The 55,738-nt window shown below is 72.0% G+C and carries 55 protein-coding genes (1 of these 55 cut by a window edge); 34 read left to right on the top strand and 21 right to left on the bottom strand.

What is annotated here, in order from left to right; all coding sequences use genetic code 11:
• The 6 genes from ACGFNN_RS28770 to ACGFNN_RS28745 all read right to left on the bottom strand — a co-directional run.
• Window positions 1-2,007 carry the 5' portion of an FdhF/YdeP family oxidoreductase gene (locus tag ACGFNN_RS28770; RefSeq protein ID WP_393560229.1) on the bottom strand. It extends 300 nt beyond the left edge of the window, so the window shows 2,007 of its 2,307 coding nt (coding positions 1-2,007); it begins with the start codon at window positions 2,005-2,007; the stop codon falls past the left edge of the window.
• A 48-nt stretch (window positions 2,008-2,055) separates the two neighbouring features.
• Window positions 2,056-2,574, bottom strand: a complete 519-nt coding sequence (locus ACGFNN_RS28765) for an SRPBCC family protein (protein WP_393560227.1) — start codon at window positions 2,572-2,574, stop codon at window positions 2,056-2,058.
• Window positions 2,575-2,779: 205 nt separating this feature from the next.
• Entirely contained in the window at window positions 2,780-3,538 is a 759-nt protein-coding gene (locus tag ACGFNN_RS28760; RefSeq protein ID WP_393560225.1) for an anti-sigma factor domain-containing protein, read from the bottom strand.
• The gene (locus ACGFNN_RS28755) at window positions 3,535-4,119 is read right to left on the bottom strand and encodes a sigma-70 family RNA polymerase sigma factor (RefSeq protein WP_362552050.1); all 585 of its coding nucleotides are present in this window, start codon (window positions 4,117-4,119) and stop codon (window positions 3,535-3,537) included. The genes ACGFNN_RS28760 and ACGFNN_RS28755 overlap by 4 nt, the downstream gene beginning before the upstream one ends.
• Window positions 4,120-4,243: 124 nt before the next feature.
• Window positions 4,244-4,711 (bottom strand): ABA4-like family protein, encoded by a 468-nt coding sequence (locus tag ACGFNN_RS28750; RefSeq protein ID WP_393560223.1) that lies wholly within the window; start codon window positions 4,709-4,711, stop codon window positions 4,244-4,246.
• Window positions 4,708-5,670 (bottom strand): hypothetical protein, encoded by a 963-nt coding sequence (locus ACGFNN_RS28745; RefSeq protein WP_393560222.1) that lies wholly within the window; start codon window positions 5,668-5,670, stop codon window positions 4,708-4,710. The genes ACGFNN_RS28750 and ACGFNN_RS28745 overlap by 4 nt, the downstream gene beginning before the upstream one ends.
• A gap of 104 nt (window positions 5,671-5,774) precedes the next feature.
• Between ACGFNN_RS28745 and ACGFNN_RS28740 the strand changes: the two genes are divergently transcribed.
• On the top strand, window positions 5,775-6,425 hold the full coding sequence (locus ACGFNN_RS28740) for a MerR family transcriptional regulator (RefSeq protein ID WP_393560220.1): 651 nt from the start codon (window positions 5,775-5,777) through the stop codon (window positions 6,423-6,425).
• Window positions 6,426-6,542: 117 nt separating this feature from the next.
• On the opposite strand, the gene ACGFNN_RS28735 is transcribed toward ACGFNN_RS28740, so the two are convergent.
• Together ACGFNN_RS28735 and ACGFNN_RS28730 are read right to left on the bottom strand one after the other, a co-directional pair.
• Complete coding sequence (locus ACGFNN_RS28735; RefSeq protein ID WP_393560218.1) at window positions 6,543-7,385, bottom strand: siderophore-interacting protein; 843 nt, start codon at window positions 7,383-7,385, stop codon at window positions 6,543-6,545.
• A 57-nt stretch (window positions 7,386-7,442) separates the two neighbouring features.
• The gene (locus ACGFNN_RS28730) at window positions 7,443-8,351 is read right to left on the bottom strand and encodes a 5'-3' exonuclease H3TH domain-containing protein (protein ID WP_393560502.1); all 909 of its coding nucleotides are present in this window, start codon (window positions 8,349-8,351) and stop codon (window positions 7,443-7,445) included.
• Window positions 8,352-8,613: 262 nt separating this feature from the next.
• Between ACGFNN_RS28730 and ACGFNN_RS28725 the strand changes: the two genes are divergently transcribed.
• The 4 genes from ACGFNN_RS28725 to ACGFNN_RS28710 all read left to right on the top strand — a co-directional run bounded on the left by ACGFNN_RS28725 (window position 8,614) and on the right by ACGFNN_RS28710 (window position 13,838).
• On the top strand, window positions 8,614-9,711 hold the full coding sequence (locus ACGFNN_RS28725; protein ID WP_393560216.1) for a glycine betaine/L-proline ABC transporter ATP-binding protein: 1,098 nt from the start codon (window positions 8,614-8,616) through the stop codon (window positions 9,709-9,711).
• Window positions 9,704-12,328: an ABC transporter permease/substrate binding protein gene (locus tag ACGFNN_RS28720; RefSeq protein WP_393560214.1), complete on the top strand. Its 2,625-nt coding sequence runs from the start codon at window positions 9,704-9,706 to the stop codon at window positions 12,326-12,328. The genes ACGFNN_RS28725 and ACGFNN_RS28720 overlap by 8 nt, the downstream gene beginning before the upstream one ends.
• A gap of 241 nt (window positions 12,329-12,569) precedes the next feature.
• Window positions 12,570-13,115, top strand: coding sequence for a helix-turn-helix domain-containing protein (locus ACGFNN_RS28715; protein ID WP_393560212.1), 546 nt, complete (start codon window positions 12,570-12,572; stop codon window positions 13,113-13,115).
• A 12-nt stretch (window positions 13,116-13,127) separates the two neighbouring features.
• Window positions 13,128-13,838, top strand: coding sequence for a helical backbone metal receptor (locus tag ACGFNN_RS28710; RefSeq protein ID WP_393560210.1), 711 nt, complete (start codon window positions 13,128-13,130; stop codon window positions 13,836-13,838).
• Here the strand turns inward: ACGFNN_RS28710 and ACGFNN_RS28705 are convergent.
• Window positions 13,777-14,931 (bottom strand): TDT family transporter, encoded by a 1,155-nt coding sequence (locus tag ACGFNN_RS28705; RefSeq protein ID WP_393560208.1) that lies wholly within the window; start codon window positions 14,929-14,931, stop codon window positions 13,777-13,779. The two genes, ACGFNN_RS28710 and ACGFNN_RS28705, sit on opposite strands and share 62 nt — an antisense overlap.
• Window positions 14,932-15,001: 70 nt before the next feature.
• Here ACGFNN_RS28705 and ACGFNN_RS28700 point away from each other — a divergent pair, with 70 nt between their 5' ends.
• Window positions 15,002-15,946, top strand: a complete 945-nt coding sequence (locus tag ACGFNN_RS28700) for a LysR family transcriptional regulator (RefSeq protein WP_393560206.1) — start codon at window positions 15,002-15,004, stop codon at window positions 15,944-15,946.
• A 38-nt stretch (window positions 15,947-15,984) separates the two neighbouring features.
• Here the strand turns inward: ACGFNN_RS28700 and ACGFNN_RS28695 are convergent, their stop codons facing one another.
• Together ACGFNN_RS28695 and ACGFNN_RS28690 are read right to left on the bottom strand one after the other, a co-directional pair.
• The gene (locus ACGFNN_RS28695) at window positions 15,985-16,707 is read right to left on the bottom strand and encodes a gamma-glutamyl-gamma-aminobutyrate hydrolase family protein (RefSeq protein ID WP_393560205.1); all 723 of its coding nucleotides are present in this window, start codon (window positions 16,705-16,707) and stop codon (window positions 15,985-15,987) included.
• Between the two features lie 111 nt (window positions 16,708-16,818).
• The gene (locus tag ACGFNN_RS28690) at window positions 16,819-17,547 is read right to left on the bottom strand and encodes a FadR/GntR family transcriptional regulator (protein WP_393560203.1); all 729 of its coding nucleotides are present in this window, start codon (window positions 17,545-17,547) and stop codon (window positions 16,819-16,821) included.
• 74 nt (window positions 17,548-17,621) lie between these two features.
• On the opposite strand from ACGFNN_RS28690, the gene ACGFNN_RS28685 reads away from it, so the two are divergent.
• The 4 genes from ACGFNN_RS28685 to ACGFNN_RS28670 are packed head-to-tail and all read left to right on the top strand — an operon-like array spanning window position 17,622 to window position 22,102.
• On the top strand, window positions 17,622-18,983 hold the full coding sequence (locus tag ACGFNN_RS28685) for a glutamine synthetase family protein (protein WP_393560201.1): 1,362 nt from the start codon (window positions 17,622-17,624) through the stop codon (window positions 18,981-18,983).
• A gap of 8 nt (window positions 18,984-18,991) precedes the next feature.
• A complete protein-coding gene (locus tag ACGFNN_RS28680; RefSeq protein WP_393560199.1) occupies window positions 18,992-20,356 on the top strand; it encodes an aldehyde dehydrogenase family protein in 1,365 nt (454 codons plus the stop codon).
• A gap of 6 nt (window positions 20,357-20,362) precedes the next feature.
• Window positions 20,363-21,154 (top strand): 3-oxoacyl-ACP reductase, encoded by a 792-nt coding sequence (locus ACGFNN_RS28675; RefSeq protein ID WP_393560197.1) that lies wholly within the window; start codon window positions 20,363-20,365, stop codon window positions 21,152-21,154.
• 33 nt (window positions 21,155-21,187) lie between these two features.
• The gene (locus tag ACGFNN_RS28670; protein WP_393560195.1) at window positions 21,188-22,102 is read left to right on the top strand and encodes a DUF2510 domain-containing protein; all 915 of its coding nucleotides are present in this window, start codon (window positions 21,188-21,190) and stop codon (window positions 22,100-22,102) included.
• A gap of 21 nt (window positions 22,103-22,123) precedes the next feature.
• Here ACGFNN_RS28670 and ACGFNN_RS28665 read toward each other — a convergent pair whose 3' ends face one another.
• Window positions 22,124-23,326: an amino acid deaminase/aldolase gene (locus tag ACGFNN_RS28665; RefSeq protein ID WP_393560193.1), complete on the bottom strand. Its 1,203-nt coding sequence runs from the start codon at window positions 23,324-23,326 to the stop codon at window positions 22,124-22,126.
• A 532-nt stretch (window positions 23,327-23,858) separates the two neighbouring features.
• Between ACGFNN_RS28665 and ACGFNN_RS28660 the strand changes: the two genes are divergently transcribed.
• Window positions 23,859-24,725, top strand: coding sequence for a hypothetical protein (locus ACGFNN_RS28660; protein WP_393560501.1), 867 nt, complete (start codon window positions 23,859-23,861; stop codon window positions 24,723-24,725).
• The gene (gene mycP / locus ACGFNN_RS28655) at window positions 24,722-25,957 is read left to right on the top strand and encodes a type VII secretion-associated serine protease mycosin (RefSeq protein ID WP_393560191.1); all 1,236 of its coding nucleotides are present in this window, start codon (window positions 24,722-24,724) and stop codon (window positions 25,955-25,957) included. The genes ACGFNN_RS28660 and mycP overlap by 4 nt, the downstream gene beginning before the upstream one ends.
• Before the next feature lie 64 nt (window positions 25,958-26,021).
• Here the strand turns inward: mycP and ACGFNN_RS28650 are convergent, their stop codons facing one another.
• A complete protein-coding gene (locus ACGFNN_RS28650; RefSeq protein WP_393560189.1) occupies window positions 26,022-26,921 on the bottom strand; it encodes a serine hydrolase in 900 nt (299 codons plus the stop codon).
• An 86-nt stretch (window positions 26,922-27,007) separates the two neighbouring features.
• Here ACGFNN_RS28650 and ACGFNN_RS28645 point away from each other — a divergent pair, with 86 nt between their 5' ends.
• Entirely contained in the window at window positions 27,008-27,736 is a 729-nt protein-coding gene (locus tag ACGFNN_RS28645) for an SseB family protein (RefSeq protein WP_393560188.1), read from the top strand.
• Window positions 27,737-27,799: 63 nt separating this feature from the next.
• Here ACGFNN_RS28645 and ACGFNN_RS28640 read toward each other — a convergent pair whose 3' ends face one another.
• The gene (locus tag ACGFNN_RS28640) at window positions 27,800-28,165 is read right to left on the bottom strand and encodes a DUF1844 domain-containing protein (RefSeq protein WP_362551990.1); all 366 of its coding nucleotides are present in this window, start codon (window positions 28,163-28,165) and stop codon (window positions 27,800-27,802) included.
• Window positions 28,166-28,492: 327 nt separating this feature from the next.
• Here ACGFNN_RS28640 and infC point away from each other — a divergent pair, with 327 nt between their 5' ends.
• From infC to ACGFNN_RS28595, 9 genes are all read left to right on the top strand, one after another.
• Window positions 28,493-29,215 (top strand): translation initiation factor IF-3, encoded by a 723-nt coding sequence (gene infC / locus ACGFNN_RS28635; protein ID WP_393560186.1) that lies wholly within the window; start codon window positions 28,493-28,495, stop codon window positions 29,213-29,215.
• 117 nt (window positions 29,216-29,332) lie between these two features.
• Window positions 29,333-29,527 (top strand): 50S ribosomal protein L35, encoded by a 195-nt coding sequence (gene rpmI, locus ACGFNN_RS28630; RefSeq protein WP_030191890.1) that lies wholly within the window; start codon window positions 29,333-29,335, stop codon window positions 29,525-29,527.
• A gap of 115 nt (window positions 29,528-29,642) precedes the next feature.
• On the top strand, window positions 29,643-30,026 hold the full coding sequence (gene rplT / locus ACGFNN_RS28625) for a 50S ribosomal protein L20 (protein ID WP_003970214.1): 384 nt from the start codon (window positions 29,643-29,645) through the stop codon (window positions 30,024-30,026).
• 154 nt (window positions 30,027-30,180) lie between these two features.
• Complete coding sequence (locus ACGFNN_RS28620) at window positions 30,181-31,023, top strand: RNA methyltransferase (RefSeq protein ID WP_362551984.1); 843 nt, start codon at window positions 30,181-30,183, stop codon at window positions 31,021-31,023.
• A 139-nt stretch (window positions 31,024-31,162) separates the two neighbouring features.
• The gene (locus tag ACGFNN_RS28615; RefSeq protein WP_393560183.1) at window positions 31,163-32,317 is read left to right on the top strand and encodes an ATP-binding protein; all 1,155 of its coding nucleotides are present in this window, start codon (window positions 31,163-31,165) and stop codon (window positions 32,315-32,317) included.
• Window positions 32,318-32,485: 168 nt separating this feature from the next.
• Entirely contained in the window at window positions 32,486-33,613 is a 1,128-nt protein-coding gene (gene pheS, locus ACGFNN_RS28610; RefSeq protein ID WP_393560181.1) for a phenylalanine--tRNA ligase subunit alpha, read from the top strand.
• Entirely contained in the window at window positions 33,613-36,123 is a 2,511-nt protein-coding gene (gene pheT / locus ACGFNN_RS28605) for a phenylalanine--tRNA ligase subunit beta (RefSeq protein ID WP_393560177.1), read from the top strand. Before pheS ends, pheT begins: the two co-directional genes overlap by 1 nt.
• Before the next feature lie 358 nt (window positions 36,124-36,481).
• Window positions 36,482-37,825: a transcriptional regulator gene (locus tag ACGFNN_RS28600; protein WP_393560176.1), complete on the top strand. Its 1,344-nt coding sequence runs from the start codon at window positions 36,482-36,484 to the stop codon at window positions 37,823-37,825.
• A gap of 88 nt (window positions 37,826-37,913) precedes the next feature.
• Window positions 37,914-38,444 (top strand): NUDIX domain-containing protein, encoded by a 531-nt coding sequence (locus tag ACGFNN_RS28595; RefSeq protein ID WP_393560174.1) that lies wholly within the window; start codon window positions 37,914-37,916, stop codon window positions 38,442-38,444.
• Between the two features lie 57 nt (window positions 38,445-38,501).
• Here the strand turns inward: ACGFNN_RS28595 and ACGFNN_RS28590 are convergent, their stop codons facing one another.
• Window positions 38,502-39,362 (bottom strand): 3-hydroxybutyryl-CoA dehydrogenase, encoded by an 861-nt coding sequence (locus tag ACGFNN_RS28590; protein ID WP_362554364.1) that lies wholly within the window; start codon window positions 39,360-39,362, stop codon window positions 38,502-38,504.
• 198 nt (window positions 39,363-39,560) lie between these two features.
• Between ACGFNN_RS28590 and ACGFNN_RS28585 the strand changes: the two genes are divergently transcribed.
• Window positions 39,561-40,817, top strand: a complete 1,257-nt coding sequence (locus ACGFNN_RS28585) for a glycoside hydrolase family 10 protein (protein WP_393560499.1) — start codon at window positions 39,561-39,563, stop codon at window positions 40,815-40,817.
• A gap of 89 nt (window positions 40,818-40,906) precedes the next feature.
• On the opposite strand, the gene ACGFNN_RS28580 is transcribed toward ACGFNN_RS28585, so the two are convergent.
• Window positions 40,907-41,110: a DUF1918 domain-containing protein gene (locus ACGFNN_RS28580; protein WP_393560172.1), complete on the bottom strand. Its 204-nt coding sequence runs from the start codon at window positions 41,108-41,110 to the stop codon at window positions 40,907-40,909.
• A gap of 42 nt (window positions 41,111-41,152) precedes the next feature.
• Complete coding sequence (locus tag ACGFNN_RS28575; protein WP_393560170.1) at window positions 41,153-42,124, bottom strand: DMT family transporter; 972 nt, start codon at window positions 42,122-42,124, stop codon at window positions 41,153-41,155.
• Here ACGFNN_RS28575 and ACGFNN_RS28570 point away from each other — a divergent pair.
• The 4 genes from ACGFNN_RS28570 (at window position 42,123) to ACGFNN_RS28555 (ending at window position 45,920) form a co-directional block, all read left to right on the top strand.
• Entirely contained in the window at window positions 42,123-43,583 is a 1,461-nt protein-coding gene (locus ACGFNN_RS28570) for a PLP-dependent aminotransferase family protein (protein ID WP_393560168.1), read from the top strand. The two genes, ACGFNN_RS28575 and ACGFNN_RS28570, sit on opposite strands and share 2 nt — an antisense overlap.
• Window positions 43,580-44,014 (top strand): GNAT family N-acetyltransferase, encoded by a 435-nt coding sequence (locus ACGFNN_RS28565; protein WP_393560166.1) that lies wholly within the window; start codon window positions 43,580-43,582, stop codon window positions 44,012-44,014. Before ACGFNN_RS28570 ends, ACGFNN_RS28565 begins: the two co-directional genes overlap by 4 nt.
• A 71-nt stretch (window positions 44,015-44,085) precedes the next feature.
• Window positions 44,086-44,670, top strand: a complete 585-nt coding sequence (locus tag ACGFNN_RS28560; protein WP_393560164.1) for a histidine phosphatase family protein — start codon at window positions 44,086-44,088, stop codon at window positions 44,668-44,670.
• Between the two features lie 86 nt (window positions 44,671-44,756).
• Entirely contained in the window at window positions 44,757-45,920 is a 1,164-nt protein-coding gene (locus ACGFNN_RS28555) for a serine hydrolase domain-containing protein (protein WP_393560162.1), read from the top strand.
• Here ACGFNN_RS28555 and ACGFNN_RS28550 read toward each other — a convergent pair.
• The 3 genes from ACGFNN_RS28550 to ACGFNN_RS28540 form a co-directional block, all read right to left on the bottom strand.
• Complete coding sequence (locus tag ACGFNN_RS28550; RefSeq protein ID WP_393560160.1) at window positions 45,914-46,582, bottom strand: response regulator; 669 nt, start codon at window positions 46,580-46,582, stop codon at window positions 45,914-45,916. The genes ACGFNN_RS28555 and ACGFNN_RS28550 overlap by 7 nt on opposite strands.
• Window positions 46,579-47,859 (bottom strand): sensor histidine kinase, encoded by a 1,281-nt coding sequence (locus ACGFNN_RS28545; protein WP_393560158.1) that lies wholly within the window; start codon window positions 47,857-47,859, stop codon window positions 46,579-46,581. The genes ACGFNN_RS28550 and ACGFNN_RS28545 overlap by 4 nt, the downstream gene beginning before the upstream one ends.
• 204 nt (window positions 47,860-48,063) lie before the next feature.
• Window positions 48,064-48,840, bottom strand: coding sequence for a LysR family substrate-binding domain-containing protein (locus tag ACGFNN_RS28540; RefSeq protein ID WP_393560156.1), 777 nt, complete (start codon window positions 48,838-48,840; stop codon window positions 48,064-48,066).
• A gap of 58 nt (window positions 48,841-48,898) precedes the next feature.
• Between ACGFNN_RS28540 and ACGFNN_RS28535 the strand changes: the two genes are divergently transcribed.
• Entirely contained in the window at window positions 48,899-49,297 is a 399-nt protein-coding gene (locus ACGFNN_RS28535) for a DUF5997 family protein (RefSeq protein WP_393560154.1), read from the top strand.
• An 85-nt stretch (window positions 49,298-49,382) separates the two neighbouring features.
• Here the strand turns inward: ACGFNN_RS28535 and ACGFNN_RS28530 are convergent, their stop codons facing one another.
• Window positions 49,383-50,012: an SRPBCC family protein gene (locus ACGFNN_RS28530; protein WP_393560152.1), complete on the bottom strand. Its 630-nt coding sequence runs from the start codon at window positions 50,010-50,012 to the stop codon at window positions 49,383-49,385.
• Between the two features lie 119 nt (window positions 50,013-50,131).
• Here ACGFNN_RS28530 and ACGFNN_RS28525 point away from each other — a divergent pair, with 119 nt between their 5' ends.
• The 6 genes from ACGFNN_RS28525 (at window position 50,132) to ACGFNN_RS28500 (ending at window position 55,585) form a co-directional block, all read left to right on the top strand.
• On the top strand, window positions 50,132-50,521 hold the full coding sequence (locus ACGFNN_RS28525) for a hypothetical protein (protein ID WP_393560150.1): 390 nt from the start codon (window positions 50,132-50,134) through the stop codon (window positions 50,519-50,521).
• Between the two features lie 111 nt (window positions 50,522-50,632).
• Complete coding sequence (gene argC, locus ACGFNN_RS28520; RefSeq protein WP_393560148.1) at window positions 50,633-51,661, top strand: N-acetyl-gamma-glutamyl-phosphate reductase; 1,029 nt, start codon at window positions 50,633-50,635, stop codon at window positions 51,659-51,661.
• An 82-nt stretch (window positions 51,662-51,743) separates the two neighbouring features.
• Window positions 51,744-52,898, top strand: coding sequence for a bifunctional glutamate N-acetyltransferase/amino-acid acetyltransferase ArgJ (argJ, locus tag ACGFNN_RS28515; RefSeq protein ID WP_393560146.1), 1,155 nt, complete (start codon window positions 51,744-51,746; stop codon window positions 52,896-52,898).
• Window positions 52,895-53,821: an acetylglutamate kinase gene (argB, locus tag ACGFNN_RS28510; protein WP_393560144.1), complete on the top strand. Its 927-nt coding sequence runs from the start codon at window positions 52,895-52,897 to the stop codon at window positions 53,819-53,821. The genes argJ and argB overlap by 4 nt, the downstream gene beginning before the upstream one ends.
• Window positions 53,818-55,014, top strand: a complete 1,197-nt coding sequence (locus ACGFNN_RS28505) for an acetylornithine transaminase (RefSeq protein WP_393560142.1) — start codon at window positions 53,818-53,820, stop codon at window positions 55,012-55,014. Before argB ends, ACGFNN_RS28505 begins: the two co-directional genes overlap by 4 nt.
• Window positions 55,015-55,039: 25 nt before the next feature.
• Window positions 55,040-55,585 (top strand): arginine repressor, encoded by a 546-nt coding sequence (locus ACGFNN_RS28500; protein ID WP_393560140.1) that lies wholly within the window; start codon window positions 55,040-55,042, stop codon window positions 55,583-55,585.
• Window positions 55,586-55,738: the final 153 nt, after the last annotated feature.

The raw sequence follows: 55,738 nt of genomic DNA, 5'->3' as shown, positions 1-55,738 counted from the left end.
GTAACGGTCGTTGTCCGTGTACGGGACGGTGTTCCACTGGTCGTGCGAACGCAGGCTCTGCAACAGCAGATGCCCCTCGGGCGCCTGCGGCATCACCCAGTCGTTGCAGGTGAACATCGCCTTGCCGGTGACCGTCGCGTAGACCCCCTCGTTGACGGGGTTCGGCAACTGGATGCCACCAGGCCTGGCCACCCGGCGGTTGAAGTCGTGCAGCCCCGTCACGACACGGGAGATCCGGTCCCGGACGACGCCGTAGTCCGCCTCGAACTCCGCCCAGGGGATACCGGATCTGCCGGAGAGGGTCCGGACGGCGAGGCGGCAGAGGATGGCGACCTCGCTGAGCAGGACCTTGGACGCCGGCTCCAGGCGGCCGTGGGAACTGTGCACCTCGCTCATCGAGTTCTCCACCGTGACGAACTGCTCGCCCGTCGCCTGGATGTCGCGTTCCGTGCGGCCGAGCGTCGGCAGGATCAGCGCGGTCCGGCCGCACACCGTATGGGAACGGTTGAGCTTGGTGGAGATGTGCGCGGTGAGGCCGCACCGTCGCATGGCTTCCTCGGTGACCTCGCTGTCCGGTGCGGCTTGGACGAAGTTGCCCGCGACGCCCACGAACACCTTGATCCGGCCCTCGCGCATCGCCCTGATCGAGTTCACCGCGTCGAGCCCGTGGGCACGCGGCGGTTCGAAGCCGAACTCGTCCCCGAGCGCGTCGAGGAAGGAGTCGGGCATCTGCTCCCACACGCCCATCGTCCGGTCGCCCTGGACGTTGCTGTGCCCGCGTACCGGGCAGACCCCCGCGCCGGCCCTGCCCAGGTTCCCGCGCAGCAGCAGGAAGTTGACGATCTCCCGGATCGTGGGCACCCCGTGCTTCTGCTGCGTGACTCCCATGGCCCAGCAGACGATCACCCGCTCGCTGCGCAGGACCTCGTCCCGGACCTGCTCGATCTCCTCCCGGGCCAGCCCGGTCGCGGCGAGGACGTCCTCCCAGGCGATGGAGCGGGCGTGACGGGAGAACTCCTCGAAGCCGCTGGTGTCGGAGCCGATGAAGTCGTGGTCCAGGACGGTACCCGGACGCTCGTCCTCCGCCTCCAGCAGCATCCGGTTCAGGCCCTGGAACAGGGCGAGATCGCCGCCGCTGCGGATGTGGAGGAAGCGGTCGGCGATCTGGACGCCGCGCCCCACGACCCCGCGCGCCTGCTGCGGGTTCTTGAACCGGAGGAGTCCGGCCTCGGGCAGGGTGTTCACGGCGATGATGCGAGCGCCGTTGTCCTTGGCCTCCTCCAGCGCCGAGAGCTGACGCGGATGGTTGGTGCCGGGATTCTGGCCCACCACGAAGATCAGATCGGCGTGGTGGACGTCCTCCAGGCTCACGGTGCCCTTGCCCGTGCCCAGGGTCTCGTGCAGGGCGAACCCGCTGGACTCGTGGCACATGTTGCTGCAGTCGGGGAGGTTGTTGGTGCCGAAGGCCCGGGCGAACAGCTGCAGGAGGAACGCGGCCTCGTTGCTGACCCGGCCCGAGGTGTAGAAGACCGCCTCGTCGGGGGACGCCAGCGCCTTCAGCTCCTCGGCCAGCAGCCCCAGAGCCTCGTGCCAGCTGATCGGCTCGTAGTGGTCCGAGCCGGGGCGCTTGACCATCGGCTCGGTGAGCCGGCCCTGCTGGTTGAGCCAGAGATCGGACCGCCGGCCCAGTTCGGAGACCGTGTGCTCGCGGAAGAAGTCGGCCGTGACGCGCCGCGACGTCGCCTCGTCGTTGATGTGCTTGGCACCGTTCTCGCAGTACTCGTTCAGATGCCGGTGCCCGGGGGCCGGATCTGCCCAGGCACACCCGGGGCAGTCGATCCCGTCCACCTGGTTCATGTTCAGCAGCGTCAGCCCGGTCCGCCTGGCCGACGTCTCGGAGAGCGAGTACTCGAGGGCGTGCGTCACCGCGGGCACGCCCGCCGCCCACTTCTTGGGCGGAGTCACGGTGAGTTGTTCGTCCTGCTCCTCGCGCGGGGCCTTCTTCATCGGACGTGCCCTCTCACTCTCGTGCTCTCTCGCTGCCGGACGGGCCGGTCAGCCGACGGGCCAGTGGGGGACCCGGCTCCTGGCCGGCTCCCGCTCCACGGGCCGGACGTGGCCGTTGTGGATGGTTCCGCGCCAGGCCCCGCCCTCGCGCCCCATGCCTTCGATGAACTCCCTGAAATGGCCGAGTTCGGCCCGGACCACACGGCCCGTGAACTCGTGGAGCCGGGCGCGGGGCCCCGAGGCCGCGTGCGGCCCGTCGTCCAAGAGAAGGGACACCGCCGTGCCCCCGGACGCCGTCGCCCGGAACGACACCTCACCCCGGTGGGCGAGACGCCGCCCCAGGCTCCGCCACGCCACCAGCTCGTCGGGTCGCTGCTCCACGATCTCCGCCTCGAACTCGTGCCGCAGCGGGCCGAACCCCACCACCCAGCGGGTGAGGTTGGGGCGGATCTGCTCGACCGACTTCACGGCCGTCATGAACCGCGGAAAGCTCTTGAACTGCGTCCACTGGTTGTAGGCGGTGCTCACCGGCACGGCCACTTCGATCGTCTCTTCAACGGTGCTCATGGGCTCACCCGTCCTCAGGTGCCGTGGGCCGTGCCGCCGCGCGCCCGGCTGCCCACCCGGCAGGGCGCACCACCGACCACCCTGCACCCGCCGCACGAGCACCGCCACTCCGCACGGCAGAGCCCCGGGGCGCGGCCTCCGCACGAGAACGTACGGAGACACGCGCACCGGGGCTCCGGAGCGGTTACGGGGGACGGGTCTCGGATCAGGCGTCCCGGAACTCCATCACGGCCAGGGGCTCGGTGGTCGGCTGCTCGGAACCGCCCTCCGGCTCGATGGTGATGCCCATGCCGGAGGCTCCGTCCACGGGACCGTCCAGCAGCACGGCCTCGTCGGTCGCCGACGGGTTCATCAGACCGGCCGGGCGCATCACGCCCCCGTCGTCGTACCAGAGTTCGTAGACCTTGCCGCTGGGCGGCTGTGCCAGGTCCGAGGCGAGGAACACCGCCCGGTCGACGCTCCTGGAGACGACCACGGTGCCCCGCGCTCCGTCCGCCAGCTCCGACGCGGTCGTCGCGGCGTCGGGCGCGGTGAGGACCTGAGCCACCTGCGCGTTGTGCTCCTGGGCCCGTGTGGCCTCCTGCCGGGCGTCCTGCGCGACCTGGTTCTGCCAGACGGCGACCCCTCCGAAGGCCGCCGCGGCGGCGACGCACGCGGCGAGGGCGTAGCTGGTCCACCGGCCGGCCCGGCCCGTGGGTGAACCCCCGGAGCGCATTCCCCGCCCCTGGGACGGGGTCTCCTGCCGAACGGTCGTGATCTCCCGCAGCACCCGTTCCCGCAGGGGCGGCGGCGGGGTCGCGGAGACCGCGAGCCCGAGCCGTGCGGCGGTGGCGGACAGCTCCCGCACCTCCTGGGCGCACGCCTCGCAGGCGCTCAGATGCCGCTCGAACGCCAGGCGTTCGTCGTCCGGCAGCGCGTGCAGGGCGTAGGCCCCGGTCAACGTGTGCAGCTCGGCCGTGGTCATGCGCTCACCCCCAGGCAGTCGCGCAGCCGGATCAGTCCGTCACGCAGCCGTGTCTTGATGGTTCCCAGTGGTACGGAGAGCAGCTCACCGACCTCCCGGTAGGTCAGCCCTCGGTAGTACGCCAGCGTCACCGACTCACGCTGGAGTTCGGAGAGCGTCCGCAGACAGCGCCGGACCTGCTCCCGCTCCAGGCGGCTCTCGACCTGCTCCGAGACCTCGTCGAAGTCCGGGGTGCGGTCGAGCAGCGCCGCCTTGTGCTCACGGGCCGCCGTGGCCTCGGCCGACCTCACCCGGTCCACCGCCCGGTGATGCGCCAGCGTCAGCACCCAGTTCATGGCGCTGCCGCGGGACGGCTGGAAGCGCGGGGCGGTCCGCCAGACCTCCACCAGCACCTCCTGGGCCACCTCCTCCGACTGCGCGGGGTCGCGGAGCACGCTCCGGACGAGACCCAGAACCGGCCCGCTGACATGGTCGTACACCTGGGTGAAGGCGTCCTGATCGCCACGGGCGACCTGGACCAGCAGATCCTCCAGGCCGGGGCCCGGCGAGCGGACCCCACTGATGTGTACGGCTTCTCTCACGCGGACGGTCCTCCCGGAGCACACAACGGTTTCGTCTTTGATTCGGAGCCGGACCCCCGGCGGATTGGTCCTGGGTCCCGCGCACACGTGCGGAGACCGGGCTCAGCGGGCTCCCGGGCCGGGCTCAGCGGGCTCCGGGGCCGCCGGGGTCCGGTGCGGACGGTTCCGGCCGAAGCCTGGATCCTACGGCCATTCGGATGACGAGGAAGGCCATCCACCCCACCGGGGACAGCAGAACCGTCAGTACCAGCAGCGGACCGGACACCAGAGGGGAGAGCCCCAGCCGGCGCGAGCGCAGGAAGATCCACTGACCGATCAGCAGGTCCCAGGCGATGATCTGCGCCCACACGGCGCCGGCACCGTTCGCGAGGGCGGTGAGCTCACGGAAGGTGTCGATGTCGGGGCTGCTGACCGCCGCCCAGAGCTCCGGAAGGACCGGAACGGCCATCACCGCCCACAGCGTGAGCACCGGCAGCACGGTGAGCGGTGAGGCGGCGACGCGCCGCGTGAGGTGCCACCCCGGTGCGAAGATCATGAGCAGCCAGAACGGCGCCGCCGCCAGGAACGTGACCTCGAAGAGTGCCCCGGTCACCGGACCAGCTCCTTCTCCGGCGTGCCGGTCCGTCCCGGCCGTGTCCCCGGTCGCAGCGCCGTCACGAAGCCGGCCGCCGTGGCCACCCCGATCGCCGCCGCGGCGGTGAGCGTCGCGCCCTCCGGGTGGATCAGCGGTTCGCCCCGGAGCGCCTGCCAGGTCAGGAGCGCGACGAGGGCCGCGTAGGCGCCGCAGGCGACCCTCGCCAGGCGCAGCCGTACCAGCGGGTCGCGCAGTAGGGCGACCCGTGGCGCGAGGAACAGCAGTACGAGCAGGAACAGCGGCAGCGCCTGCAGGGCGTGCATGCCGACGAAGTGCGGGATGCGCAGGTCGCCACCGGTCGTCGACCAGCCCGTGAGCGCCATCGAGGGTCCGCCGTCCGGTACGCCCACCGCGTGCGCTCCGACCACGTCGGCGCTGTCGAGACCGCCCGCCGCCCGCTGTTCCGCGGAGGGGCGGGTCATCAGGAAGCCGATCGCGGCTCCCGCCAAGGCCAGCAGGGCACCGGACCTCACGGTCCAGGCGGAGGCGCGGTCGCCGATCCGGGCCCTCAGGAGCAGGAGCGCGATGACGAGGGTGCCCGCCCAGAGGATCACCACCGTGACGGCCATCGCCTGGTACAGCATCGAGTCGAGCGGGGTCGCGTTGTTGAAGTGACTGCGCTTCCCCCTGATCACCTGTCCGGTGATGATCGCCATCTCTCCCGCGCAGGCCAGTGTGACGACGGTGCCCGCCCGACGGCCCGCGCGCCGGCCCCGCGTCAGGAGCGTCAGCATCCACGCGAGCGAGAGCGCGTACGCGACGAACGAGACGGCGAACTTGAAGGGCTTGGCCCAGATCGGCGCGCCCGCGAGCACGCGTTCGTCCACCACCATCCCGACGGCCGCGACGACGGCCGTCACCGCCATCGATGCGGCGAAGAGGACTAAGGGCCGGTGCCAGGTACGCCAGGACTGCATGGATCCCCCTGAGAGCTTATGGATAGTGGCACTGTCCACTATCTGATAGGGGGACTATCTATGATGGGCTTCGCCTTGGCAAGCTCCTGGAGGGTGAACACGCAGTGCGCATCGGTGAATTGAGCCGCAGGTCCGGCGTCCCGGTACCGACGATCAAGTACTACGTACGGGAGGGACTGCTGCCGGCGGGCGAGCTGACCAGCCCGAACCAGGCGCACTACGGCGACGGGCACGAGCGTCGGCTGCGGCTGATCCGGGCTCTTCTGGACGTCGGCGGGATGTCGCTCTCCGCCATCGCGGAGGTGTTGGAGGCGGTCGACGATCCGGGCCAGCCGGTGCACATGGTGCTCGGTACGGCAGCCGGGCGCATCATCCCCGAGGAGCCGGAGACCGGCGAGGACGGCGAGCCGGAGGTGGCCGAGGCCCGGGAGGAGGTCGCCGCCCTGGTGGCGCGGCGCGGCTGGCTGGTGAACGCGGACAACCCGGCGGCACGGTCCCTCGCGGAGGTGCTGGCCGCGCTGCGCAGGGCGGGCCACGGCGCGTTCGTCGAACTGCTCGACGCCTACGCGGACGCCGCCGAACCGGTGGCGCGGATGGACCTCGACTACGTCCGGCGGCGGGTCGCCCGGGAGGACCTCGTGGAGAGTGTCGTCGTCGGGACGGTGCTGGGAGAGGCCATGTTCGGGGCCCTGCGGCGTCTCGCCCATGTGGACGCCTCCGCCCGCGCCTACCCGGACGGGGCGGGGGAGGGCTGAGCCCTTCCCGGGGGCTCCGGACAAGACGGAACCCGGTCGATCCGCAGGGACGACCGGGTTCCGTCGGTGGCGGGGAAGGGGCCGGTGCTACCGCCGTCCTTCAGGGCGGCGAGGATGTCAAGCGGCGCTCTGCTCCTCGCGCTCCACCTGCTCGTTCCACTCACGCTTGACCGCGCGCCACGCCTCGTCGTCCTGGCCCAGGCGCCAGTAACCCGAGATCGACAGCCGCGAAAGGGGAATGCCGCGCTCCAGGCGGAGGTGGCGCCGGATCTCCTTCACGAAGCCGGCCTCGCCGTGCACGAACGCCTGGACCTCGCCCTCGGGGAACTCCAGCCCGCGCACCGCCTCGACGAGCGCCGCGCCGACCGGGCGGTCGCCCCGGTGCAGCCAGGTCACCGTGACACCGTCCGGCGCCACGAGCTTCTGCTCCTCCGAGGCGTCCGGGACCTCCACGAAGGCGTGCGCCACGGCGCCCTGCGGCATCTGCTCCAGCGACGCCGCGATGGCCGGGAGCGCGCTCTCGTCGCCCACCAGCAGATGCCAGGCGGCCGAGGCCTGCGGGGCGTAGCCGCCGCCGGGGCCCAGGAGGGTCGCCAGGTCGCCGGGGACCGCCCGCGCCGCCCAGGGGCCGGCCAGCCCCGCATCGCCGTGCACCACGAAGTCGATCGCGAGCTCACGCGCCGAGGGGTCCCAGGAACGGACCGTGTAGGTGCGGGTGGCCGGCCACAGCTCGCGCGGATACTCCTCCCGGATCGCCGCCATGTCGAAGGGGTGGGAGTACTCCGCGCCCTCCGGTGCGAAGCACAGCTTGACGTAGTGGTCGGTGTAACCGTCGAGCTCGAAGCCGGCCAGGCCCTCGCCGCCGAGGACCACGCGCACCATGTGTGGGGTGATCTGCTCGGTGCGCAGAACCTGGGCCCCCCGTGCCTTCGGGGTCCGGCGTTGCGGCTGCTCTGCCACGTGGTTCTCCCTGCTCTGAGCATGCGTCTTCGACTTAGGTATACCTAAGCTAGCACCTCACGCCTGGAGCGTGACGAGCAGGCGCTGTACGGCGTTGCCCAGGCCCCACCTCGCCGTGAGGGCCTCCAGCGCGGCGGGGTCACGGGGTTCACGGGGGAGTGCCGGGGTGAAGGCGGGCAGGGGGACGTCACCGGCCACCCGGACCACCTTCGGCGCGACCGCGACGTAGTCCCGGGCCTCGTCGAGCCGCTTGCGCTGGGACGGCGTCAACCGGGCGGAGGGGTCGTCCACCGCGGCCATGATCCCCGCCAGGTCGCCGAAGGCGTCGAGCAGCTTCGCCGCCGTCTTCTCGCCGATTCCGGGCACGCCCGGCAGTCCGTCGCTGGGGTCGCCGCGGAGCAGGGCCAGATCGACGTATCCGGCTCCGTCCACGCCGTACTTGCCGCGCAGCCAGGCCTCGTCCGTCACCTGGAGCGTCCCCACGCCCTTGAGGGGGTACAGCACCCGAACCTCGCGCGCGTCGTCGACCAGCTGGTAGAGGTCGCGGTCCCCGGTCACGATGTCGACCGGGCCGGTGGCGCGCCCGGCCAGGGTGCCGATCACGTCGTCCGCCTCGTACGACTCGACGCCCACGCGGGCGATGCCCAGGGCGTCGAGCACCTCCTCGATGACTGGGACCTGCGGCGAGAGGGTGTCGGGGATCTCCTCCTCGTCCGGGACGCCGCCCGCGGTCTCGACCGCTACCCGGTGGGCCTTGTAGGTCGGGATCAGGTCGACCCGCCACTGGGGACGCCAGTCCGCGTCCATGCAGGCCACCAGGTCGTCGGGGCGGTGGTCCTGCACCAGCCTGGCGATGAAGTCGAGCAGTCCGCGCACGGCGTTGACCGGGGTGCCGTCCGGTGCGCGCACCGAGTCCGGGACGCCGAAGTAGGCGCGGAAGTAGAGGGAGGCGGTGTCGAGGAGCATCAGGCGTCGCGTCACACCCCAGATGATGCCGCACCCCACCGACAGCGAGGGCGGGTGAGGCGTTCGGTTCCCGTTGCGGCCGTTTCGTTCGAGTGAACTGGATCACACAGGTGTTTGGGTCGCGTAAGCAGGGGCAGGCGCGGCACCGGAGCGGATCACGTCCATTTTCCAGTGCGCACGTGCTCTGCGGGAAGATTCCGCGCCGCTCCACGGTCTGCCCGCGGGGGTGGCGGACCGTTTCGGTTCAACGCGTGAGGTGTATGTGTCAAGGCTGCAAGCGGAACACCTGTACAAGGTGTTCGGCAGACGACCCGATCAAGCCGTGCGGAAGCTCCAGGGCGGTACCCACCGTGACGAGCTGCGCGCCGACGGAACGACCGCAGCGGTGATCGACGCCTCGTTCACCGTGGAGCCGGGCCAGATCTTCGTCGTCATGGGACTCTCCGGATCCGGTAAGTCCACCCTGCTGCGGATGCTCAACGGTCTGCTGGAGCCCACCGCGGGCCGGGTGCTGTTCGACGGTCAGGACCTGACCGCTCTCAGCCCCCGCGACCTGCGTGAAGTCCGCTCCACCAAGATCAGCATGGTTTTCCAGCACTTCGCGCTCTTCCCCCACAGGAGCGTGCTGGAGAACGCCGCCTACGGCCTCGAGGTCCAGGGCGTCCCGCGTGCCGAGCGCGAGTCCCGCGCTGCGCAGGCGCTGGAGCTGACCGGCCTCGCCGGCTGGGAGAAGTCCTGGCCCGACGAGCTGTCCGGCGGCATGCAGCAGCGTGTGGGCCTGGCCCGCGCGCTCGCCACCGACGCCGACCTGCTCCTCATGGACGAGTCCTTCAGCGCGCTCGACCCGCTGATCCGCCGTGACATGCAGGACCAGCTCCTGGAGCTGCAGAAGCGCCTGAAGAAGACGATCGTCTTCATCACCCACGACCTCAACGAGGCCATGCGCCTCGGGGACCAGATCGCGGTGATGCGGGACGGCGAGATCGTGCAGCAGGGCAGCGCCGAGGACATCCTCGTCCGCCCCTCCAACGACTACGTCGCCTCCTTCATCCAGGACGTCGACCGGTCCCGCGTCCTCACCGCAGGTTCGATCATGGAGGCGCCCGAGGAAGGCGTCTCCGACAAGGACCTGCTGGCCGAGGCCCCCGCGACCGTCACCTCGGAGACCCCCATCGCGGAACTCTTCACCCCCTGCTCCACCAGCGGCGCCGCCGTGGCCGTCACCGGAGAGGACGGCGACGTCATAGGCGTCGTCCCCCGTGACCGGCTGCTCGCCGCGCTCGGCGAGGAACCGCAGGTGGACGCCCCGGCCGAACAGGTCCCGGCGCAGCGTGCGGAGAAGGTGACCGCCGATGCCTAGGCTGACCTTCGGATCGTGGGTCGAGAACGCGGTCGACTGGCTCCAGTCGAACCTCACCTGGATCTTCGACTTCATCAAGACCGTGCTCGGCGGCATGTACGACGGCGTCAACGCCGTGCTGAGCGGCGGCGAACCCCTGCTGATGGCCGGGATCTTCGCCGTGATCGCCTTCTGGCTGCGCGGGATCGTCCCCGCGGTGCTGACCTTCGCCGGCTTCGCGCTCATCGACTCCCTCGCCCTGTGGGACGAGGCGATGGCCACGCTCTCGCTGGTCGTGGTGGCCGCGGTCATCACCATCCTGATCGCGGTGCCCACGGGTATCTGGGCGGCGCGCAACAGCCGGGTCAGCTCCGCGCTGCGGCCGGTGCTCGACGTCATGCAGACGATGCCCGCCTTCGTCTACCTGATCCCCGGCGTCATGTTCTTCGGCGTCGGTGTCACCCCCGGTGTGATCGCGACGATCGTCTTCGCGATGCCGCCCGGTGTCAGGATGACCGAGCTCGGCATCCGCCAGGTCGACGGCGAGCTGGTCGAGGCCGCCGCAGCCTTCGGTACCACGCCCAAGCACACCCTCACCCGGGTGCAGCTGCCGCTCGCCCTGCCGACGATCATGGCCGGGATCAACCAGGTCATCATGCTGGCCCTGTCGATGGTCGTCATCGGCGGCATGGCCGGCGCCGGCGGCCTCGGTGAGAAGGTCTACGCCGCGATCACCCAGCTCCAGGTCGGCCTCGCCGCCGAGAGCGGTATCGCCGTCGTCATCCTCGCCATGTACCTGGACCGGATGACGGGCGCGCTGAACGAGCGCGTCTCCCCCCTCGGCCGCCGCGCCGCGGCCAAGGCCGCCGCCGGAGTCCGCAAGCTGCGGTTCACGCACTACAAGCCGGGCACCGCCGTCGCGATGACCGGTGTCATCGTCCTCGCGCTCGTCGCCGGCGGCCTCAACATCGCCGGGTCCTCGGACTCGAAGGGTGTGCAGGCCGGCGGTACGGACGTCGGCAAGGGCGAGAAGATCAACATGGGGTACATCCCCTGGGACGAGGGCATCGCCTCCACCTTCCTCTGGAAGGAGATCCTTGAGCAGCGCGGCTTCGAGACCGGGATGACCCAGCTCGACGCCGGCCCCCTCTACTCCGGTGTCGCCCGCGGTGACATCGACTTCCAGACCGACTCCTGGCTGCCGACCACGCACAAGGACTACTGGGACAAGTACAGCGACCAGCTGGACGACATGGGTTCCTGGTACGGGCCGACGTCGCTGGAGCTGACGGTTCCCTCGTACGTCAAGGGCATCGACTCGCTCGAGGACCTCAAGGGCCAGGGCAAGAAGTTCGACGGCAAGATCATCGGGATCGAGTCGAGTGCCGGGATGATGGGCACCCTCAACAAGAAGGTGCTCAAGGAGTACGGCCTGGACGGCGAGTACAAGGTCGTCTCGTCCAGCACCTCCTCGATGCTCGCCGAGCTCAACGCCTCCATCAAGAAGAAGGAGCCGGTCGTGGTGACCCTGTGGTCGCCGCACTGGGCCTACAGCAAGTACGACCTGAAGAAGCTCAAGGACCCGAAGGGTGCCTGGGGCAAGGGCGAGCAGGTCCACACCGTCGCCCACAAGGGCTTCGCGAAGAAGTCCCCCACGGTCGCCAAGTGGCTGAAGGACTTCAAGCTCGACGAGAAGCAGCTCACCAGTCTCGAGAACGAGATCCAGGGGGCCGGCGAGGGCAAGGAGCAGGACGGCGTCCGCTCCTGGCTGAAGAAGAACCCCGGTCTGGTCGACAAGCTCGCCCCCGTGCCCGGTGGAGCCGGGAAGCAGGGCAAGGACGCCGGCAAGACGGTCAACCTGGGGTACTTCCCCTGGGACGAGGCCATCGCCAGCACCTACCTCTGGGAGAACATGCTGGAGGACCGGGGATACAAGACCTCGGTCAAGCAGCTCGACCCGGGCCCGCTGTACACCGGGCTTGCCCAGGGGCAGCTCGACGTCCAGTTCGACTCCTGGCTGCCGACGACGCACAAGGACTACTGGAACAGATACAAGGACGACCTCACCGATCTCGGTTCCTGGTACGGGCCGACGTCGCTGGAGCTGACGGTTCCCTCGTACGTCAAGGGCATCGACTCGCTCGAGGACCTCAAGGGCCAGGGCAAGAAGTTCGGCAACAAGATCATCGGGATCGAGTCGAGCGCCGGGATGATGGGCATCCTGAACGACAAGGTGCTCAAGGAGTACGGCCTGGACGGTGAGTACAAGGTCGTCTCGTCCAGCACCTCGTCGATGCTGGCGGAGCTCAACCGGTCGATCCAGAAGAAGGAGCCGGTGGTGACGACCCTGTGGTCGCCGCACTGGGCCTACGCGAAGCACGACCTGAAGAAGCTCAAGGACCCGAAGGGTGCCTGGGGCAAGGGCGACGAGATCCACACCGTGGCCAAGAAGGACTTCGGCAAGGACTTCCCGGAGCTCACCGGCTGGCTGAAGGACTTCAAGCTCTCCGACACCCAGCTGTCCTCGCTGGAGGCGGAGATCCAGAAGGGCGGCGCCGGTAACGAGAAGGAGTCCGCCCGTCACTGGATGGACGCCAACCCGGACGTGATCGACAAGCTGGCCCCGGTCAAGGGCTGATCCGTACGGACCCGGACGTGGCCGGGACGCGAGTGCGCGCCACCCGCTGATCCACGAGCACCCGCTGGTCCGCCGGCGACTAAGGGGACGGCCCCGGTAGCGAACCGGAGCCGTCCCCTTCAGGCTTGTCCCAAGGAGTCCCCGAAGGTCTCGCGTCCGCCCACTTCCGCTCCATCGCGCGAACGACATGCGTAGGGTGCTGGGAACCGGGAGGATTGGTGATCCGGGGAGGGAGCCGGACATGGACGAGAAGGAAGCCCTTCGGGTGGGTGCCGCGGTCCGCCGACGCCGCAGGACCCTCGGGCTGACGCTGGCGGCGGTGGCCGGGCGCAGCGGGCTGTCCGTGCCGTTCCTCAGCCAGATCGAGAACGAACGGGCCAGACCGAGCCCCCGCTCACTGGACCGGGTCGCCCAGGCGCTCGAGACCACGACCGCGCGCCTCCGTGCCGCGGCCGACTCGGCCCGTGCCGTGGACCTGGTGCGCGCCGAGGAGAGCGACGGCGTGCACCGGCTGGTGCGCGGACGTCACCAGCTCAGCGCGCTGGAGTTCATCGGTGAGCAGGACCTCGGGCGCGAGTTCCAGCACCGCAACGACGAGGTGATGTACGTGGTGGAGGGAGCCGTCGAGGTGGAGGCCGAGGGACAGGCCCACCGCCTGGGCCGCGGGGACACCCTCTTCCTCTCCGGAGGGGTCAGGCACCGCTGGCGGGCCACCGTCGAGGGCACCCGGCTGCTGGTCGTCTCCGTGGCCGAGCACATCGACGCCACCTACGACTCGCGCCGCTGACGGGTGCCGCCGGTGCGGGTCGTCTCCCTGGTCCCCTCGCTCACCGAGGCGGTCGCCGTCACCGCCCCGGGACTGCTGGCCGGCGTCACCGACTGGTGCACCCACCCGGCCGGACTGAGTGCCGCACGCGTCGGCGGCACGAAGAACCCGGACACCGCCGCCGTGGCGGCCCTGCGGCCCGACCTCGTCCTCGCCAACGAGGAGGAGAACCGGGAGCCGGACCTGGCCGCCCTGCGGGAAGCCGGTATCGAGGTCCTGGTCACCGAGGTCCGTACGCTCGACCAGGCCTTCGCCGAGCTGGAGCGGGTCCTCACCGCGTGCGGGGCCGCACCCCGCCCGCGCTGGCTCGACGAGGCCGAGGCGGCCTGGGCGGCGCTGCCGCCCCCGGCCGCACCTCCGCGTCCGGCGGTCGTGCCCGTCTGGCGCCGGCCCTGGATGGTGCTCGGCCGCGACACCTTCGCGGGTGACCTGCTCGCCAGGCTCGGCGTGCGGAACGTGTACGCGGACCATCCCGACCGCTACCCCCGCGTCCCCCTCGACGAACTCAACACCTGCGGGGCCGGACTGGTGGTGCTGCCCGACGAGCCCTACCGCTTCACGGCCGAGGACGGGCCCGAGGCCTTCCCCGGGATGAGAGCCGTACTCGTCGACGGACGCCATCTCACCTGGTACGGACCGTCGCTGGCCGAAGCGGCCGGGGCGCTGGGAGCAGCGCTCCGCTGAACAGCCCGCCCAGTGTCCGTACGCCGGCGACAGCCCAGGCGGTCACCAGCAGCGCGTACAGCGCCACGGCCAGCCAGGTGTACGCGTCGAGCCCGGTGTGCCGGGCCAGTCCCGCCGCACCGGTGACGCAGGTGCCGACGGGGAAGGTGAAACCCCACCACGTCATCGTGAACCGCATGCCGCGCCGCACCGCGCGCACCACCATCGCGGCGGACAGGGCCAGCCACAGCAGGGCGAAGCCCATCACCGGGACCCCGTACAGCACCGCGAACGCGCCGAAGGCCGAGGTGTACGGCGCCCCGATCGCCCCCGGTGCCACATCGGCCAGCTGGTTGACGGCGGTCGTGGACTGCCCCAGCGGCCCGAGCACGAGGAACAGCGTCGGGGTCAGCGCGAGCGGCAGCGGTCCCTGGTGCAGCAGCCTGGCGAAGACCAGAGGCACGACCACCAGCGTCGCCAGCAGGGACAGTCCGAACATGGCGTAGCAGGCCAGCAGCAGTGCCTCGCGCCACTGCCCGGCCGGCAGCTCCGGCACCAGCAGGGGTCCCACGGCCGCCGAGACCATGGGGGCCACCAGCGGCAGCAGCCAGACCGGGGACGCGTCGGCCGGGGCGGGCCGGTGGCGTACGACCATGAGATACGGGATCACCACGGCGGCGGCGAGAGCCGCGACCGTGCCGCCGGTGAACAGCACGGCGTCCACGGCGACGGCCGCGCGGTGCCCGACGAGGTCCCGCCCGACCGCCATCGTGGCGGCTCCCACCGCGAGCAGGGCCATGGGGAGACAGCCGTAGAAGGGGGCGACCGCCGCGTCCCGGAGGTGGGCGCGGGCCTGGTCCCGGTGCAGCAGCCAGTGCCCCGCGCGTGCCGCGAGCACGGTGACCAGCAGGACCGCGGAGAGCGCCCACACCGTCACGCAGACCGTGCGCAGACCCGGCACCCGCACCGGCAGCGCGGCGCCCGCGGTCGCGACGATCGCGGTGCCCATGACCGTCGCGTACCAGTTGGGGCCGACGTGCCGCAGGGAGGGGAGCGGGGGAACGGCTGAGGTGAGGGGGAGTGCCCCGGTCTTGGTCTGCGGAAAGATGGCCATGCCACGATTCTCCGAGTGCCCGCCGCCGGCCACCAGGGAGCGTGCGGCTATGAGGTCATAAGCTGGTCTTATGACCAGTCCGCAGTCCGTGCCGTCCTCCCTGCCCCACCGGGTCCCCGACCTGGGCGCCATGGTGCTCCTGCTCGCCGTGGCGCGGCACGGGAGCCTGGGCCGGGCGGCGAAGGAGGTCGGCATCAGCCAGCCCGCCGCCTCCAGTCGCATCCGGACCATGGAACGGCAGCTCGGGGTGGCCCTCCTGGACCGTTCCCCGAGCGGCTCCCGGCTGACCGACGCGGGCGCCCTGGTCACCGACTGGGCCCGCCGGGTCGTCGAGGCGGCTGAGGCGTTCGACGCGGGAGCCCAGGCACTGCGCGACCGGCGGGACTCCCGGCTGCGGGTCGCGGCGAGCATGACCATCGCCGAGTACCTGCTGCCTGGCTGGCTGATCGCCCTGGGAGCCGAACGCCCGGGCACCGCCGTGTCCCTGCTCGCGGGCAACTCCGCCACGGTCGCGCTGCGGCTGCTGGCGGGCGAGGCCGACCTCGGCTTCGTCGAGGGCCTGTCGATACCGGAGGGGCTGGACGGCACGGTGATCGCACACGACCGGCTCGTGGTGGTCGTCGCCCCCTCCCACCCGTGGGCCCGCCGGCGTACCCCGCTGACCCCCGGCGAACTCGCGGCGACACCGTTGATCCTGCGCGAGTACGGCTCGGGCACCCGGCAGGTCCTGGACGCCGCGCTCGCCGTCCACGGCGGCCTGGCGCGTCCGCTGCTCGAACTCTCCTCGACCACGGCGGTGAAGGGAGCGGCGGAGAGCGGCGCGGGTCCCTGCGTGCTGAGCGAACTCGCCCTGGGGGAGGAGCTGTCGGCCCGGCGCCTGGTCAAGGTCCCGGTCGTGAGCGTACGGCTGAGGCGCCAGCTCCGCGCGGTGTGGCCCTCCGGACACCGGCCCACGGGCCCGGCCCGCGACCTGCTGTCGCTGACCGCCGGAGCCGTGGGGCCGGTACGGGGGTGAGAGCGGGGAGTACGCCGGCCCCCGGTGGTGCGGCCGGCTCAGGCCCGTCCCGCCCCCGTCAGACCCACCCGCGAGCGCGAGGCCTCCACCAGGGCCCGCATGATCCGCAGGTCATCGCTCATCTCGGGGTGCCACTGGACTCCCAGCACCCACTGCGACCCCGGCAGTTCCACCGCCTCGACCGTGCCGTCCGCCGCGTACGCGGACACCACCAGGCCCGGTGCGAGGCGGTCCACCGCCTGGTGGTGGTATGTCGGTACGGACGCCTCCTCCGGTACCAGCGACGCGTACAGAGTCCCCGCCACCGGCGTCACCATGTGCTCGCCGAGTACCCCCGCCTTGCCGAACGGCCCCGCGTGACCGTCCAGATGCTGGGTCAGCGTTCCGCCCAGGGCCACGTTCAGCAGCTGCATCCCCCGGCAGATCCCGAGCACCGGAGTGCCGGCCGCCCGGGCCGCGCGCAGCAGGGCCACCTCCCAGCTGTCGCGCTCGTGCGCCGGAGGGCCGGTCCTGAAGTCGCGCTCCGCTCCGTACAGTCCGGGGTCGACGTCCGCGCCGCCCGCGATCACGAGCCCGTCCAGACGTGCGACGACCTCGGCCGCCCGTGCCGGGTCGTCCGGCGGCAGCAGCGCGGCCAGGCCGCCCGACCGCTGGACCAGCCGTGGATACGCGGAGGGGAGCACCGCCGCCGGGAGTTCCCAGACGCCCCAGCGAGCCGCCGGCTCCAGATAGGTAGTGATGCCGATGAGCGGTTCGTGCATGGCGCGGTCCCTCCGGCGGCCGGTCTGCGGCCGGCCCGGTGCAATGGTGTCGCGTCATACCTTTGTTCGTGCCGGGCCGCCGCGCAAGAGCGGTGATCCGGAAGAGCAAGATCAAGCCAGGAAGCCGCGGAGCAGCGCCGCCGTCCCCGCGCAGTGCTCGCGCATCACCGCGCGGGCCGCCTCCTCGTCGCCGTCGAGCACCGCCTCGACGAGGGAGGCGTGCTGGTGCTGGGAGTGTTCGAGGTTCCGTACCAGCAGGGGCAGGCAGTCCAGCAGGTCGTTGACGTCCGCCCGCACCGCCGCGTAGCGGGCCGCCAGGGAGGGCGAACCGGCGAGCTCGGCGAGCGTCAGGTGGAAGAGGGTGTCGAGCCGGCGGTAGTCGGGCAGAGGTGCCTCGTGTGTCGCCGCCAGAGCTCCCCGCAGCCGGTCCGCGCCCGCGGCGTCGAGGCCGCGCGACGCGCAGAGCCCCACCGCCCCCGACTCCAGCACCTCGCGGAACAGCAGGAGGTCCTCGAGGTCGACGCCGGCCACCCGGCGGCGCAGTTCGTCCCCGTCGGCCGGGGCGCCCGTGCGCGGGAGCACGAACGTACCGCCGTACCGGCCGCGTCTGGCCTCGATCAGACCCTGGTCCTGAAGCACCTTCAGGACCTCGCGCAGGGTGACGCGGCTGATGCCGAGGAGCCCGGCCAGCTCCCGCTCGGAGGGCAGGCGCCCGCCGTCCGGGACCAGGCCGAGCCGGACCACCTGGAGGATCTGTTCCAGCGCCTCCTCGAAGCCGTTGCCGGCGCGGACCGGTCGCAGGCCGTGAGGGAACACGGGGTCACCGGTCTCTTCCGCCACGTCCCGATTCCCTTCCCCCCAATGGTTTTCTCCCATACCTTAAGCCTTCCGGCTGACCGATCGAGGAGCATCCCGTGGCAGACCGCACATCCCCGCTCGCTACCGACGAGCTGCGCCTGCTCGTGGAGCGCGGTGAGATCGACACCGTCGTCCTCGCCTTCCCCGACATGCAGGGCCGGCTCCAGGGCAAACGGTTCGCGGCGTCCTTCTTCCTCGACGAGGTACTGGAACACGGCACGGAGGGCTGCAACTACCTGCTCGCCGTCGACACGGACATGAACACCGTCGACGGGTTCGCCATGTCCTCCTGGTCCAACGGCTACGGCGACTTCGCGATGCGCCCCGACCTCGCCACCCTGCGGCGTGTCCCCTGGCACGAGGGGACCGCCCTCGTCATGGCCGACCTCGCCTGGGAGGACGGCACACCCGTCGCCGCCGCGCCCCGGCAGATCCTCCGGCGGCAGCTGGAGCGGCTGGCCGCCCACGGCCTGACCGCCCATGTGGGAACCGAGCTGGAGTTCATCGTCTTCAAGGACACCTACGAGCAGGCCTGGGACGCCAACTACCGCGGCCTCACCCCGGCCAACCAGTACAACATCGACTACTCCGTCCTCGGCACCGGAAGGATCGAACCGCTGCTGCGGCGCATCCGCAACGAGATGGCCGCCGCCGGGCTCACCGTCGAGTCCGCCAAGGGGGAGTGCAACCCCGGCCAGCACGAGATCGTCTTCCGCTACGACGAGGCGCTCGTCACCTGCGACCAGCACGCCGTCTACAAGACCGGCGCCAAGGAGATCGCCGCCCAGGAAGGTGTCTCCCTCACCTTCATGGCCAAGTTCAACGAGCGGGAGGGCAACTCCTGTCACATCCACCTCTCCCTCCAGGACACCGACGGACACGCCGTCATGGCCGGCGAGGGCGGCACCATGTCCCCGCTGATGCGCCACTTCCTCGCCGGACAACTCGCCGCCCTGCGTGACTTCTCCCTGCTGTACGCCCCGAACATCAACTCCTACAAGCGCTTCCAGCCCGGCTCCTTCGCCCCGACCGCCGTCGCCTGGGGCCACGACAACCGCACCTGCGCCCTCCGGGTCGTCGGACACGGCCGCTCGACGCGCTTCGAGAACAGGCTCCCCGGCGGGGACGTCAACCCGTACCTCGCCGTCGCCGGCATGGTCGCCGCCGGGATCCACGGCATCGAGAACGAACTCGAACTCCCCGACGCCTGCGAGGGGAACGCGTACACCGCCGGGTACGAACAGGTCCCCACCACCCTGCGCGAGGCCGCCGCCCTGTGGGAGGGCAGCGGACATGCCCGCGAGGCCTTCGGCGACGACGTGGTCGCGCACTACCGCAACATGGCGCGCGTCGAACTGGAGGCCTTCGACGCCGCGGTGACCGACTGGGAGCTCCGCCGCTCCTTCGAACGCCTGTGAGGCAGAACGTGACCACCGAACACCGCGTCCTCAACCCGGCGACGGAAGAACTCGTAGCCGTCGTCCACGCCACCACCGCCGCGGAGGTGGACGGCGCCGTCGCCCGCGCCACCGCCGCCCAGCGGACCTGGGCAGCCCTTGCCCCGGCCGACCGTGCCAGGCTGCTGCGCCGCTTCGCCGTCCTCGTGGACGAGAACGCGGAGCGGCTGGCCCGCCTGGAGGTCACCGAAGCCGGCCACACCCTCGGCAACGCCCGATGGGAGGCCGCAAACGTCCGTGACCTCCTGGACTACGCGGCCGGGGGAGTGGAGAGACTGACCGGACGCCAGATCCCCGTCCCGGGCGGTGTCGACCTCACCTTCCTCGAACCGATCGGCGTCGTCGGGGTGATCGCTCCGTGGAACTTCCCCATGCCCATCGCCGCCTGGGGCGCAGCCCCCGCTCTCGCGGCGGGGAACGCCGTGCTGCTCAAGCCGGCCGAGACCACCCCGCTCACCGCACTGGAACTGGCCAGGCTCGCCCTCGACGCCGGCCTCCCCGAACACCTCTTCCAAGTGCTCCCGGGCGCCGGTGACGTGGCCGGCAACGCGCTGGTCGAACACCCGGGCGTCGCCAAGATCGTCTTCACCGGTTCCACCCGCGTCGGGAAGCAGATCATGGCGAGGTGCGCCGGCCGGATGAAGCGGCTGACCCTCGAACTCGGCGGCAAGAGCCCCAACATCGTCTTCGCGGACGCCGACCTCGAAGCCGCCGCGGCGTCGGCGCCGATGTCCTTCCTCGACAACGCCGGCCAGGACTGCTGCGCCCGCTCCCGCATCCTGGTCCAGCGCACCGTCTACGAACGGTTCCTGGAACTGCTCCTCCCGGCCGTCTCCTCCGTCGTCGTGGGTGACCCCGAGGACGAGAAGACCCAGATGGGGCCGCTCATCTCCCGGGCCCAGCTGGAACGCGTCCGCGCGCTCGTACCCGAGGCGGCGGACGGCATCCGGGGCACCGCGCCCAGCGGCCCCGGCTTCTGGTTCCCCCCGACCGTCCTCACCGGGACGGCCCCCGACTCCCCGGTCGCCACCGAGGAGGTGTTCGGCCCGGTCGCCGTGGTGCTGCCCTTCGAGGACGAGGCGGACGCCGTACGCCTCGCCAACGCCACCGCCTACGGGCTCGCGGGCTCCCTCTGGACGCGGGACGTCGGCCGCGCGCTGCGGGTCTCCCAGGCCGTCCGGGCGGGGAACCTCTCCGTCAACTCCCATTCCGCGGTCCGCTACTGGACTCCGTTCGGCGGCTACAAGCAGTCCGGACTCGGCCGCGAACTGGGCCCCGACGCCCTCGCGGCGTTCACCGAAACCAAGAACGTCTTCATCGCCACGGAGGCCTGAGCACACATGAGCACCGACACCGGCGGCGTCTGCCGCCGTCTGACCGGCCGCACCGCCGTCATCACCGGCGCGGGCAGCGGAATCGGCCTCGCCACCGCCCGCAGACTCGCCTCGGAGGGCGCCCACGTCGTCTGCGGCGACATCGACGAGAGCGCGGGACGGGCCGCCGCGGAGGAGGTGGACGGCACCTTCGTACGCGTCGACGTGACCGACCCGGGCCAGGTGGACGCACTGTTCGCCGCGGCGCACGAGACGTACGGCTCCGTCGACATCGCCTTCAACAACGCCGGCATCTCACCGCCCGAGGACGACTCCATCCTCACCACCGGGCTGGAGGCGTGGAAACGCGTCCAGGACGTCAACCTCACCTCCGTCTACCTCTGCTGCAAGGCCGCACTCCCCTACATGCGGCGCCAGAAGCGCGGCTCGATCATCAACACCGCGTCCTTCGTCGCCAGGATGGGCGCCGCCACCTCCCAGATCTCGTACACCGCGTCCAAGGGCGGTGTCCTCGCCCTGTCCCGTGAACTCGGGGTGCAGTTCGCCCGGGAGGGCATCCGGGTCAACGCGCTCTGCCCCGGGCCGGTCAACACCCCGCTGCTCCAGGAACTGTTCGCCAAGGACCCGGAGCGCGCGGCGCGCAGGCTCGTGCACATCCCCCTCGGCAGGTTCGCCGAGGCGACGGAGATCGCGGCGGCCGTCGCCTTCCTCGCGAGCGACGACTCCTCCTTCGTCAACGCCACCGACTTCCTCGTCGACGGCGGAATCTCGGGGGCGTACGTGACCCCGCTCGGCTGAGGAATCCCCACGGGACCGCCCTACAGTGGGGCCATGCACACGACACCGCCCGGCTGGTACCCGGACGTGAACGTGCCCGGCACCGAGCGGTGGTGGGACGGCGCGGCCTGGACCGGCCACACCAGGACGGCCGCCGCCACCCGGCCGCTGCCCGTCGCGCCCACCGGCCGGCACCCCGTGCGGGACGGCGGCCGCACCACCCGCATCGCGGCCCTCGCGGCGGCCGGCCTGGCGGTCGCCGCCGCGGCGGTCACCGGCATCCTGGTGCTGGGCGACGACGAGGGCGGCGTCGGGCGGGCCGGCCCCGCCGCCGGCAGTAGCGCCCCGGCCGCACCCACCGCGTCCACGGCGGCTCCGTCGCCCACCACGGGCGGTCAGGAGGATCCGGCGGTGCTCGTCGACCAGCTCAACGGGGTGACCATTCCCGTCCCGGACGGCTGGGAGAAGCCCGAGCACACCCTCGACGACGCCACCACCATGCGTACGGCCGTCTCCTACTCCTGCCCCGGCGACTCCGGCGACTTCTGCTACCACGGCACGGTCACCGTGCGGACCGCGAGCGGCACGGACCTCACGGAGATGAAGCCGATCGCAGAGCAGGACGTCGAGACCGCCGCCGACCGCGCCTACGGGAAGGACATCGCGGGCGACCTCATCCACGGGGGCATCCGGTCCGAGAAGGAACTGGCCTCCAGGTCCGTGACCGTGGCGGGACGCACCGGCTACCTGGTGCGCAAGCAGATCACCACCGGCAAGGGCCCCGGCGGCTATGTGCAGTCGCTCGTCTTCCCGTCCCCGCTCGGCAGCGAGACACCGGTCATCGTGCGCTTCGCCTTCGACGCGGACCGCGACGAACTGCCGCTCTCCCTCATGGACTCGCTCACCCGGGGCATCCGTCCGATCGGTGACGCCACCGACGGCGGCGTCGGGAGCACCGTGGCACCGTGAGGCGCCGGTCCACCGGTCCGCTCAGAGGAAGGTGAGCCCCTCACCCCGGTACGTCGGCACGGTCGCGGTGATCCGGTCGCCCTCGATCAGGCGAAGTTCGTCGAACCGCTCGCACAGCTCCCCGGCCTTGGCGTGGCGGAACCACACCTTGTCACCGATCAGCAGATCGTCCGCCGCGGTCCCCAGGAGAGGGGTCTGGACCTCGCCCGGTCCCTCCTGCGGGTCGTAGCGCAGCCCTTCGGGCAGATACGGCACCGGCAGCCGGTCCGTGCCGGCGGCGCCGGAGGCCGGGTAGCCGCCCCCCAGCACCGTCACCACGCCCACCCCGGGCCTGCGCACCACCGGCTGGGCGAACAGTGCGGCCGGACGGGCCGTGAACGACGTGTAGTTGTCGAACAGCCTCGGCGCGTAGAGCCCCGACCCCGCCGCGATCTCGGTCACCGCCGCCTCGGCGGCCGTGTGCTGGACGCTGCCCGTGCCGCCCCCGTTCACGAACTCCAGGCCGGGCGCCACCGCGCGGACCGCCCGCACGACCTCGGCCCGCCGGACGGCCAGTTCCCTGCGCGCCGCCGCCTGCATCAGCCGGACGGCCCGTGAACGCAGTGGCCGGCCCGCCACCGAATCGCCCACACCGGCCACATGGCCCTCGTACGCCATCAGCCCCACCAGGCGGAAGCCGGGCCGGCGGTCCACCGACCGCGCCAGCTCCGCCAGTTGGTCCGGGGTGCGGAGCGGGGATCGCAGCGCGCCGATCCTGACCCGGCCGCCAAGCATCCGCAGCGACGTGTCCAGCTCCAGACAGACCCGGATCTCCTCGCCACCACCGGCGCGCGCCGCGTCGATCAGATCCAGCTGGGCCTGGTCATCGACCATCACCGTCACGGCAGCGGCCAGCTTGGGATCCGCTGCCAGCTCCGCGTACGCGGACCGGTCGGCCGACGGATACGCCAGAAGCACGTCGTCGAAGCCCGCGCGGGCCAGCCACAGCGACTCCGCCAGGGTGAACGACATGATCCCGGCGAAACCGGGCCTGGCCAGCACCCGCTCCAGCAGGGCCCGGCAGCGCACGGATTTGCTGGCCACCCGGATCGGCTTGCCGCCGGCCCGGCGCACCAGATCCTCCGCGTTGGCGTCGAAGGCGTCCAGGTCGACGACGGCCACGGGGGCGTCGAGATGGGCGGTGGCCCGGTCGTAGCGGCTCCGGTCAGCGGCGCGGACAGTCATGGCGGCAGCTTGCCAGACGGCCCTACCACTGGGTAGGGGGATGTTAGGTGCAGATCGCCCGGCCCCCTCCCTTCCCGTTCCCGGCGGGTGCCGACCACCCCGTAGAGTGACGGGACACGATCGACCGGCGGGACCCGTGCGAGCCGCGGTCCGCAGGCGGTACGGGGACGTGGACCAGGGGGGACGGATGAGTACCGAAGCGCGGCGCGCTCCTGTGCCACCCCGCCCGGCAGCCCCGCCGGGGCCCGCGAACCCCCTGCCGGGGCCCGCCCCCGAGGCGCCCGCGCCCGGTGGCCACCACACGCCGCCCGCCCCACGCGCCGAGACGCACCCTCCCGTCCCCGGAACCCCTCCCGCGCCCGCGATCCCCCGACCCGCGGTCCCGCCCGCGCCCCAGGTCCCCCCGTCGGCGCCGCCCGTGGAGACGACCGCCCGGCTGCGTCCCGTCCCCCCGGCGCCGCCCCTTCCCCCGGCTCCGCCCGCGCCCCAGGTCCCGCCGCCCACGGCGACCCGGCGCAGGCCCGTCGGCGCGGTGGACCTCACGCCGCGCCCCGGCGCCGCCCCCGCCCGGCCGGGCACCTACCACCCTCCGTATCCGGAGACGCCCGCGGAGACCACCACCCGGCTCCGCCCGGTCCCGGCACGGAGCCCCGCGCGGACCGTGTCGGCGGCCGTGTGCGCGGTGCTGGGCCTCGGACTGATCGGCGGTGCGATCACCGGGAGCTGGCTCACCGGCGACTCCGCCGCGGAGAGCGGCGACACCGGCGCGTACACCCTGAGCCGCTCGGCCTGGCACAGCGTGCCCGTCGACGACCTCTTCCCGCCCACCCTCAAGGGCGACGGGGCGGGGCCCGGCGCCACCGACCGGGTCTGGACCCGGATCGCCGTCGCACCCGACGGCGGATGCGCCGCAGGCCTCGACCCGCTCCTGCTCAAGGCGCTCGGCCCGGTCGGCTGCGAACGCCTGGTCCGTGCCACCTACACCGACGCGACCCGCAGCAACGTCACCACGGTCGGCATGGTCTTCACCGAGGCGGACGCCGAGGCGATGAAGGCACTCGGCACCCGGTTCACGACCCAGCACCTCGCCGACCGCTCGGACCTGATGCCCCGTACCTACCCGGTGGCCGGCACCGCCGCGGGCGCCTTCGGCGACCGGCAGCGTGCCAGCTGGACCGTGCACGTCCTGGCCGAGGTGCCCGTGGTCGTCTTCTCCGTCTCCGGCTTCGCCGACGGCCGTACGGTCGCCGAGCCGCAGCCCGCCGCCGAAGCCATGTCGGACGGGGCGACGACGGCCGTCGCCCAGGCAGGACTCGGCCACGAGGCGAAGGGCGTCGCCGACCGGGTGGAACGGGCCCTGCGCAGGACCGCCACAGAACTCGCGGAGAAGCCGGAATGACCCCTCCCCGCCGGCTCCGGGCGCTCGCCGCCCTGACCACGGCCACCGCCTTCGCCCTGCTGCCCGCCTTCCCCGCCCAGGCGGACGCCATCCGCGACCAGCAGTGGGCCCTGGACGCCCTCCACACGAGCACGGCCTGGCAGACCACCAAGGGCAAGGGCATCACCGTCGCGGTCCTGGACACCGGGGTCGACGGCCGGCACCCCGACCTGTCCGGCCAGGTGCTGCCCGGCAAGGACCTCATCGGATTCGGCGCCGGACGCGGCGACCGCTCCTGGGCCCTGCACGGCACCGCGATGGCTGGCATCATCGCGGGCCGGGGCAGCGGACCGGGCCGTGCCGACGGGGTGCTCGGCGTGGCCCCGGAGGCCGAGATCCTTCCCGTACGGGTGATCCTCGAGTCCGGCGACCCCGCACGCGCCAAGGCCCGGGCATCACGCGGCACCGCACTCGCCGACGGGATCCGCTGGGCCACCGACCAGGGCGCGGACGTCATCAACCTCTCCCTCGGCGACGACAGCGAGTCCGCCCACCCGGAACCCGGAGAGGACGCCGCCGTGCAGTACGCGCTCTCCAAGGGCGTCTCGGTCGTGGCCTCGGCCGGCAACGGCGGGGAGAAGGGCGACCGGGTCTCCTACCCCGCCGCCTACCCGGGAGTGATCGCCGCGGCCGCCGTCGACAAGTACGGCACACACGCCTCCTTCTCCACCCGGCGGTGGTACGCCACCGTCAGCGCGCCCGGCGTCGACATCGTCGTGGCCAACCCCGACCGGCACTACTACATCGAGTGGGGCACGTCCGCCGCTTCCGCCTTCGTCTCCGGGGCGGTCGCCCTGGTGCGTGCCGCCCACCCCGGGCTCTCGCCGGCCCAGATCAAGACCCTGCTCGCCGACACCGCCCGCGACGCCCCCGAGGGAGGCCGCGACGACGCCAGGGGGTACGGCCTCGTCGACCCGGCCGCAGCGATCAAGGCGGGGGCGAAGCTCGAACCGGAAGGGCTGAACGCCCGCTCGGCCGAGGCCGGTTACCGCAAGGAGTACTTCGGCCCCGGCCCCACCGCCCGGCAGGGCGACGACGGCCCTGCCGACTGGCTCGCTCCCGCGGCGGGAGGACTCGGGGCGGTGCTCCTCGCCCTGGCCGTCGTGCTGTGGCGACGCCGGACTCCCGGCACCGGGAACCAGGCCAGGGGATTCGGCGGCGCCACCGGGTGGCCCGCCGGCCCTCCACGCTGAGCGGCCCCGCCTCTTCGCCGTCCCGCCCTCGTAGGCGCGTATCCGGCGGGCTCAGGGGGACGGCCTAACGTCCCTCCGCCCCCACCGCCACCCGGGCGGCCGCCTCCGCGACGGACTCGACCAGGGCGACACCGGCCTCCTTCGTCGCGTGCCCGCGCGACAGCACCGCGACCAGCAAGGTGTGCCCGCCGCGCTCCACACGGCCGATGCTGTTGATGTCCCAGAGCCCCGTCGTCGTCCGCGGCATCCAGCCGTTCTTCAGCACGGCGCCGGTGCCCGCCGCGGACACCCCCCACCGCTGGTCCTCCTCCACCTCGCCCATCAGCTCCGTGAGATAGGCCCGAGAGTCCTTCGACAGCGGTGAGTCGGTGCCGTCCACCGCCTCGAGCAGCCGCACCTGGTCGGCGGCCGTGGTCTGCGTCAGCCCCCACGCGTGGGCGGCCGTCGTCCCGGTCAGGCCCAGACGTTCGTTCGCCGCGTCGAGCCCCTCCTCCCCGCCGACCGCCCTGAGCAGCGCGGTCGCCGAGGCGTTGTCGCTGCGCCGGATCATGGCCTCCGCGTACGCGTGCTCAGCGCCGTTCAGCTCCCTGTCCTCGTCCTGCGCGCGCAGCAGCAGCGCCGCCAGGATGTCCACCTTGACGATGCTGGCGGTGTCGTACGTGTCGTCCCCGTACACGGCGCGCGCCCCGCTGCCGGTGTCCAGTACGGCCACCGACACGTCCGCGCCGTCGGCCAGGGTCGCCAGCGATCCGGCCAGCTCCGCGTCGAGATCCACCTCGGGCTCCTCGCTCGGTACCGCCGCGGCGGGCGGGCTCGACGCGGACGATACGGCGGCCACGGCCGCGGACGTGCCGTCCGGCGAGCGACCCACCAGATACGCACCTCCCGCGGCCGAACCGGACAGCAGCACGGCGGTGGTCAGGAGTGCGGGCAGCGCGCGCCTGCGCGATCGGTGGCGGGACATGGGCCGGACGCTAGGCAGCCCACCTGGCAGCAGGCTGTGCCCGACCTGTCGCCGAGGTGAGAGCCGTGACCCACTAGGCTCGTGGTGTGGCGCTCAAGAACATTCCGGACCCTGGTTTCTCCGACGACGACGGCACGGCCTCACCCGCTCTGACCGCGGCTCTCGCGGCCTGGTCGGCGGACCGGACGGCGGTCGGCCCGGTCCTCGCCGCCCTCCGGGACGCACGGCTCCTCGTGCCGGTCGTCGCCGTCCTCGGCGAGGTCGAGGAGGACGAGAAGGGTCTGCGCCGCGAGAAGACCAGCGACATGGCGGTACCGACCCTGCAGGCCGGCGACCGGCGCGCCTTGCCCGCCTTCACCTCCACCGCTTCGCTGGCCCTGTGGGACCCGCAGGCGCGGCCCGTCGCCGTACCGCTGCACCAGGCCCTGCAAGCCGCCGCCCACGAGAAGGCGGACACGGTGGTGCTCGATCTGGCGGGGCCGGTGCCCTTCGAGCTGACCGGGCCGGCCCTGCTGGCCCTCGCCGAGAACCGGGCGAGCGCCGATCCGCTCGACGACCCGGCGGTGGTCCGGGCGGTACGTGAGGCGGCCGAGGCCGAACCCGCGGTGATCCGGGCCCATCTCGGACCGGGCCGTGCCGACGGCACCCTCGCCCTGGTCCTCGCCCCGGACGCGGTTGCCGCCGAAGCCGCCCGGCGGGTGGCGGACGCGCTCTCCGCCAGCGAGGTGCTCCGCGCACGGCTCGTACGCGGCATCGACCTGGCACTCCTGCCCGCCGACGCGCGGGCCCCCGGCCCCGCGCTCTTCAGCCGCTGACGCACACGAGCCCGCCGCCCCTCAGGGGCGGCGGGCTCGTCGGCAGGCAGTACGGGCGTGGACTCAGCCGTAGACGGGACCGGTGTACTTCTCGCCCGGGCCGTGACCCGGCTCGTCCGGTACGAGCGACGCCTCGCGGAAGGCGAGCTGGAGCGACTTCAGGCCGTCGCGCAGGGGCGAGGCATGGAACGTGCTGATCTCGGTGGCGCTCGCGTCGAGCAGTCCGGCCAGTGCCTGCACCAGCTTGCGGGCCTCGTCGAGGTCCTTGTGCTGGTCGCCCTCCTCGGTCAGGCCGAGCTTCACGGCCGCCGCGCTCATCAGGTTGACGGCGACGGTCACGATCACCTCGACCGCGGGAACCTCCGCGATGTCGCGGGCCATGTCGTCGAAGCCGGGGTTCTCGGTGCTGGGAGTGGTCGAGTCGCTCATGCCTCACACGATAAGGCCAGGCCGTGCGCGCCCTTCCCGCGGGAGCGCGGAGGACAGGGGATTAGCGAACGCGCGGGCGGGCTGCTAACCTTGTGTAACGACCGGCCGGACACCTATGTGCTCGGCCCACAAGTGGAGGCTCCGATCTCCCACCTGACCGTCCTCACGGACGGCGGGTCACCGGTCAGGCGGCAGCCATCGTTCCGTACGGACGATGGGGCCGCCCGATAGCGCCCCGCGGTTGACGCTGCGGTGTTCCGGTAGTTCCAGGAGCCCCGCCTGTGTCCCGTCCGGGGCTTTTGTGTTTTTCCCGGCTCGGTTGGTCTCATGAGAAGACGTTACGTGGCTGTCCGCCAGGCGGTCACGTGGTGCTACCGAGGAGGATCCATCAGCGCCGAGCCCCGCATCAACGACCGGATTCGCGTTCCCGAGGTGCGACTTGTCGGTCCCAGCGGCGAGCAGGTCGGGATTGTTCCGCTTGCCAAGGCCCTGGAGCTCGCACAGGAGTACGACCTCGACCTGGTCGAGGTGGCGGCGACAGCCCGTCCCCCTGTGTGCAAGCTCATGGACTACGGGAAGTTCAAGTACGAGTCGGCCATGAAGGCCCGTGAGGCGCGCAAGAACCAGGCGCACACGGTCATCAAGGAGATGAAGCTCCGGCCGAAGATCGACCCGCACGACTACGACACCAAGAAGGGTCACGTCGTCCGGTTCCTCAAGCAGGGGGACAAGGTCAAGATCACGATCATGTTCCGCGGTCGTGAGCAGTCCCGTCCCGAGCTGGGCTTCCGACTGCTCCAGCGTCTCGCTTCGGACGTGGAGGAACTCGGCTTCATCGAGTCCAACCCGAAGCAGGACGGCCGGAACATGATCATGGTTCTGGGCCCGCACAAGAAGAAGACCGAAGCCATGGCCGAAGCCCGTGAGGCCCAGGCCGCCCGTAAGGCCGGACGCCAGGGGAGCACCTCTGACGCCGAGTCCGAGGGTGACACCGCTGAGGCTCCGGCCGCAGCGGCCGAGGCTCCGGCCGACACACCTTCCGAGGCGTGACCTCCGGGGGCAGCCACCCAGGCGCCCCCGGGTCCCCCGGAAGCCACCCAATCTGACGCCCCTGCAGTCCGGTGCCCGCACCGAGAGGGGCGCCACTGACGAGGAGATAACGGCGCGATGCCGAAGAACAAGACGCACAGCGGTGCCAGCAAGCGGTTCAAGATCACCGGCTCCGGCAAGGTGCTGCGCGAGAGGGCCGGCAAGCGCCACCTGCTCGAGCACAAGTCGTCCAAGAAGACCCGCTCGCTGACCGGCACGGTCGTCGCGGCTCCGGCCGACGCCAAGAAGATCAAGAAGCTTCTCGGCAAGTGAGGCGCGGTCCCCGGCTGAAGCCGGGGACGCGACCTCGATCCGACCGGGACCCATTCGTTTCCGGGTCGGGTGAGTCAGAACTACGACCACCTGACCCCGCTGCAAGGAGTTAAAAGTGGCACGCGTCAAGCGGGCGGTAAACGCCCACAAGAAGCGCCGGGCGATCCTCGAGGCCGCCAGCGGTTACCGCGGTCAGCGTTCGCGCCTGTACCGCAAGGCCAAGGAGCAGGTCACCCACTCCCTGGTCTACAACTACAACGACCGCAAGAAGCGCAAGGGCGACTTCCGTCAGCTCTGGATCCAGCGCATCAACGCGGCCGCCCGCCAGAACGGCATGACGTACAACCGCCTCATCCAGGGTCTGAAGGCCGCCAACATCGAGGTGGACCGCAAGATCCTGGCCGAGCTCGCGGTCAACGACGCCAACGCGTTCGCCGCCCTCGTCGAGGTTGCCCAGAAGGCCCTCCCGAGCGACGTCAACGCCCCGAAGGCCGCCTGATCCAGGCAGCACTTCCAGCGTTCTTAACCGGACCCGCAGGCGTGTGCCGTCTGCGGGTCCGGTGCGTCGCACCCCGTGCCACGTACGCCATCAGCCGTACGCGGACAAACGTACGCAGAGAAGCCGACTTACGCAGAGAGGCTCGCCGCCGACCATGGGCACCCCCGAACTGATCTCCGCCCGATCGCCGCGAATCGCCGCCGCACGCCGACTGGCCAGGCGCAACTTCCGCGGCAAGGAGCGCAGATTCATCGCCGAGGGGCCGCAGGCCGTGCGGGAGGCCGCCGCCCACCGGGGCGGCGACGGCGAGCCCACGCTGACCGAGCTCTTCGCCACCGTCGAGGCCGCCGACCGGTACGCCGACATCATCGGTGCCGCCCGGGCCGCGGGCGCGCGGGTGCACCTCGCGGACGCCGACGTACTCGCCGACGTCTCGCAGACCGTCACCCCTCAGGGGCTCATCGGCGTCTGCCGCTTCCTCGACTCGCCCTTCGAGGACATCCTCGCGGCGAAGCCCACGCTCGTCGCCGTCCTGGCCCATGTGCGCGACCCGGGGAACGCGGGCACCGTCCTGCGCTGCGCGGACGCCGCCGGCGCGGACGCGGTCGTGCTCACCGACGCCTCCGTGGACCTCTACAACCCCAAGTCGGTCCGGGCCTCCGTCGGCTCGCTCTTCCACCTACCGGTGGCGGTGGGCGTCCCCGTCGAACAGGCCGTACGCGGACTGCGGGACGCCGGGGTGCGCATCCTGGCCGCCGACGGGGCGGGCCAGGACGACCTCGACGACGAGCTCGACGCGGGCACCATGGGCGGGCCCACCGCCTGGGTGTTCGGCAACGAGGCATGGGGCCTGCCCGAGGAGACCAGGGCGCTCGCCGACGCCGTCGTCCGCGTCCCGATCCACGGCAAGGCCGAGAGCCTCAACCTCGCCACCGCCGCCGCGGTCTGCCTCTACGCCTCCGCCCGGGCCCAGCGCCCGCGGGCCGCCCGCGCCTGACCACCTCCGCCCCCACCGATCGATACGGGCCACACGGGGCCGCGGCCCGCCCTGAGGGTGTCGCACCGTCGCCGACGCCTAGTAGGGTGACCAACTCTGGGGCCCACTGCACCGGTTCGAGAGGTGGGGTACGGGAAAGATGGCTGTCGGCATGAGCGGGCCGCGAGCGACACACCTGGCCGCCGTGCGCGCCCTCCCCGGCGAGAACGGCACGGTCCGGCCCGCCGGGGACACCGTCACGGACATCGCCCCCGACGACCTGCCCGACGGCCTCGTCGTCGCCGACGAGACCGGCACGGTCGTCTGCTTCAACGCGGCGGCGACCCGGATCACCGCCACCCCCGCGGCGGCCGTACTGGGGACCCCGCTGAGCCAGGCACTGCCCCTGGAGGACCTCAAAGGCCGGCGCTGGTGGGACCTGACCGACCCCTACGGAGGCCTCTCCATCCGGGTGGGCCAGCCCGAACGCAATCTGCTGCTCCCCGGCGGCCGCGAGGTCCTCGTCTCCGCGCGCTACGTGCGCGAGACCCCCACGGGCCCGGTCCGCAGGCTCGTCGTCTCGCTGCGCGGCACCGAGGCGCGGCGGCGCACGGAGCTCAGCCACGCCGAGCTGATCGCCACCGTCGCCCACGAGCTGCGCTCCCCGCTGACCTCGGTGAAAGGCTTCACCGCCACCCTGCTGGCCAAGTGGGAGCGCTTCACCGACGACCAGAAGAGGCTGATGCTGGAGACCGTCGACGCCGACGCCAACCGGGTCACCCGGCTCATCGCCGAACTCCTCGACATCTCCCGCATCGACTCCGGCCGGCTGGAGCTGCGCCGTCAGCCGGTGGACATCTCCGCCGCCGTGGAACGGCACGTCCAGGCCCTGATCGCGACCGGTCAGACGCCGGACCGTTTCCTCGTACACACCAGGCAGCCGCTGCCGGCGCTCTGGGCCGACCCGGACAAGGTCGACCAGGTCCTGGGCAACCTCCTCGAAAACGCGGTGCGCCACGGGGAGGGAACCGTCACCATTGAGATCGCCCCCGCGCCCGCGCCGGGGAAGATCGACGAGAGCGGAACGGCGGTCACCGTGAGCGACGAAGGCCCTGGCATCCCCGAGGAGTCGATGAGCCGTGTCTTCACCCGGTTCTGGCGGGGAAGCAAGCGCGGCGGCACCGGGCTGGGCCTCTACATCGTCAAGGGCATCGTCGAGGCCCACGGCGGCACGATCACGGTCGACCGCGCGCCCGGCGGCGGCGCGGAGTTCCGATTTATTCTGCCCGTGAGCGCGCCGGGCTATCTGACATAAGGGGTTTCGCACACCGAACCAACAGGGGTGGCGGCGGGAGACGGGCGGGCCTGAGCGGCCCGCGGGCTCCTTCGCCCCCCGACGGCCCGTAGACTCGACTTTTGGCACCTTTGCGTCCTCAGTCGTCGAACCAGGGTCGCCACCAGCCAATCGGAAGCACGGGAAGAGATGTCGGCACCGAACAAGTCGTACGACCCAGTCGAGGTCGAGGCACTGAAACCGGAAGAGATCGAGCGCATGCGGGACGAGGCGTTCGCCGCCTTCGCCGCCGCCGGCGACCTCGACGCGCTCGCCCAGGCGAAGACCGCGCACACCGGTGGTACCTCGCCCCTCTCGCTCGCCAACCGGGAGATCGGCGCCCTGCCGCCCCAGGCCAAGGCCGAGGCCGGCAAGCGCGTGGGCCAGGCCCGCGGCGCCGTCTCCAAGGCGCTGGCCGCCCGCCAGGCCGAGCTGGAGGCCGAGCGTGACGCCCGTGTGCTCGTCGAGGAGGCCGTGGACGTCACGCTGCCCTACGACCGCACCCCGGCCGGCGCGCGCCACCCGCTCACGACCATCATGGAGCGCGTCGCCGACGTCTTCGTGGCCATGGGCTACGAGATCGCCGAGGGCCCCGAGGCCGAGGCCGAGTGGTTCAACTTCGACGCCCTGAACTTCGTGCCCGACCACCCGGCCCGGCAGATGCAGGACACCTTCTTCGTCCAGGGCGCCGACGGTGCGAAGAACGACGAGTCCGGTGTCGTGCTGCGTACGCACACCTCGCCCGTCCAGGCGCGCTCGCTGCTCAGCCGCAAGCCCCCCGTCTACGTGGTGTGCCCGGGCCGGGTCTACCGCACCGACGAGCTCGACGCCACGCACACCCCGGTCTTCCACCAGATCGAGCTGCTCGCCGTCGACGAGGGTCTCACCATGGCGGACCTCAAGGGCACCCTCGACCACATGGTCCAGGCGCTCTTCGGCCCGGACATGAAGACCCGGCTGCGGCCGAACTTCTTCCCCTTCACCGAGCCGTCCGCCGAGATGGACATGGTCTGCTACGTCTGCCGCGGCGAGTCCGTCGGCAACCCGGACCGCCCCTGCCGCACCTGCGGCAGCGAGGGCTGGATCGAGCTCGGCGGCTGCGGCATGGTCAACCCGAAGGTGCTCGTCGCCTGCGGTGTGGACCCCGAGAAGTACAGCGGATTCGCCTTCGGGTTCGGCATCGAGCGGATGCTGATGTTCCGCCACAACGTAGAGGACATGCGAGACATGGTCGAGGGTGACGTCCGGTTCACCCGGCCGTTCGGGATGGAGATCTGATGCGCGTCCCGCTTTCCTGGCTGCGGGAATACGTCGACCTGCCGGCGACGGAGACCGGCCGTGACGTACAGGCCAAGCTCGTCTCCGTGGGCCTCGAGGTCGAGACCGTCGAGCAGACCGGTGCCGGCCTCAAGGGCCCCCTGGTCGTCGGACAGGTCCTGACCATCGAGGAGCTGGAGGGCTTCAAGAAGCCCATCCGCTTCTGCACCGTCGACGTCGGCACCGCCAACGGCACCGGCGAACCGCAGGAGATCGTCTGCGGTGCCCGCAACTTCTCCGTCGGCGACAAGGTCGTCGTGGTCCTGCCGGGCGCCGTGCTGCCCGGCGACTTCGCCATCGCCGCGCGCAAGACGTACGGCAAGACGTCGCACGGCATGATCTGCTCCACCGACGAGCTCGGCATGGGCGACGACGGCACGCACGGCATCATCGTGCTCCCGCCGGAGTACGAGCCCGGCACCGACGCGATCGAGCTGCTCGAGCTCGTCGACGAGGTCCTCGACATCGCCGTCACGCCGGACCGCGGCTACTGCCTGTCCATGCGCGGCGTCGCCCGTGAGACCGCCACCGCGTACGGGCTGCCGCTGCGCGACCCGGCGCTCCTGGACGTACCGCCGCCCAATGCGCACGGCTACCCGGTGAAGGTCTCCGACCCGATCGGATGCGGCAACTTCACCGCGCGCACGGTCACCGGTCTGCGGCCCGAGGCACGCTCCCCGATCTGGATGCAGCGCAGGCTGCAGAAGGCCGGGATGCGTACCGTCTCGCTCGCCGTCGACATCACCAACTACGTGATGCTCGAGCTCGGCCAGCCGCTCCACGCCTACGACCGCACCCGTGTCCAGGGAACGATCGGGGTGCGCCGCGCCCAGCAGGGCGAGAAGCTCACCACGCTCGACGGCGCCAAGCGTGTCCTGGACGCCCAGGACCTGGTCATCACCGACGACCGCGGACCGATCGGCCTCGCCGGTGTCATGGGCGGCGCCGACACGGAGATCGCCGACCACGCCGAGGACACCGGGACCACCGAGGTCGTCGTCGAGGCCGCGCACTTCGACGCGATCTCCATCGCCCGGACCGCGCGACGCCACAAGCTCAGCTCGGAGGCGTCCAAGCGCTTCGAGCGCGGCGTCGACCCGCAGGCCGCCGCCGCTGCCGCGCAGCGCACGGTGGACCTGCTGGTCCTCCTCGCGGGCGGCACGGCCGAGGCCGGCGTCACGGAGATCACCGCCCCGTCCGCGCCCCGCACCATCGCGATGCCGGCGAACCACCCCGACCGGGTGGCGGGTGTCGACTACGGCCGTGAGACCGTCGTACGCCGCCTCCAGCAGGTCGGCTGCGACGTCTACGGCCAGGACGAGCTGATCGTCACCGCGCCCTCCTGGCGTCCCGACCTGGCCGAGCCCAACGACCTGGCCGAAGAGGTCATCCGGCTGGAGGGGTACGAGAACCTCCCCTCCACCCTGCCGACCCCGCCGTCCGGCCGCGGGCTCACCGACCGCCAGCGGCTGCACCGCCGGGTCGGCCGGGCCCTCGCCGGAGCCGGATACGTCGAGGCGCTGAGCTACCCGTTCATCGGCGACGCCGTCCTCGACCAGCTCGGCCTGGAGAAGGACGACGCCCGCCGCCGCACGGTCACCCTCGTCAACCCGCTCTCCGACGAGGAACCCGCGCTGCGCACCACGCTGCTGCCGGGTCTCCTCGGCGCACTGCGGCGCAACGACGGCCGCGGCAGCCACGACCTGGCGCTCTTCGAGACCGGTCTGGTCTTCAGGCCGACCGGCGAGGAGGCCAAGGCGGTGCGCCTGCCCGTCGACCGCCGTCCGACCGACGAGGAGATCGCCGGACTGGACGCCGCGCTGCCGCGCCAGCCGCGCCGCGCCGCGGTCGTCCTCGCGGGCGCCCGCGAGCAGGCCGGCTGGTGGGGCAAGGGGCGCCCCGCCACCTGGGCGGACGCCGTCGAGGCGGCGCGCACGATCGCCGGTGAGGCGGGCGTCGAGCTGACCGTCCGCGCCGACCGGCACGCCCCGTGGCACCCCGGCCGCTGCGCCGCGCTGTACGTCACGGTCGCCGGCGAGGAGACCCTCCTCGGTCACGCGGGCGAACTCCACCCGCGGGTCGTCAAGGACCTCCACCTGCCGGAGCGCACCTGCGCCATGGAGGTCGAGCTCGACGTCCTGGAGCGGGCTGTCGACGGCGCCCTCCAGGCACCCCGGATCTCCACCTTCCCGGTGGCGACCCAGGACGTCGCTCTCGTCGTGTCGACGGAGACGGCCGCCGACACGGTGGAGGAGGCGCTGCGTGAAGGCGCCGGGGAACTCCTCGAGTCGCTCAGGCTGTTCGACGTCTTCACCGGCGAGCAGATTGGCGAGGGGAACAAGTCCCTGGCGTACGCGCTGCGGTTCCGCGCCCCGGACCGGACGCTGACCGTCGAGGAGGCCACGGCCGCCCGTGACGCCGCGGTCGCCCTGGCCGCCGAACGCACCGGCGCGGTGCTGCGCGGGGCGTAGTCACCCCGGGAGTCGGGAAGGGGCGTATCCGGCCACCGGATACGCCCCTTCCGCTCTCGCAGGACGGCAGGGGGACCGCACACAGACCCTGCTGTCATCGGGGCAGTGGGCCGTACGGTCCGGCGCCTCCCGCCCTGCCACGGAGTGTCGGGCAGGCCGGCAGGGCGGACGGCGCGGGTGCGGGTCGTCGAACTTTACGAGGGGGAGCCGACGACCCGGCCGCCTCTTGCGAGGCACTCATTCAACCGAGCGGCGGTCCGGCGCGGCAGAGTGCACAGCAGGAGGGTTCGGGCATTTGGTTCACACCCCGTGTGAATCGTGCTCCACTAGGCTCCTTGCACACGTACATGGGGGGGCAATGGAGCCCAATGTCCTGCTCGAATCCCTGATCGACGAAGCAGGGGTGTCCCGTGCCGGCCTCGCCGGCCGCGTCAACCAGGCCGGCCGGGCCCGGGGGCTGTGCCTGCGCTACGAGCACACGGCGGTCGCCCGCTGGCTCAAGGGCCAGCGCCCGCGCGGTCAGGTCCCTGACCTGATCTGCGAGGTCCTGGCGGCCCGCCTGGAGCGGACCGTCACGCTCGACGACATCGGGATGGGCGTCGAGGGGACAGGGGCCAAGGAGTCGCCCGGCACAGGCCTCACCGGGTTCGTCGAGCACGCGACCGCGCTCTGGCGCTCCGACGAGCAGCAACGCCCGCACCTCGCCTCGGCCCCGGCCGTGACGGGCACCACGGCCGTGATGCCCGTCTGGGAGTGGGAGAACCCGCCCGAGGACACCGATGTCTCCCGTCCGGGACCGGCCCGGGTGAGCGAGGCGGACATAGCGATGCTCCGCGCCGCCCGTGCCCACTACGAGCAGATGTACCGGAAGGCGGGCGGGATCGCGACGAGGTCGCGCGTCGTCGGCTTCCTCAACACCGAGACCGCGCCCCTGCTGCGCGGCGGGTACAGCGACGCGACGGGCCGTCAGCTGCACCGCGCGACGGCCGGACTGGTTGCCGTCGCGGGCATCTGCGCCTACGACTCCGACGCCCACGGGCTGGCCCAGCGCTACTTCCACCAGGCCCTCCGCCTCGCCAAGGCGAGCGGGGACCGGGGGCTCGGCGGCTATGTCATCGCCCTGCTCGTGAACCAGTCGCTCCACCTGTCCGAGTACCGGCGCTCCGTGGCCTTCGCCGAGGCCGCCCTGCGCGCCGCCGGCCCGCACATCACCCCGGCCCTGGCCGCCGACCTGCACGCCATGCAGGCCAAGGCCTACGCCCGGCTCGGGGACCACCGGGCGGCCTTGGAATGCATCCGCCGCGCCGAGGCCGATGCCGGTCTCATCCGCAGCGGCGGCGAACCGGACGAGACCGGGTACGTCCAGCCGGGCCTCGTCAACATCCAGGTGGCGGAGGCCCTGTTGCGCCTCGGTGACCTCTCCGGCGCCCGGGAGCACGCCACGACGGCCGTACGCTCCCCCGCACACGACCGGGGCGCGGTGCACCGGCTCGCCCTGCTCACCCATCTCGAACTCCTCCAGGGGGAGGCGGACAAGGCGGCGGGCACGGCCCGCGAAATGGCGGAACGCGCCCGGGGCATGGAGTCGCAGCGGCTGCGGGACAGGCTCCGCTCCGTACGGGAACATCTGGCCGCCAGCGGCTGCGCCGACGCCGAAGCGGCGGCCCGCCTCATCGACGGAGCGCTCCGCGTGCCTCTGTGAGCCCCTTCCCGGCGCCCTGCCGACGTTCCCTCGCGGGGGCAGACTCTGCTCCGATGTTGCCATCGACCAGTCGGAAGGTGGCAGAACCGTGCAGTGGACGAACCTGAACGAGCAGACTGTGTACGAGAACCCGTGGTTCCGGGTCAATCTGGCAGATGTGGTCCTCCCTGACGGGAGGCACCTGGACCACTTCCTCATCCGGCTCCGCGCCGTCGCGGCCGCGACCGTCGTCAACGAGGCGAACGAGGTCCTCCTCCTGTGGCGGCACCGGTTCATCACGGACAGCTGGGGGTGGGAGCTGGCCGCGGGGGTGGTCGAGGGCGGCGAGGACATCGCCGCCGCTGCCGCGCGCGAGATGGAGGAGGAGACCGGCTGGCGGCCTGGTGAGCTGCGGCCCCTGATGACCGTGGAGCCCGCCAACGGTCTCGTCGACGCCCGGCACCACCTCTTCTGGTCCACGGAGGCGACGTACACCGGTCATCCCGCGGACGACTTCGAGTCCTCGCGCCGGGAGTGGGTCCCGCTCAAGCTGGTGCCGGACATGGTCGCACGCGGTGAGATACCGGCGGCGAACATGGCCGCGGGCCTGCTGATGCTCCATCACATGCGGCTGGGGTGAGGGAGCGGGGCGGGACGGGGCCTCCGGGAAGGCGAGGCCCCGTCCCGCTCCGGCCGCTCAGTCGTAGGTGTAGAACCCCGACCCCGTCTTGCGGCCGAGCCGGCCCGCGTCGACCATCCGCTGGAGGAGCGGGGGAGCGGCGTACAGGGGCTCCTTGTACTCCGCGTACATCGAGTCGGCGACGGACGCCACGGTGTCCAGGCCGATGAGGTCGGCGAGCTTCAGCGGGCCCATGGGGTGGGCGCAGCCCATCTCCATGCCGTTGTCGATGTCCTCACGGCTGGCGATGCCGGACTCGAACATCCGGATCGCCGAGAGCAGATACGGGATCAGCAGGGCGTTGACGACGAAGCCCGAGCGGTCCTGGGCGCGGATCGCGTGCTTGTCCAGGACGTTCTGCACGAGTGCCTCGGCACGCTTTATCGTCTCGTCGGACGTCGTCAGCGCCGGGATCAGCTCGACGAGCCGCTGCACCGGGGCCGGGTTGAAGAAGTGGATCCCGATGACCTGGTCCGGCCGGGAGGTGGCCACGGCCAGCTTCACGAGCGGGATGGAGGAGGTGTTCGAGGCGAGAATCGCGTCAGGGCGGGTCACCACCTGATCGAGCACCTGGAAGATCTCGGTCTTCACCTGCTCGTTCTCGACGACCGCCTCGATCACCAGGTCGCGGTCGGCGAACTCGCCGAGATCGGTGGTGAAGCTGAGGCGGGCGAGGGTCTCGTCCCGCTCCTCCACCGTGATCTTGCCGCGTTCGGCGGCCTTGGAGAGGGAGTTGTGCAGCCGGGTACGCCCTATCTCCAGCGCCTCGCCGGTGGTCTCGGCCACCTTCACGTCGAGACCGCTGCGGGCGCACACCTCCGCGATGCCTGCGCCCATCTGGCCACAGCCCACCACTCCGACGCGTGCAATGTCGGCCATAGAGTCCGTCACCTCGTGCCTTTCGCTGATCTCCGTGCGGCAGTCCCCGTCCGATCGCGGTGCCCGCCTCGACCCCATGACGTTAACCCGCGTTCAGCCTTCGGTGAGCCGCGGGTCGAACGGTCCGGCGGCGGGCATGATCTGCGTCACGCAATGCCGATGTGACATACGAGGACAAGCGATATGAAAGGTACACAGATGCGTCGTATGGGCCGAAGGTCTCTGGTGCTGGGCGCGGCGAGCACGGTGGCCGCACTGATGACGGCGGGTGACGCGGTCGCCGCGCCCCGGCCGGGCGGTGCCCGGCACCGGCGCCACAGGGCGGAGGCGGGCGAGCTGCGGGGTGTGTGGATCGCCACGGTCGCCAACCTGGACTGGCCCTCGGCGCCGGGTCTGAGCGCCGCCGCCCAGGAGGCCGAACTGATCGCCCATCTTGACCGCGCCGTGGAGCTGCGGCTGAACGCGGTGGTCCTCCAGGTCCGGCCGAGCGCCGATGCCCTCTGGCCCTCGTCCTACGAGCCGTGGGCCCAGTGCCTGACAGGGGTCCAGGGCAAGGACCCGGGGTGGGACCCGCTGGGTACCGCGGTGCGCGAGGCGCACGCCCGAGGGCTGGAGCTTCACGCCTGGTTCAACCCGTACCGGGTCGCCAACCACACGGACCCCTCACGGCTGGTCGCCTCGCACCCCGCCCGGCTCCACCCGGACTGGGTCCTGCCCTACGGCGGGAAGCTCTACTACAACCCCGGCCTCCCCGAGGTCAGGAAGTTCGTGCAGGACGCCATGCTCGACGCCGTGAGCCGCTACGCCGTCGACGCGGTGCACTGGGACGACTACTTCTACCCGTACCCGGTGGCGGGGCAGGTGTTCGACGACGACGACGCGTACGCGCGGTACGGCGGGGACTTCGGCAGCAAGGCGGCCTGGCGCCGTGACAACACCGACCGGCTGGTGAGCGAGACGGCCGCGCGGATCAAGGAGGTCAGGAGCGGCGTCAAGTTCGGGATCAGCCCCTTCGCCGTCTGGCGCAACGCCACGACCGACCCGCTGGGGTCGGACACCGCTGCCGGGGTGCAGACCTACGACGACCTGCACGCTGACACCCGTAAGTGGGTGAAGGAGGGCTGGATCGACTACATCTGCCCGCAGGTCTACTGGAACATCGGCTTCGCCGCGGCCGACTACGCGAAGCTGGTCTCCTGGTGGGCGGAGACCGCCCGGGGAACCGGCGTCGGCCTGTACGTGGGGGAGGCGCTCTACAAGGCCGGCGACCCGGCGCAGCCCGCCGCCTGGCAGGACCCCGCCGAGCTCTCCCGGCACCTCGACCTCGCGGCCGGGCACCCGGAGGTGGGCGGTCACATCTACTTCTCGGCGAAGCAGGTGAAGTCCGACCCCATCGGGGCCATGGCCAGGGTCGTGGCGGACCACTACCAGGTCAGGGCCCGCACGCCCCGCTGACGGTGCCGCCGTGCGACGCGTGTGCCGGGGGCCGCTCGTGCCCCCGGCACACGCGCGTCCGGCCGTGCGCCGTCCTGCCGTTCCCGGCCCTACCGCTCCCGGTCCTCGGCGGCGGTGTGCTGGACGACACTGTCGGGGCCCGGGGATCTGATCGACTCGTGCCCGTCCTCGAAGCGCAGCCGGTACGGGGGCTCGCCCCCGTCGCCGAGCACCTCGATGATCTCTGCGACCCGGTCGTGCTGTCCGACGGTCCTGCCGTGCGTCAGCAGCCGGTCGCCCGCATGTGCCTCCATCGGGAGTGACCTCCTCACGGGTGGCGGTCCATGTCGACAAGTCTATGACCGTACGGGCGCCCCGGCTCCCGTACGGCGTCCGCCCCCACCCCCCGCTCGCTGGGTGACGGCGATGCACACCAGGACGGCCACCGCCGCCACGGGGGCCGCGGCGGACACCCGCTCGCCCAGGGCCAGGAACGACCAGACCAGCGTGAGCAGCGGCTGTGCCAGCTGGAGCTGGCTGGCCCGCTCCACCCCGATCTCGGCCATGCCCCGGTACCAGAGGTACATCCCCAGGAAGGTCGATACGGCGGACACCCATACCAGGCCGGTCACCCCGTGCACCGTGAGGTGCACCGGCTCGTACGGCAGGGCCACGGCGGCGCCGGCGACCGAGAGCGGCAGGCAGAGGACGAGCGCCCAGCCGATCACCTGCCAGCCCGGCATCGTCCGGGCCAGCCGGCCGCCCTCGGTGTAACCCGCCGCGCAGACCAGCAGGGCCGCGAAGAGGTACAGGTCGCCACGGGAGAGCGCCCCGCCGCTCTGCCGGACGGTGAAGGCGATCACCACGGCGGCGCCGGCCAGTGCAGCGGCCCAGAAGGCGCGTGGTGGGCGCGCGCCGGTGCGCACCGCGGACAGGAGGGCGGTCGTCAGCGGCAGGAGACCCACCACGACGGCCGCGTGCGAGCTGGTGGAGGTCTGCAGGGCCAGCGTGGTCAGCAGGGGGAAGCCCACCACGACACCGCCCGCGACGACGGCGAGGCCGGCCCAGTGGCGGCGTTCGGGCAGGGCGGCGCGGCCGGCGAGCAGCGCGCATCCGGCGATCGTCGCGGCCAGCACGCTCCGCAGCGCGACCAGGGACCAGGGCCCGAAGCTTTCCAGCCCCCACACCGTCGAGGGGAAGGTCAGCGAGAAGGTGAGGACGCCCAGCCCGGCGAGCAGGGCACCGCTGCCCCGATGTCGCGCGGCAGGGGTTCCGAGGGCGCTGACCGCTATCGATGGTGCGGTAGTAGCGCTATTATTTGCTCTCATGCGTGAGCGTAGCAGCGTCTCCGAACTGGCGAACTCTCTGCGCGGGGAGTTGAACCGCTACTCACCGGGTGGAAAGCTGCCGTCCAGTCGGGAGCTCGTCGAACGCTTCAAGGTGAGCCCGGTGACGGTCTCCCGGGCGGTCGGACAGCTCGTCGCGGAGGGGCTGGTCTTCACGCGGCCCGGCGCCGGAGCCTTCCGGGCCGAGGCCCGGACCGCCGCACCTGCCCCGGGCGACACCTCCTGGCAGGAGGTCTCCCTCAGCGGCGACGGCGGACCCGGGGCCGTGCCGCGCACCGTCGACGCGTCCGACGTCCTCGTCACCCTCGCCGCGCCCCCGCCCGGGGTGATCGAGTTCAACGGCGGCTACCTCCACCACGGGCTGCAGCCCGAGCGCGCCCTGGCCGCCGCCCTGGCGAGGGCCGGCCGGCGGCCCGGGGCATGGAGCAGGCCCCCCACCGACGGGCTGCCCGAACTGCGCGCCTGGTTCGCCCGCGAGATCGGCTCCCCGGTCACCGCCTCCGACGTCCTGATCACCGCGGGAGGCCAGAGCGCCCTGACCACCGCCCTGCGGGCGCTCGCCCCGCCAGGAGCCCCCGTACTCGTGGAGTCGCCCACCTACACGGGGATGCTGGCGGCCGCGCGGGCCACCGGGCTGCGGCCGGTCCCGGTACCGGTGGACGCCGACGGTGTGCGGCCCGAACTGCTGGAGGACGCCTTCCGGGCCACCGGGGCGAGGGTCTTCGTCTGCCAGCCGCTCTTCCAGAACCCCACGGGCGCGGTGCTCGCCCCCGGGCGGCGCGAACGTGTCGTACGGGCGGCCCGGAAGGCCGGAGCCTTCGTCGTCGAGGACGACTTCGCCCGCCGGCTGGTCCACGCGGACGCCGGTCCGCTGCCCGAACCCCTCGCGTCCCACGACCCGGACGGTGTCGTGGTCCATGTCTGCTCCCTGACCAAGGTCACCTCGCCCAGCCTCCGCGTCGGGGCGCTCGCGGCCCGCGGACCCGTGATGGAACGGCTGCGCGCGCTCCAGGTCGTCGACAGCTTCTTCGTCCCCCGGCCGCTCCAGGAGGCCGCACTGGAACTGGTCGGTTCCCCGGCATGGGAGCGTCACCTGCGGAGCGTGGCAGGTGAACTCGCCGGCCGTCGCACCGCGATGACCGCGGCGGTCCGCGCCCAGCTGCCCGAACTCGTCCTGCCGCACGTACCCTCGGGCGGCGTCACCCTCTGGCTCAGGCTGCCGGGTCCGGCCGCGGGGGAGTCCGCGCTGGTCTCCGCCGCCCTGCGGGCCGGTGTGGCGGTGGCCCCCGGACGCCCGTACCACTGTGCCGAACCCCCGGCCGGGCACATCAGGCTGAGCTTCGCCGGGGTGTCCGGTCCCGCGGAGATCGCCGAAGGCGTGCGGAGGCTGCGTAAAGCGGTCGACGGCCTGGGGGTGGCAACGGATAGCCTCCCCGGATGAGTGACGACAGCGTCGGCGGGAGCCACGCGATCTCCAGCGATCCCGCACGGATCGACGCCGCGCGTGTCCACGACTGGCTCTCCACCGACGCCTACTGGGCCGTCGGTCGCACCCGGGAGCAGCACGACCGGATGATGACGGGCTCCCTCAACTTCGGGGCGTACGACCTGGATTCCGGCGAACAGGCCGCGTACGCAAGGGTGGTGACCGACCGTGCCTCCTTCGCCTGGATCTGCGACGTCTACGTCGACCGCCCCGCGCGCGGGCAGGGGCTCGGCACCCGGCTCGTCACCGCGGTCCGGGACGAACTGGCCCCGCTGGGCGTGCGGAGGTTCATGCTGGCGACCAAGGACGCGCACGGGGTGTACGCGAGGCTCGGCTTCGCCCCGCTCGCCGAGCCGGACATGTGGATGGCCCTGCAGGTGGGCTGAGGCAGAAGTGAACACGTGCGGCCGACGGGGCCCTCTTGACCGGCGGGGCGCCTGGCCCCACGATCGCGCCCATGAGTGTTCGGGTGTCCCTGGTCGCCGCAGCACGCGGCTCCGCCCTCCTCGCCGAGCGGTTCGACGACGACCGGCCGCTCGACCACGCCGGCTGGCGTGAGGTCCAGCTCGCCGCTCACACCCTGGTGGGCCTGGGCGCCGCGGAACTCCGCTACTGCTCGCCGACACCCCGCAGCCGGGCCACCGGCGACGCGCTCGGCTTCGCACCCCTCGTCCAACTCGCGCTGCGAGACTGTGACATGGGCCGCTGGCGCGGTCTGACCCTCTCGGAGGTGGCCGCCAGGGAGCCGGCCGCGGTGGACGCCTGGCTCGCCGACCCGCGCTCCGCCCCGCACGGGGGTGAGTCCCTGCTCGCCTTCATCTCCCGGGTGGGGTACTGGCTCGACACCCGCCCGGTCGAGGAGGGCGCACTCGTCGCCGTCGCCGAACCGGCCGTGGTCCGCGCCGCGCTCGTGTACGCGCTGAAGGCCCCGCCGTCGACGTACTGGAACGTCGAGGTCAGGCCGCTCTCCACCGTCACGATCACCGGGTCCCCCGGCCGCTGGAGCCTGAGCTTCGAGGCGTTCGGGCGCCAGGTGTACTGACCCGCCCGGAGGAACGGGTCACCTCGCGCCTTCCCGCCGGTCCGACCAGTCGGTATGGTGCGTGCCACCGATACGAGGAGATGCCCGTGCCGCAGATCCATGGCCACTGTGACGACCGGTTCGCCGCGGTGCGCGACGCCTTCGAGGCCAACTTCGCCGAGCGTGACGAACTGGGCGCGGCGGTCACCGTGCTCCTCGACGGCGCGCCCGTGGTGGACCTGTGGGGCGGCTGGGCGGACGGCGCCCGCACCCGCCCCTGGGAGCGGGACACCGTGGTCAACGTGTGGTCCACCACGAAGGGCCCGACCGCGCTCTGCGCCCACATCCTCGCCGACCGCGGCCTGCTGGACCTGGACGCCCCGGTAGCCGTGTACTGGCCCGAATTCGCCGCCGAGGGCAAGCAGTCGGTGCGCGTACGCGACCTGCTCTCGCACCGCTCAGGGGTCGCCGGCCTTCGGGACCCGCACACCCTCGCCGAGCTCTACGACTGGGAGGTCACCACGGCCCGCCTCGCGGCGACCGCCCCCTGGTGGGAGCCCGGTACCCGCTCCGGCTACCACGCCATCTCCTACGGCTTCCTCGTCGGCGAGGTGGTCCGCCGGATCACCGGCCTGCTGCCCGGGGAGTTCCTGCGGCAGGAGGTCACCGGGCCGCTCGGCATCGACTTCACCGTCGGTCTCCCGGAGAAGGACGCCGAGCGCGTCGCCGAACTGGTCCAGCCGAAGTCCGTCGCCCGCGAACAGGCAGCCCTCTTCGCCCTGATGGAGCCGGTGGCCGTCGCCTCGCTGCTCAACCCCGGCACCGGCATCGCCGCGGCCAACACCCCCGGCTGGCGTGCGGCCGAGATCCCGGCGGCCAACGGCCACGGCACCGCACGGGCGGTCGCCTCCCTCTACGGAATCCTCGCCGGGCGCGGCACCCTCGACGGCCGCCAAATCCTCTCCCCGGAAGCGGCCGAGCGGGTCCGCGAGGGGCAGGGCCCATGCCGCGACCTGGTGCTCGGAGCGGGCTTCACCCACGAGACGGAGCTCGGCCTCGGCCTCTGGCTGAGCGGCCCCAACGCCTCCTACGGGCCCAATCCGCGTGCCGTCGGCCACGACGGCGCCGGCGGGTCCTGCGGTCTCGCCGACCCGGAGGCCGGTATCGCGATCGGGTACGTCATGAACCGGATGGGCCCGCACATCGCCGACGACCCGCGAAAGATGGCCCTGGTCGACGCCGTGTACGGGGTCCTCGGGGCGGATCAGTAGCCCGACGGGCGCACCAGGCCGCTCTCGTACGCGTACACCGCGGCCTGGGTGCGGTCGCGCAGGGCCAGCTTGACCAGGACGCGGCTCACATGCGTCTTCACGGTCTGCTCGGCCACCACCAGCCGGCCGGCGATCTCCGCGTTGGAGAGGCCCTGCGCGATCAGCGACAGCACCTCCGTCTCCCGCTCGGTGAGACCGTCGAGCCGCTCCCTGACGGGAGGGCGAGGAGTCCTGCTCACCCGTGAGAACTCGGCTATCAGACGCCTGGTGACGCCGGGGGAGAGCAGTGCGTCGCCCGCTGCCACCACCCTTACGGCATGGGCGAGTTCGGCGGCCGAGGCGTCCTTCAGGAGGAAGCCGGACGCGCCCGCGCGCAGCGCCTCGTACACGTACTCGTCGAGGTCGAAGGTGGTCAGGATCAGCACCTTCGCGGTCGAGCCCGGCGCCCCGGCGATGCCCCGTGTGGCGTCGATACCGCCCAGGCGCGGCATCCGGATGTCCATCAGGACCACGTCCGGGGCCAGTTCGGCTGCCTGCTCGAGCGCGTCCGCGCCGTCCACGGCCTGTCCGACGACCTCGATCCCCGGCTCGGCGTTCAGCAGTACGGTGAAGCCCTGACGGACCATCATCTGGTCGTCGGCGATCAGGACGCGGATGGTCATGCGGGGTCCTCCAGAGGGAGCGTCGCGACTACTTCCCAACCTCCTCCGGGGAGTTGTCCGTGCGAAAGGTCGCCCCCCAGCATGGAGGCGCGTTCACGCATCCCGAGCAGTCCGTGTCCGATGCCCGTGGAGGGCGCGGCCGGTCCGGCCGGTGCGGTGTTCGCCACCCGTACGGTGACGGCGGCACCGTGGTAGCCGATCTCCACCCGGGCGCGGGCTCCGGGGGCATGGCGCATCACGTTGCTCAGAGCCTCCTGCACGATCCGGAAGGCGGACAGCTCCACACCGGGCGCCAGCGGCCGGCGGTTCCCTGTCGTCTCCGTGTCGACATGGATCCCCGCCGTCCGCACCTTGCCGGTCAGTTCGTCCAGGCGGTCCAGGGTGGGCTGCGGGGCATGCCGCACCCCGTCGGCCCCCGTGTCCTCGGAACGCAGCACGCCGAGCACCCGGCGCAGCTCCGCCAATGCCTCGACGGCGTTCTCCCTGATTCCCGCGAGGTTCTCGCGGAGCTCGTCCGACGGGTTCTCGACCAGATGCGGGGCGACCTGGGCCTGGATGGAGATCACCGACATGTGGTGGGCGACCACGTCGTGCAACTCCCGCGCGATCCTGGTGCGCTCCTCCAGCAGGGTCCGCCGGGACCTCTCCTCGGCGGTGAGACCGGACTGTGCCACGAGCTGGGTGCGGGTCACCCGCAGCGCGCGGAGCGCCGCACCGATCACGACGGCGGTGGCGACGACCGCCGCACCGGTCCCCATGGACCAGTTCTGCCCCTGGGTGGCAGGGAGACCCGACACCGCTCCCGCCGTCAGGGTCACCGCGAGCGCGAGCACCGATCTGCCAGGACGCACCCGGAGCGACAGCAGGAGCAGCGCCAGGCTCTGCAAGGCCGTGTCGGCGCCTGTCCAGGGGAACGGATCACCCGGTGCCGACACGGACTCCGCGATCCGCACGCCGACGACCATCAGGACGAGGGACGCCCACCAGGCGTACAGCGGGCGCCATAATCCGGCGAGCAGCGCCATGGCCTGGAGCGTGACGAGGAGCACCGCGTACGCGGGCACGGCCGCGCCGTGAGCGACCAGATCGGGCACGTGCCATACGGCGATCAGCGGTGCCGCGAGAACCAGCAGCATCCCGAGGACGGGATGCCAGACCGGAGTGCCCGGCGCGCCCTGGGGCGGCAACGGGTCGACGGGAGCGTTCCACAGATCCTCGTACAGCGCCCGTGGTGCGTGGCGCAATGCCCGGCCCACCCGGTCCCCGGCCCCCGTCATGCTGCTCAGCCTAGGCATTCCTGGTGCCCCCGGGTGCGTTCCGGGCCACTTCGTGTTTGGACAACATGGTGGTCCTTCCGTACCGGGGGGTTCCTGTCGGCTCCGGTACCGAAGCTAGGGCCCGGCCCGTACGGTCGGCGTCCCGCCCGGGAGCGCACCTGGCGCGTAGCCCGGAAGTACTACGGGTACGGGGCGACCCGTCCGTCAGGGCCTACGCCGGGGCTTTCCGCGCTTGGCGGCGCCGCCCTTGGCGCCCCTTGCGCTCTTCGCGGTGCCGGCCCCGCCCCGGGGTGCCCCGCCCTTGCGCGGGTTGCCGCCCTTCGTCCCGGCCTTCCCGGACTGGCCGCCCTTGGTCTGCTGAGGAGCCGGGCGCGGGCCCCGGGTGCTGTTCACCGTCCGCCCCCGGACGATCCCGATGAACTCCTCCACCAGGTCGGTCGTCCTCTCCTCCGGCCACGACAGGGCGATGCGCGACTCGGGCGCACCCGTCAGCGGGCGGTAGGTGAGGTCCTTGCGGTGGTACAGGCGGGCCAGGGACTGCGGGACGACGAGCAGGCCGATGCCGGCCGCCACCAGTTCGATCGCGTCCTCGGTGGTGGCCGGCCGCTCGAAGGCGGGCCGGCCGGGCGGGTGCTCCCAGTCGAGGGTGTCGTCCAGGGGGTGCAGCAGGATCTCGTCGGCCAGCTCCTCCACCGCCAGCTCCTCGACGGCGGTCACCTCGTGGTCCTTGGGGACGACCACCACGGTCGTCTCCGTGTAGAGGGGGATGGCACTGAGGAACGTACGGTCGACGGGCAGCCGCAGGAAACCGGCGTCCGCACCGCCCTCACGCAGCAGGTCCTCGGCGTCGGCGGCGGGTACGCCGGCGAGGGCCAGCGGGGTGCCGGGGAGCCGCTCGTTCCAGATCCGGACCCACTTGGCGGGGGTCACGCCCGGGACGTAGGCGAGCCGGAACGCGAGGGGTACTTCCGAGCCTGTCACCCCGCAAGGCTACCGGCCGTGGTCCCGGGTGCCGCACACGCTCGATACCCTGGACACCATGACGTCGCACCAGACCACCCAGACGATGAAGCCCGCCACCGCGGCGAAGAAGCTGGGTGTGTACCTCGAAGCCACCCCCGCCGAGTTCCAGGAGGGCGTCGTCTCGCGCGCCGAGCTGAACGCGCTGCAGTCGGAGCCGCCGCAGTGGCTGCAGGACCTGCGCCGCACCGGCCCGCACCCGCGGCCGGTCGTCGCCTCCAAGCTCGGCGTCTCCATCGCCGGGCTCGCGCGAGGCGGTGTCACCGACCCCCTCACCACCGAGCAGATCGACTCCCTCAAGCAGGACAACCCGGAGTGGCTCCAGAAGGAGCGCGCCACCCAGGCCGAGGTGCGCAAGGAGGCGGTGCGCATCAAGGAGCGCAACGCCGCACGCGCGGAGAAGGGCTCCCAGGACTGAGGAACGCCCCGCCCGGGCTCCGAGCCCGGGCGGCCGCGCGGTTTTGCTGCCGCCCGCGGACGGGGCCGGCCGCCTCCCGGCGGGGCTACTCGCCCGTGTAGAACGCGACCGTCGCCACGGTCGTGGCGGTCACCGTCTCCGGATCCGCCCCCGACGCGGCGAACGCGTGCCCCCACTCCTCGCCCGACCGCGCCACGAAGGCCTTCGCCTCCGGGGTGGCCTGCCACGCGGAGGCTTCCTGGTCGAGTCCGCCGCCCGTCAGATGCCATCCGAGCCCCAGCAGCGCCAGGTCCCAGCCGATGCCGACCGCGCCCGGACCGTACTGGCTCCGGAACTCCTCCGGGACCACGGCCAGGTGCTCCAGTTCGAACACCGTCCGCGCCTCACCGTCCGGGGAGAGCCGCACCTCGACCTCGCTGAAGCCGGGATCGGGGCCGTACAGCCAGGACACGCGCAGTCGCTCCCGCGCCACGCACTCGAGGATCTCGCCTCCGGCGTTCCCTTCCAGCTGGTAGTTCCCGCCCTCCCGGAGATCCCCGGTCACCGGCAGGAACCACCGGGCGATCCGCTCCCTCGTGGTCACCGCGGCCCAGACGTCCGCGAGGGCCGCGTCGAAGGAGCGCCGGAGCAGTACCGTGCCGGCCTCCTCCTCACCCACACGCCGTGTACCGACCTCGCGGTGCACCAGACCGATCTCGTCGAGGACCCCGCTCATGGCCGCTCCTTCCCTCGGTTGCCGGGCCGCGGCGCGACCCCCCGGCCATGTAACCGAAGTCCGGCCCGGCCCGCCTCACCACACGCTGGGCGCTTCGCCGGCCCTGCGAGAATGCGTGCATGAGACTTCCCCCGGACGCCACGGACACCGCAGCGCTGGTGGAAGTCGTGCGCATCACCGCCCTCCGGCCAGGGGGCGGCGCGTCCTACCAGGGAGAGGTGGTCGCCCACTGGGCCGGGAACGAGATCACCGAGGCGTTCGCCGCCGTCACGGCCCTGCCCGAGGGCGGACGGCATCGATGCGGCTTCTCGCCGGGCTGGGGCATGCGGGCGTACGAGAGCTCCCTCGACCTCATGCTGTTCGAGGCGGCGTTCTGCTTCCGGTGCCACGAGGTCCGCATGCACGGTCCCGCCGTACCGCCCGCCCTGGCCACGCAGTTCTTCGACGCGGACGCGCCGCAGGCGCAGGCGCTCCTGGAGTTCCTCCGCTCCTCGGCCCCACGCGGGTGACGCTGTCGGGTCCGCCGTGCCGTCGCGGGAGGAGGCGGTCGGGAACCGCCACGTCTTTGCATAACACTGCATAGCTGCGTATAGTCATGCCATCGATGAGGAGGATTTCCGATGGTGGTACGTGCGGCAGTGGCGGGAGCGAGCGGATACGCCGGCGGGGAACTCCTCCGCCTGCTGCTCACCCACCCCCAGATCGAGATCGGGGCACTCACCGCCCACTCCAACGCCGGTGAGCGGCTGGGAGCGCTGCAGCCGCACCTGAGGCCGCTCGCGGACCGGGTGCTCCAGCCCACGACCGCCGAGGTGCTCGCCGGGCACGACGTGGTCTTCCTGGCACTCCCGCACGGGCAGTCCGCCGCCGTGGCCGAACAGCTCGGCGACGAGGTGCTCGTCGTCGACATGGGCGCCGACTTCCGGCTGAAGGACGCCGCCGACTGGGAGAAGTTCTACGGTTCGCCGCACGCCGGCACCTGGCCCTACGGTCTGCCCGAGCTGCCCGGGGCGCGTGCCGCGCTGGCGGGGGCCAAGCGCATCGCCGTGCCCGGCTGCTACCCGACGGCCGTCTCCCTCGCCCTCTTCCCGGCGTACGCCGCGGGGCTGGCCGAGTCCGAGGCCGTCGTCGTCGCCGCGTCCGGTACCTCCGGCGCGGGCAAGGCGGCCAAGCCGCACCTGCTCGGCTCCGAGGTCATGGGCAACATGACGCCCTACGGCGTCGGCGGGGTCCACCGGCACACCCCCGAGATGATCCAGAACCTCGGTGCCGCCGCCGGCGGGCCCGTCACCGTGTCGTTCACCCCGACCCTGGCGCCCATGCCCCGGGGCATCCTCGCCACCTGCAGCGCGAAGGCCACGCCCGGGGTGAGCGCCGACTCCCTCCGCGCCGTCTACGAGAAGGCCTTCGCGGACGAGCCGTTCGTGGACCTGCTGCCCGAGGGGCAGTGGCCCTCGACCGCGGCCGTGTACGGCTCCAACGCCGTGCAGATCCAGGTCGCGTACGACGAGGCGGCCGGTCGCCTCATCGTGATCAGCGCGATCGACAACCTCGCCAAGGGCACCGCGGGCGGAGCCCTGCAGAGCACGAACATCGCCCTCGGGCTCCCCGAGGACACGGGCCTCTCCACCATCGGAGTCGCACCGTGAGCCACACCCCCGCAGCCGCCGGGCTGCGGCCGACGACGGACACCGCGCAGCCGCACCACGCGCACGAGAACGAGGAGATGAAGTGAGCGTCACGGCAGCCGAGGGATTCACGGCGGCGGGGATCGCCGCCGGGATCAAGGAGAGCGGTGACCCCGACCTGGCCCTCGTGGTCAACAACGGGCCGCGCCGCGCCGCCGCGGGCGTCTTCACCTCCAACCGGGTCAAGGCCGCGCCCGTCCTCTGGTCCGAACAGGTCCTCAGGGGCGGCGAGGTGACCGCCGTCGTCCTCAACTCCGGCGGCGCCAACGCCTGTACGGGACCGCAGGGGTTCCAGGACACCCACGCCACCGCCGAGAAGGCCGCCGAGGTCCTCCCCGGCCACAGCGCCGGCGAGATCGCCGTCGCCTCGACCGGGCTGATCGGTCTGCTCCTCCCCATGGACAAGCTCCTGCCGGGGATCGCGAAGGCGGCCGAGGCGCTGAGCGAGCACGGCGGTGAGAGGGCCGCCATCGCCATCAAGACCACCGACACCGTCCACAAGACCGCGGTCGCCGGCGGCGAGGGCTGGACCGTCGGCGGGATGGCCAAGGGAGCGGGCATGCTCGCACCCGGCCTCGCCACCATGCTGGTCGTCCTCACCACCGACGCCGACGTCGAGGCACCCGCGCTGGACACCGCGCTGCGCGCCGCCACCCGCACCACCTTCGACCGGGTCGACTCCGACGGCTGCATGTCGACCAACGACACCGTGCTGCTGCTCGCCTCGGGCGCGAGCGGGATCACCCCCGGCCGGGCGGAGTTCGAGCAGGCGGTGCAGAGCGTCTGCGCCGACCTCGCCCGCCAGCTGATCGGCGACGCGGAGGGTGCCTCCAAGGACATCCGGATCGAGGTCGTCAACGCGGCGACCGAGGACGACGCGGTCGAGGTCGGCCGGAGCATCGCCCGCAACAACCTCCTCAAGTGCGCCATCCACGGCGAGGACCCCAACTGGGGCCGTGTCCTCTCCGCGATCGGTACCACGAAGGCCGTCTTCGAGCCCGACCAGCTGAACGTCGCCATCAACGACGTGTGGGTGTGCAAGAACGGCAGTGTCGGCGAGGACCGTGAGCTGGTCGACATGCGCTACCGGGAGGTCAGGATCACCGCCGACCTCGCGGCGGGCACCGAGTCGGCCGTCATCTGGGCCAACGACCTGACCGCCGAGTACGTCCACGAGAACAGCGCGTACAGCTCATGAGCGCCGCGAGGAAGCACACAGCGCTGCCCAAGGCACAGATCCTCATCGAGGCGCTGCCCTGGCTCACCCGGCACAACGGCAAGACCGTCGTCATCAAGTTCGGCGGGAACGCCATGATCGACGAGGAGCTGAAGGCCGCCTTCGCCCAGGACGTCGTCTTTCTGCGGCACGCGGGCCTCAAGCCCGTCGTCGTGCACGGCGGCGGCCCGCAGATCAGCGCACAGCTCGACAAGCAGGGCCTGGTCAGCGAGTTCAAGGCCGGACTGCGCGTCACCACCCCCGAGGCCATGGACGTCGTACGCATGGTGCTCGCCGGCCAGGTGCAGCGCGAGCTCGTCGGGCTGCTGAACCAGCACGGTCCGCTCGCCGTCGGTATGACGGGCGAGGACGCGCACACGATCACCGCCGTACAGCACCGCCCGGTGATCGACGGCGAGGCCGTCGACATCGGCCGCGTCGGTGAGATCACCGCCATAGACACCGGGGCCATCCAGGCGCTGCTCGACGACGGACGGATCCCGGTGATCTCGTCCATCGCCCGCTCCGCCGAGGACAACCACGTCTACAACGTCAACGCCGACACCGCGGCCGCGGCCCTCGCGGCGGCGCTGGGTGCCGAGACGCTGATGGTCCTGACCGACGTCGAGGGCCTCTACGAGGACTGGCCCAACAGCGACGACGTCATCAGCCGCCTCACCGCGACCGAGCTGGAGAAGCTGCTGCCCGACCTGTCGAGCGGCATGGTGCCCAAGATGCAGGGCTGCCTCCACGCCGTACGCAACGGGGTCGAGACCGCCCGTGTCATCGACGGCCGGGTGCAGCACTCGATCCTGCTGGAGATCTTCACCGACGAGGGGATCGGCACCATGGTGGTGCCCGACCACGCCTCCGTCGCAAAGCCGCACGCAGAGGGGGAGTCATGAGCAACGCGGAGTACGCACAGCGCTGGCAGGGCGCGCTGATGGACAACTACGGCACCCCGCAGCTGCCGCTGGTGCGCGGCGAGGGCGCCCGGGTCTGGGACGCCGAGGGCGCCGAGTACCTCGACTTCGTCGGGGGGATCGCGGTCAACGCGCTCGGCCACGCCCACCCCGCGGTGGCCGAGGCCGTGTCCCGGCAGATGGCCACCCTCGGCCATGTCTCCAACCTCTACACCGCTCCGCCTCCCATCGCCCTCGCCGAGCGGCTCCTGCAGCTGTTCGGACGCGACGGCAGGGTCTTCTTCAGCAACTCGGGCGCCGAGGCCAACGAAGCGGCCTTCAAGATCGGCCGGTTGACCGGCCGGACCCACATGGTCGCCACCGAGAACGGCTTCCACGGCCGGACGATGGGCAGCCTCGCGCTCACCGGCCAGCAGGGCAAGCGCACCCCGTTCCTGCCCCTGCCCGGCGACGTCACCCACGTGCCGTTCGGCGACGTCGAGGCACTCCGGGCGGCGGTGACCACGGACACCGCGCTGCTGATCATCGAGCCGATCCAGGGGGAGTACGGCGTGGTCGTACCGCCCGCCGGTTATCTGGAAGCGGCCCGGGAGATCACCCGGGCCACCGGCACCCTGCTCGTCCTGGACGAGGTGCAGACCGGGATCGGCCGCTGCGGACAGTGGTTCGAGCACCAGGCGCACCAGGGCGTCGAGCCGGACGTGGTCACGCTGGCCAAGGGGCTCGGAGGCGGGCTGCCGATCGGCGCCACCGTCGCCTTCGGCGCGGCCGCCGACCTCCTGAAGCCGGGGCATCACGGGACCACCTTCGGTGGCAACCCCGTCGTCTGCGCCGCCGCGCTCGCCGTGCTGGACACGCTGGCCGCGGACGGTGTCCTGGACGAGGTGAAGCGGCTCGGCGAGCGGATCAGGGAAGGCGTCGAGAGCCTCGGGCACCCGCTGGTCTCCCACGTCCGCGGCTCCGGGCTGCTGCTGGGTATCGTGCTCACCGGGCCGCACGCCGCGAAGGTTCAGCAGGCGGCCCAGGGAGCAGGACTCCTGGTGAACGCGCCCGCACCCGACGTCGTACGGCTCATGCCGCCGCTGATCATCGGTGACGCCGAGGTGGACGCCTTCCTGCGGATTCTGCCGGGGGCCCTCGACGCGGCCCACGGGGACGGACGATCCGGAGAGTGACCATCCGGAGAATGAGGCGACGACGATGACCGAGGCGCAGGACGCCGACCACGGCGGGCCCGCGGTGCCGCAGACCCGCACGGCACGCCACCGCAGGATCGTGGACATCCTGAACCGCCGGCCGGTGCGCTCGCAGAGCCAGCTGGCCAGGCTGCTGTCCGACGACGGGCTGAGCGTCACCCAGGCGACGCTCTCCCGCGATCTGGACGAGCTCGGCGCGGTCAAGATCCGCAACACCGGGGGCGAGCTGATCTACGCGGTACCGAGCGAGGGCGGTTTCCGCACTCCGCAGGCCCCGCTGGGAGGCTCGGCCAAGGAGGAGCGGATGCGCAGGCTCTCCGCGGAGCTGCTGATCTCCGCGGAGGCCTCGGCCAACCTGGTGGTGCTGCGTACGCCGCCGGGCGCCGCCCAGTTCCTCGCCTCGGCGATCGACCAGGCCGAACTCCAGGCGATCCTCGGCACGATCGCCGGTGACGACACGCTGATGCTGATCAGCAGGGACCCGAACGGCGGGCAGGCCCTCGCCGACCACCTGCTGCGGCTGGCCCAGAACGACCGCGGGCCTCATTGACATCCTCTCCCCCCTGAAGGGGGGGGGAGATTCCCGCCTACCGCGCCGTTGAAGGCTGCGGTGTCGGGTGGGTTCCTGCTTCGCTGCGCGGTGCCGGAACACGTTCCGGTCTTACCTGCGCTCCACAGGCTGACACCGCCAGTCCGGCGGCCT

It is taken from the genome of Streptomyces sp. NPDC048590, from assembly GCF_043199535.1.
GTDB lineage: Bacteria > Actinomycetota > Actinomycetes > Streptomycetales > Streptomycetaceae > Streptomyces.
This window is presented reverse-complemented; position numbering and strand designations above follow the sequence as displayed.

Bases quoted from the DNA above. Each gene is read 5' to 3' on its own strand.
- ACGFNN_RS28565 (WP_393560166.1), top strand. From the start codon at position 43,580: ATGAGTGACGACAGCGTCGGCGGGAGCCACGCGATCTCCAGCGATCCC.
- pheS (WP_393560181.1), top strand. From the start codon at position 32,486: ATGTCGGCACCGAACAAGTCGTACGACCCAGTCGAGGTCGAGGCACTG.
- ACGFNN_RS28600 (WP_393560176.1), top strand. From the start codon at position 36,482: ATGGAGCCCAATGTCCTGCTCGAATCCCTGATCGACGAAGCAGGGGTG.
- rpmI (WP_030191890.1), top strand. From the start codon at position 29,333: ATGCCGAAGAACAAGACGCACAGCGGTGCCAGCAAGCGGTTCAAGATC.
- ACGFNN_RS28620 (WP_362551984.1), top strand. From the start codon at position 30,181: ATGGGCACCCCCGAACTGATCTCCGCCCGATCGCCGCGAATCGCCGCC.
- ACGFNN_RS28615 (WP_393560183.1), top strand. From the start codon at position 31,163: ATGGCTGTCGGCATGAGCGGGCCGCGAGCGACACACCTGGCCGCCGTG.
- ACGFNN_RS28580 (WP_393560172.1), bottom strand. From the start codon at position 41,110: ATGGAGGCACATGCGGGCGACCGGCTGCTGACGCACGGCAGGACCGTC.
- ACGFNN_RS28670 (WP_393560195.1), top strand. From the start codon at position 21,188: ATGCACACGACACCGCCCGGCTGGTACCCGGACGTGAACGTGCCCGGC.
- ACGFNN_RS28705 (WP_393560208.1), bottom strand. From the start codon at position 14,931: ATGGCCATCTTTCCGCAGACCAAGACCGGGGCACTCCCCCTCACCTCA.
- ACGFNN_RS28575 (WP_393560170.1), bottom strand. From the start codon at position 42,124: ATGAGAGCAAATAATAGCGCTACTACCGCACCATCGATAGCGGTCAGC.
- ACGFNN_RS28525 (WP_393560150.1), top strand. From the start codon at position 50,132: ATGAGACTTCCCCCGGACGCCACGGACACCGCAGCGCTGGTGGAAGTC.
- argC (WP_393560148.1), top strand. From the start codon at position 50,633: ATGGTGGTACGTGCGGCAGTGGCGGGAGCGAGCGGATACGCCGGCGGG.
- ACGFNN_RS28590 (WP_362554364.1), bottom strand. From the start codon at position 39,362: ATGGCCGACATTGCACGCGTCGGAGTGGTGGGCTGTGGCCAGATGGGC.
- ACGFNN_RS28500 (WP_393560140.1), top strand. From the start codon at position 55,040: ATGACCGAGGCGCAGGACGCCGACCACGGCGGGCCCGCGGTGCCGCAG.
- ACGFNN_RS28585 (WP_393560499.1), top strand. From the start codon at position 39,561: ATGCGTCGTATGGGCCGAAGGTCTCTGGTGCTGGGCGCGGCGAGCACG.
- ACGFNN_RS28700 (WP_393560206.1), top strand. From the start codon at position 15,002: ATGACCAGTCCGCAGTCCGTGCCGTCCTCCCTGCCCCACCGGGTCCCC.
- ACGFNN_RS28715 (WP_393560212.1), top strand. From the start codon at position 12,570: ATGGACGAGAAGGAAGCCCTTCGGGTGGGTGCCGCGGTCCGCCGACGC.
- infC (WP_393560186.1), top strand. From the start codon at position 28,493: ATGAGAAGACGTTACGTGGCTGTCCGCCAGGCGGTCACGTGGTGCTAC.
- ACGFNN_RS28695 (WP_393560205.1), bottom strand. From the start codon at position 16,707: ATGCACGAACCGCTCATCGGCATCACTACCTATCTGGAGCCGGCGGCT.
- argB (WP_393560144.1), top strand. From the start codon at position 52,895: ATGAGCGCCGCGAGGAAGCACACAGCGCTGCCCAAGGCACAGATCCTC.
- ACGFNN_RS28665 (WP_393560193.1), bottom strand. From the start codon at position 23,326: ATGACTGTCCGCGCCGCTGACCGGAGCCGCTACGACCGGGCCACCGCC.
- ACGFNN_RS28570 (WP_393560168.1), top strand. From the start codon at position 42,123: ATGCGTGAGCGTAGCAGCGTCTCCGAACTGGCGAACTCTCTGCGCGGG.
- ACGFNN_RS28535 (WP_393560154.1), top strand. From the start codon at position 48,899: ATGACGTCGCACCAGACCACCCAGACGATGAAGCCCGCCACCGCGGCG.
- ACGFNN_RS28640 (WP_362551990.1), bottom strand. From the start codon at position 28,165: ATGAGCGACTCGACCACTCCCAGCACCGAGAACCCCGGCTTCGACGAC.
- pheT (WP_393560177.1), top strand. From the start codon at position 33,613: ATGCGCGTCCCGCTTTCCTGGCTGCGGGAATACGTCGACCTGCCGGCG.
- ACGFNN_RS28675 (WP_393560197.1), top strand. From the start codon at position 20,363: ATGAGCACCGACACCGGCGGCGTCTGCCGCCGTCTGACCGGCCGCACC.
- mycP (WP_393560191.1), top strand. From the start codon at position 24,722: ATGACCCCTCCCCGCCGGCTCCGGGCGCTCGCCGCCCTGACCACGGCC.
- ACGFNN_RS28720 (WP_393560214.1), top strand. From the start codon at position 9,704: ATGCCTAGGCTGACCTTCGGATCGTGGGTCGAGAACGCGGTCGACTGG.
- ACGFNN_RS28530 (WP_393560152.1), bottom strand. From the start codon at position 50,012: ATGAGCGGGGTCCTCGACGAGATCGGTCTGGTGCACCGCGAGGTCGGT.
- ACGFNN_RS28545 (WP_393560158.1), bottom strand. From the start codon at position 47,859: ATGACGGGGGCCGGGGACCGGGTGGGCCGGGCATTGCGCCACGCACCA.
- ACGFNN_RS28650 (WP_393560189.1), bottom strand. From the start codon at position 26,921: ATGTCCCGCCACCGATCGCGCAGGCGCGCGCTGCCCGCACTCCTGACC.
- ACGFNN_RS28505 (WP_393560142.1), top strand. From the start codon at position 53,818: ATGAGCAACGCGGAGTACGCACAGCGCTGGCAGGGCGCGCTGATGGAC.
- ACGFNN_RS28550 (WP_393560160.1), bottom strand. From the start codon at position 46,582: ATGACCATCCGCGTCCTGATCGCCGACGACCAGATGATGGTCCGTCAG.
- ACGFNN_RS28560 (WP_393560164.1), top strand. From the start codon at position 44,086: ATGAGTGTTCGGGTGTCCCTGGTCGCCGCAGCACGCGGCTCCGCCCTC.
- ACGFNN_RS28765 (WP_393560227.1), bottom strand. From the start codon at position 2,574: ATGAGCACCGTTGAAGAGACGATCGAAGTGGCCGTGCCGGTGAGCACC.
- ACGFNN_RS28745 (WP_393560222.1), bottom strand. From the start codon at position 5,670: ATGCAGTCCTGGCGTACCTGGCACCGGCCCTTAGTCCTCTTCGCCGCA.
- ACGFNN_RS28730 (WP_393560502.1), bottom strand. From the start codon at position 8,351: ATGCTCCTCGACACCGCCTCCCTCTACTTCCGCGCCTACTTCGGCGTC.
- ACGFNN_RS28760 (WP_393560225.1), bottom strand. From the start codon at position 3,538: ATGACCACGGCCGAGCTGCACACGTTGACCGGGGCCTACGCCCTGCAC.